This is a genomic window from Acinetobacter higginsii, assembly GCF_000369525.1.
In the GTDB taxonomy this organism is placed as follows: Bacteria; Pseudomonadota; Gammaproteobacteria; order Pseudomonadales; family Moraxellaceae; genus Acinetobacter; species Acinetobacter higginsii.
On the sequence record NZ_KB850071.1, the window covers coordinates 244,046 to 301,716 of the forward strand.

Below are 57,671 nucleotides of genomic sequence, written 5' to 3' on the forward strand. Positions count from 1 at the left end.
ACACACCACCCATAATGGCAAATACGATTTCCTGACGAACCATCACCGCAATGGTACCAAGCATCGCACCAAGTGCCAAAGCACCAACATCTCCCATGAAGACTTGGGCCGGATGTGCATTGTACCAAAGGAAGGCCAAACCAGCACCAACCATGGCAGAACAGATCACCACCAGTTCAGAGGTATATTTTACATAAGGAATATGCAAATAATTGGCAAAACGAATATCACCAGATAAATAAGCAAATACGCCTAAACCCGCTGCGACCATGACAATTGGCATAATCGCCAAACCATCCAAACCATCCGTCAAGTTAACCGCATTGGATGCGCCATTAATCACCAGATAAGTAAATGCAATAAAGGCTAAACCTAACGGCACAGCTGAAAGCGGGATAGAAAGATTCTTAAAGAATGGAATCAACAAATCCAACATATTGGCTGTATGCTCTATGCTGTCCTGTTGTTTTGCAATCACATACAGTGCAATACCAGCTCCCAAAGAGGCAACTGAGGTCCAGAAGAATTTTTTGCGTGCAGGTAAACCCGCATTGTCCTTATAACGAACTTTAATCCAGTCATCCGCCCAACCAACAGCACCGAACACCACCATGACACCAAGCACAATCCAAACATATGGATTAGATAAATCAGCCCAAAGCAAGGTGCTAATCCCAATGGAGAGTAAAATAAGAATCCCGCCCATGGTTGGGGTTCCCATTTTTTTGGCATGGTTTTCAGGCGCAAAAGAACTCACAGCCTGACCATATTTTAATGCTTGTAATTTACGAATCATCACTGGCCCTAAAACCAGTCCGATCGTCAAGGCCGTCAGTAAGCTCAACAAAGAGCGCAATGTTAAATAACGAACAACCTGAAACGAACTGTTATAGTCCGCCAATTGCTCAAATAACCATAACAACATTTAAATTTTCTCCATCAAGTCAGCCATCAACGTTTCCATGTGGGTATAACGAGACCCTTTGAATAGGAAACTCATTGACTGGGGTTGATGTGTTTGGACTAAATTAATTAAAAACGGTAATGCTTCTGCCTGTGTTGCAAAGGCATGTAACTTTTCTGAATGAGATGAACCTTGTTGCGCTGCTTCAGCGAATTCACCGACCACAACCAGATGCTCTAACGGTAACGATGCCAAGTCTCGGCCGAGATCATGATGCTCTTGCCAGCTACTGTCACCCAGCTCACCAATATCTCCCATCACCATGACTTTTAAGCCTTGCTGTTGTAGCAAAACCTGTGCCGCTGCACGCATGGAGGTTGGGTTGGCATTATAGGTATCATCAATAAACAGGTAATTCTGCTGCTGAATAAAGTTCAGACGACCTTTGGCACCTTGTGCTTGCTCTAAACCTTGCACAATATCATCCAATGCAATACCAATTGCTAACGCAAATGCGGTCGCTGCTGCTGCATTCTGTACATTGTGCGCGCCAGCAAATGGCAAATTCACTGCACGAATACCTTGTGGTGTATGCAAGTTAAACTGTGCTGATTGAGGGTGAAGCTGAATATCTGTCGCAAAAATATCACCACCTTCACCAAAACTCAGCATTGAATGCGTTTGCGCATTCTCACGAATCGTTTCAGAAAAATCATCTTGTGCAGGCACGATCGCAGTACCCTGAGGCAAAATATGCGCATAGATTTCTGATTTAGCGCGGCAAATGCCTTCACGTCCACCAAACTCACCCAAGTGCGCTGTACCAATATTTAAAATCCCAGCCACATGCGGCTGAACTAGATTCGAGGTGTAATCAATCTCACCTTGATGACTGGCACCCAGTTCCATTACGGCATACTGATGCTCAGGGCGTAGCTCAAGTAACATCATCGGAACACCGAGATCATTATTCAGGTTGCCACGGGTAATCAAGGTCGGCGCCAAGCGCGATAAAATACTGCCCAACATTTCTTTGGTGGTGGTTTTGCCACTACTGCCTGTTAAAGCAATCACTTTGAGTTGTGAATTCTGTTGGCGACGATAAGCACCCAACTGCCCCAAAGCCAAACGCGTATCTTTGACAACCAACTGAGCAATATCCGCATCCACTGGATGATCAACAATCGCAATTTGGCACCCTTGTGCTGCTACTTGTGCGACAAAATTATGTGCATCAAAACGTTCACCCTTTAATGCAAGGAAAGCATCACCTGCTTCTGCATGACGTGAATCAGTTAAAATACGTTTAATTTCACCTTGCGGAAGCTTCTGTTGAAACCACTCGCCTTGTGTGGCCTGTTGTAATTGTTCTGCGGTCCAAGGTTGTAATGGAACAGTACTGGTCGTTGAAGTATGCATACGCTTTATTTACCTTTTAACCTTATTGCGCAGGATAGGCTGAATCGACAGGATGTGGCTGTGCATCAATCGCAGACTGCACCTCAACCACATCATCAAACCAATGGCGAACCCCATCAATCTCCTGATAGTTTTCATGTCCTTTGCCTGCGATCACCACAATATCACCTGCTTGGGCTTGCGCCACCACAAATTTAATCGCTTCACGACGATCATGAATTTCATGCATCTCATGTTCTGCGAAATTGATGCTTTGCTTCATATCCGCAAAAATCTGTTCAGGATTCTCAGTTCGCGGATTATCCGAAGTCAGCACAACAGGATTGGCATGATCAAGTGCAGCTTGAGTCATGAGTGGACGTTTGCCACGATCACGATCGCCACCACAACCAAATACCGCCCATAATTGTCCAGTCACATGACGCTTCAAGGTCGTCAGCACTTGGATCAAAGCATCAGGTGTATGCGCATAATCCACTACGAATAGACGCTCAGCATCTTGAATGACCTGCATACGACCTGGTGCACCTTGGAGTTGCGGCACAAACTGGATCAAATCAGCCAAGGCAAAACCAGCAGACTCTGCTGCAATCAAACTTGCCAATAAATTCTCAACATTGAACTGCCCAAGTAATGGACTTTGCACCACATAGTGACCTGTCGGAGCAATTAATGTAAAACTTGCTCCACTCAAGCGATATTGCAAATCCGCAATATAATAATCCGCTGTCGTCTGAGTCAAAGAATACGTCAGAATTTTCGGCTGTGCTGGATTCGCCTTCGCAGCATTCAACATCAGATGTGCATGCGCATCATCCAAATTAATCACTACGGCTTTTAAGGTCGTAAATTTAAACAATAAGGCTTTGGCTTCAGCATAAGCTTCCAAAGTACCGTGATAATCCAGATGGTCACGACTTAAATTACTGTACACCGCAATTTCAAGCTCACAACCATTAAGACGCCCTTGCTCCAAACCATGTGAACTGGCTTCCAATGCAACAAAGCTCGCACCTTGTTTGGCATAACCATGTAACGCATGCTGTAGTTGCAGTGCATCCAAGGTGGTATGTGTGGATGGGGTTAAATTTGGCAGAATACCGTTACCTGTCGTCCCCATTACTGCACAGCCTTTACCTTGTGAACTAATCAGCTCCGCAATGAGGCGTGAAATCGTGGTTTTGCCATTAGTTCCTGTCACCGCAATACCACGTAAAGGCTGAACAGGATCAGTCGCTTGTAAATACTGCTTCTGCCATTCGCCCATTTGATAACGAACATCAGCACAAACCCATTCGTTTGCGAGACCCAATGGTGCCTCACTGATTACGGCCAATGCACCTGCATCCAAAGCATTTTGTGCAAACTGGCGTGTTTTTTCAGGTTGGCTATAGCTATTTAAAGCAATAAAAATTTGCCCTTTCTCAACCTTGCGGCTATCCAAAGAAAAACCCTGAAAAGGTTGGATATACCAAGCCGCATCTATGCTGATCGGGTGTATCTGTTGAAAACGAATCGACATAATTTACCTACGGATTGGATTTTATAGAAGTATCAAGTGGTTTATCTAAAGGCACATTCAAAAGGCGTAAAGACTCTTGCATGATGCGCGCAAATACAGGCGCAGCAACCAAACCACCATAGTAACGGCCTTGTGGGTTTTCAACCACGACAATCATGGCTAAACGCGGATCGCTGATTGGCGCAACACCTGCAAATAAAGCACGATACTCACTGTTTGAGTAACCTTTACGATCTGCACGTAATTTATGCGCTGTCCCTGTCTTACCCCCAACGCGATAGCCAGGAATCACCGCTTGTTTCGCAGTACCACCAGGCATGGTCACTTGTTCAAGCATGGTGAGGACTTGATCGGCAATTTTAGGACTCAACACCTGTGTGCCTTCTGGAGCCTTATCCAATTTTCGCAAACTCAATGGCATTTGTACGCCATGATTTGCCAACATGGCATAGCCTTGTGCAACTTGTAAAATTGTCGCATTCAAACCATAACCATATGCCATGGTTCCCAACTGCGATGGATTGAGTTTATCGCCAGAATAGAGCAAACCAGAACTTTCACCTGGAAACTTCACCGCTGAACGATGACCAAAACCTGCACGTCTAAAGAAAGACGGGACGGTATCTTTTGGTAAAGACAAGGCGATTTTTGCCGAACCGACGTTCGAAGACTTAATAATCACGCCTGAAACGGTTAAAGCACCATAGTTATGTGTATCACGAATGGTATGCCAACCTAGGCGCATTGATCCCGGTGAAGTATTAACAATCGTATTTGGCGTGTATTTCCCGCTTTCCAAAGCTGCAGCCACTGTAAATGGTTTCATGGTTGAACCTGGTTCAAACATATCAATCGCGCCACGGTTACGCATCGCATCTTTATTGCTGAGACCATTCTTATCGTTCGGGTTATACGACGGCCAACTGGTCATCGCCAAAATTTCACCCGTTTTAACATCGACTGCAATCGCAGTTGCTGAACGTGCATTGTTGGCGACACCAGCAGCAGTCAGTTCACGGTACATAATATATTGCAAACGCGAATCGATACTCAGGGTGACATTTTCACCTGATTCAACTTCTTTAATCACTTCAGAAACTTTCAGACGATTACCCTTTTTATCGCGGATAATTTTCTGTTCACCATCCATGCCTGACAACTGTTTATTCAGTTGCATTTCCAAACCTTCAATCCCCACCCCTTCACTATTGGTCAAACCAATAATCTGTGCATTCGGCTGCGGTTGCGGGTAGTAGCGTTTATAACTTTTCTCTGCGTAAACGCCTTGGAAATTACGCTTGGTAATCAAGTCAGCTTGCTGTGGTGGAATTTCTTTTTGCAAAACTAAATAACGTGAACGTGGACGTGCCTGCATTTGTTTCTTTAAATCTGCACGATCTACCCCCACTGCATCTGCCAATTCATCTAGGTTCAAGTTTTTATCAGGCAATTGACGTTTTAATTTACGATTATTCGGGTCTTTTTTGAGTTCTGCCGTGATGTCATCAAATTGCTGTTTGGTTTCCCAATAATCTCTTGGGTCCATCACAATTTTCATAATCGGAGTACTAATCGCCAAAGGTACGCCATGGCGATCACTGATCACACCACGCATCGCTTCTAAACGCTCAGTCCTTAAAATATTGGCATTGGCCTTATTTTGCAAAAAGTCTTTATTGACCACTTGTACATAGAATGCACGTGCAATCAACACAACAAAACAAAGGAGCACCGTTCCCCAAAGCAGATAAAATCGCCACATATCCAAAGCAAGGGTCGGTCTTTCAGAAATAGACTGCTGTTTTTTTCGTATTGGTTTACTTCGCTTATCTGCCATACAGCATGCCTTATTTATCTTGCTTTGAAGTCATAGGTAAAGAAATCACAACCGTCTGCGTGGCTGGAGGTGAGAACATACGCAGTTGTGTGACTGCGCGAGAACCGATCTGTGCAGTTGCACCAAAAGTTTGCTGTTCAATCAATAAACGCCCCCATTCAGCGTTTAAATCATCTCTTTCACGCATATATGCACTCAAGTCACGATAATCATGACGGTATTCAAACACTTGAAATACCACCATCATCGCACTTGTAAACACCAATGCAACGAGTACAGCATACACAACAACCTTTTTCAGTCCTTTTCTGCTGCTTGGTTTAACGTCGTCATCATTCTTGTTGTTCATTCTCAGCCTTTTTGCTCTAAACGCTCAGCCACACGTAGCCATGCACTACGCGAACGAGGATTTGCTTTTACTTCTGCTTCACTCGCACGAATACGAGAAACTTTCTTTAAACGTCGAGTATCGACCTGTGCTTGAGGCATCCCCCAGCCCGTGTCTTCAGCCAAACTCGATTCTTTTTGAATAAACTGCTTGATTAAACGATCTTCCAAAGAATGAAAGCTAATCACTGCCAGCTGCGCAGTTGGTTTTAATAATGTGACAGCTTGCGGTAAAAATGTCTCGATATCATCGAGTTCTTTGTTAATGGCAATACGAATCGCCTGAAAAGTACGCGTTGCAGGATGCTTATGCTTTTCCCATTTCGGATGCGCAGTTTTAACCACTTCTGCTAGTTGGGCAGTCGTTGTCATTTCACCTGCCAGTTTAATGGCTTTGGCAATTCGACGGCTATAACGTTCTTCACCATATTGGTAAATAATATTTGCGAGTTTTTCTTCTTCAATTTCAAGCAACCACTCAGCTGCTGTTAGACCTTGCGAATTATCCATTCGCATATCCAGCGGCCCATTTTGCATGAAGCTAAAACCACGTTCAGCTTGGTCCAGTTGTGGTGATGACACCCCTAAGTCAGCCATAATGCCATCAACTTCAGTCAGACCAATTTGAGCTAACTCGGATTGAATATCTGCAAAACTAGCATGAATAATTTTAAAACGCGGATCGTCTTGTTCTAATTGTGCTGCAACTTCAAGGGCTTGCGGGTCTTTATCGAAGGCGTAAACACGTGCATTTTGGTCTAATTTTGAAAGTAACAACTTGGTATGCCCACCACGACCAAAGGTCGCGTCGACAAAAATACCAGTATCGCGACCTGCCAATACGCCATCAACGGTTTCATGAAGTAAGACAGAAATATGCGACATAAGAAATGAATCAACAGCTGAAAATGTAACTGCACATTATCACCTTGTTTTATGCCAGCACCAAACGACTTTTTGTAGAGAATTCTTAACTTTTCATAGATAAAACCGTTTTCTTATCATTTTTCACTCAATAAAAAAGCAAACACCTTCGGTATTTGCTTTTCGATCGTTCTCTTTAATCTCAGTAACAACTAGATTTATGGTTTTTCCGCATAAATCTGGTCAAAAATCGCACCATTCACAAAGTGTGTTTTTTGTGCTTTTGCCCAACCACCAAACACATCATCAATCTTGAATAATTTAATCTTTGGAAATTGTTGCGCATATTTGGCAGCAACCTGTGGATTACGTGGACGGAAATAATATTTCGCAGCCAACTCTTGTCCTAAAGGTGAATAAAGGAAATTTAAGTAACCACGCGCCAATTGACGGTTGCCATTTTTATCGACAGTTTTATCAACGATAGCCACAGAAGGTTCAGCCAAAATCGAAATTGAAGGATACACAATTTCAAATTTATCTTTCCCTAAGCCTTGAGTTGCCAATAATGCTTCATTTTCCCAAGACAACAACACATCACCAATGCCACGTTCAGCAAAAGTGGTGAGTGAACCACGTGCACCAGAGTCTAAGACTTTGACATTTTGATAAAGCTTTTTCACCAACTCACGTGCCTTGGCATCATTACCACCTGGCTGTTTCAATGCATAACCCCAAGCCGATAAATAAATCCAACGCGGCGCACCACCGGTTTTTGGGTTTGGAGTGATAATTTCCACACCTGACTTGGTCAAGTCATTCCAGTCACGAATATTCTTCGGGTTGCCTTTACGCACCAAGAACACCACCGTAGAAGTGTAGGGTGCCGAATTGTCTTTAAATTGTTTTTGCCAGTCTTTACGAATTAAACCAGCATTGGCAATTTCATCAATATCATTGGCCAATGCGAGCGTTACAACGTCTGCCTGTAAGCCATCGATGACTGAGCGTGCCTGTTTACCTGAGCCACCATGCGACTGCTTGAAGTCAACATCTTGTCCTGTTCTCTTTTTCCAGTACTGACCAAATGCTTGATTGTATTCTTGATAAAACTCACGTGTTGGATCATAAGACACGTTTAAAAAAGTAGTTGCCGCTTGTGCTACACCATTTAAGCCCAACGCCAACAATGCTGCTGCGATGACAGTTTTCATTTATTGTTTACTCATTTCGCCCCGTTTGTCATCACTATATTTCTTTAAAAATAATTTACAATCATATAGTTATATCAATAACTTTATTACTATTCTATTTTTAAGATATAGCCCTAGCCCGTATTTTTTGTATTAAAACAATACTCAGCCTTTTATTTTTATGGCAAAATGAGAAAAATTATCATTCTCCACTTTTTCTACACATTTGCTTGCTAAATTCAACTTGCACACAAAGTAGCCATTTTGCTATAAATACATGTCAAGATGTGTCAAATTTTAAGATTTTTGTAAAAAGTGTGACGTAGTTATACTTTTTTATTAAGATTTATGTTTAAATCGTATTATTAAAGCAATACTATAGTTGTTTGGTTAGTCTTGTAGACTCAAAATCATGAAGGGGATGTGAGCAATGCGAGCATTAAAATTGAAAAAAGCACTAGGCTTAAGCTTATTTTTAGCAGCTTCTGTTCAAATGGGGCATGCGGCAGCAATTAAAGAAAGTAATAACATAAAAACAATTGATAAATCATCTTCAAGCTTAATTGTTAAAGCGCTTGATCAACAAAAACGTAATACAGGTTTGTTACCATCGTCAGACGATGAGTTAAAAATGTTGAATACGATTCGTACCACACCAACACAAACGTTCTTTGCCAGTCAACATGAACGTTTTTCACGTTTCGTTCAAACTATATTCCAGCCACATACTTCTTAAATTTTAAATATGTGCCCCTTCACATGTTTAAATCAAGCCTAGTCATGCTGTGACTAGGCTTTTTCGTTATAATAGTTTCAATTTAAATTTAAGCTCCGATCATTTATGAAAGTTCGTACCCGTATTGCGCCTTCTCCTACAGGTTTTCCACATGTAGGCACAGCTTATATTGCGTTATTTAATCTATGTTTTGCCAAACAGCATGGCGGTGAGTTTATTTTACGTATTGAAGATACGGATCAACTTCGCTCAACGCCTGAATCTGAAAAGATGATTTTAGATTCTTTGCGTTGGTTAGGTCTGAACTGGTCAGAAGGTCCAGATGTGGGTGGCCCACATGCCCCTTATCGCCAATCAGAGCGTATGGGTATTTATAAGCAATACGCGCTTGACTTGATTGAAAAAGGCCACGCTTTCTATTGTTTTGCAACCGCAGAAGAACTTGATCAAATGCGTGCAGAACAACAAGCGCGTGGCGAAACACCTAAATATGATGGCCGCGGCTTAAAATTATCACAAGAAGAAGTACAACGTCGTCTTGCTGCGGGTGAGCCCCATGTCATCCGTATGAAAGTACCAGAGGAAGGCATTTGTAAAATTAATGACTTACTCCGTGGTGAAGTTGAGATTCCATGGGCACAAGTTGACATGCAGGTGCTGTTAAAAACGGATGGTTTACCAACCTACCACCTTGCCAATGTAGTGGATGACCACTTAATGGAAATCACTCACGTGTTACGTGGTGAGGAGTGGTTACCATCTGCACCGAAGCATCAATTACTGTATCAATATTTCGGTTGGGACATGCCAACATTGTGTCACATGCCATTGTTGCGTAACCCAGACAAATCGAAACTGTCTAAACGTAAAAACCCAACCTCAATCAACTACTATCGTGACATCGGTGTTTTACCAGAAGCGTTATTAAATTATTTAGGTCGTATGGGTTGGTCAATGCCTGATGAACGTGAAGTATTCACCCTAGAAGACATGATTCAAAACTTTGATGTACAGCGTGTTTCGCTGGGTGGACCAATCTTTGACGTTGAAAAACTCAACTGGCTCAATGGTCAGTGGATCAAAGGATTGACGCCAGGACAGCTTCTAGACCGCTTGTTGGCATGGAAAAGTGACCGTCAAACCCTTGAAGACATTGCTGCAGCGATTCAACCGCGTATCAACTTACTCTCTGAAGCCGTGAATTGGGCTGGTTTTTACTTCAACCATATGCCACAAATCAGCAAAGAGCAGTTTGAAAGCAAAAAATTGACTGAAGAACAAGTTCGTCAGAGCCTACAATTTGCAATTTGGCGTTTAGAAAGTCAGTTTACCTGGAACAATGATACCGTCAGCCAAACCTTGATGGACTTGGCAAATCAGATGGAAATCAAATTACGTGATTTCATGCCAGCCTTCTTTATTGCGATTGCAGGTTCGACTAGTTCAACACCTGTCATGCAAGCGATGGTTACTCTCGGCCCTGATTTGACTTTTGCACGTTTACGTCACGCCCTAGAACTTGTCGGTGGACCAAGCAAGAAAGAGCTAAAAGTTTGGGAAAAGCTAAATGAATCACTAAAATTGCCGAAAAATGATGCAAATAGTGAGACTTAATTCAGTTTAATGATTGACGTGTGAGCGCATTCCCCCTAATATTGCGCTCACACATTCTGGGGTCATAGCTCAGTTGGTAGAGCGCTACAATGGCATTGTAGAGGTCAGCAGTTCGATCCTGCTTGGCTCCACCAGAGTCTCGAAATCGCAATGCTTTTCCGAGATGAAGTTAGGCTTTCAGTCATGTATGTGTTGCCTCATCTGTCCCTATCGTCTAGAGGCCTAGGACATCGCCCTTTCACGGCGGTAACCGGGGTTCGAATCCCCGTAGGGACGCCATATTCTCGAATATAATAATTATATTTTTCTAATAATCTTTCTCAAGCAGATTGCACATTTTCGAATTTTCCATAAAATAGCCGCTTCTCTATGCTTGGACAAATTGTCGTATGCAATCTTCCAACTCAAATGCGAATTCAGAACCAACAACGCTAAAGCGTGCCATGAGCACTCGCCATTTAGTCATGCTTTCTTTAGGTGGCGCGATTGGTACAGGTTTGTTTTTAGGTTCTGGCGAAGTTATCGCTCAAACCGGCCCTGTGGGTGCAATTATTGCCTATGTTTTAGGTGGCTTAATTGCTTATATGGTTATGCTCTGCTTAGGTGAGCTTGCAGTACACATGCCTGTTGCTGGATCTTTTGGTGCATACGCTCAAAAATATATTGGTCCAGGCACAGGTTATATGATTTCTTGGGTCTACTGGCTCACGTGGACCGCAACTTTAGGTACAGAATTTACCGCTGCGGCCTTACTGATGCAGGAATGGTTTCCACACATTTCCATGTGGATTTGGACCATTATCTTTGCAGTCACCATTTTGGGGTTAAATCTCACCTCAACCCGAATGTTCGCCGAATCCGAATTCTGGTTAGCCCTAGTTAAAGTTGTGACCGTGATTGCCTTCATTATCCTTGGTTTATTGGCAATTTTTGGTTTGATCTCATTCAATGGCTATGAATCAGCACCACTATTTCACAATTTGACTGCACACGGCTGGTTCCCGCAAGGGCTCATTCCAATCTTTACCACCATGTTGATTGTGAATTTTGCCTTTTCAGGTACAGAATTGATTGGTGTTGCTGCAGGTGAGACCAAAGACCCTGCTGAGAATGTTCCAAAGGCAATCAATGCCGCGATCTGGCGTTTATTGATTTTCTTTGTCGGCACAATCGTGGTGATCAGTGCCTTATTGCCATTCCAAGTCGCGGGCTTAGGTGGTGAAGGGGTGAGTAGCAGTCCTTTCGTGACGGTATTTAACTACATTGGTATTCCTTATGCCGACGACATTATCCGTTTCGTGATTATTACCGCACTTCTTTCTGCTGCAAACTCAGGTCTTTATGCTGCATCACGTATGATGTGGTCTTTATCAGATCAGCGTCAGTTACCAAGTGTATTCTCGCGCTTATCAAAAAGTGGCACCCCAATTATTGCACTGGTCGTGACCATGTTTGGTGCGATTCCTGGTCTGTTATCAGAGCACTTTGCCCCTGAAACAATTTTTAAGAATTTATTAGGTGTTGCGGCATTTACCATGGTCATCGTGTGGATGAGTATTTGCTGGAGCCAATTTAACTTTAGACGCCAATGGTACAAAGCGGGCCATAGCGCAAAAGACTTAAAATTTGCTGCACCGCTTTATCCTATCGTACCCATCTTAGGTTTTATCTTCTGCTTTATTACTGGCTTAAGTATGGCGGCAGACCCTGAGATGCAAGCAGGCTTTATTGGTTGTTTGCTGTTTATTGCAGCATGTTACCTAAGTCATTATGTTTTCTATCGAAACCGTAAATAATCAAATCTCAGAAAAAATGCAGCTTAAGCTGCATTTTTATATCTACCAATAAACCATTTGTTTGATAATTTTTTCGCTTAACTGCTTATTTTTGATTATTTATTCTGCGATATGTTTTATTTTTAGACACTTATTCACTTTTTTTAAATTTTATTCAGAAAAGTGTTTGACACCCTATCTAATTCACCCTAATATACGCCCACCTCTGAAACGTCCCTATCGTCTAGAGGCCTAGGACATCGCCCTTTCACGGCGGTAACCGGGGTTCGAATCCCCGTAGGGACGCCACTAAATTCGAGGAAAAGCAAAGATAAATCATCTTGCTGAGAATTTAGGCTTACAAGCGATATGTTTCATATTCTGTAAGTAAATCTCCTCCGATAAGTCCCTATCGTCTAGAGGCCTAGGACATCGCCCTTTCACGGCGGTAACCGGGGTTCGAATCCCCGTAGGGACGCCAAATTCTAAAAAAGCCACTGCATTGACAGTGGCTTTTTTATTGCCTATTCAGTTCCAATCCCGACCTGAACTTCTAGACGTCCAGATTGCACACGCAGACCACGGATCTCGAATTGATCAACCAGTTGTTGTACCAACTCACGGCTTTCCTGCAAGATATTTAAACCCGGTAAGATACTAAAATCGGTCAGGTTTAATAACTTATCCACCATCCACGAACGGTTATTAATGAAATCAATAAAGCCAGCCTCTTCCAGATCGATATACCACAAGCGATGCCCTTCTTTTTGAATCCCTGGGACATCACGAATCAAATGATTAATCAGGAAGGGAATCGGCAAAGAATTAATTAATTCAAAACTGACATTGCCCACTCGACGTGCAGCCCAATTGGTTAAGGTGCCGCCATGGCGAATTTGTAGATCAAGATGCTCATCGACTTGGCGTAGACGCAAATACTTTTCCTGCCCAATACGACACTCTAAGACATTAAATTCGAGCGAAAGTCGATACAGAAAACGACGATAGTGTCCATCGAGTTCAATATGGAATCGATCATTACCACATTCAATTTTAATATCATCAATTTCGCTGCGATCCATTCTTTTACGAATTTGATTATTCAACAGCATTTCTGGTAAATATAAGGTGAGACTGCTTTTCCCCAATGATGTTCTTGCCATCGCCAAAGCAACCTGACGTGCGACCTCGCTCGTTTCTGACACCATATCGCGTACCGTATTACGCACTCCTTCAACACCGCGCTTGGTCTGGTGTGTGACATGATCTAAGGCATCTAGTGCAGCATCTGCCACACCTGCAATGTTACGAGAAGTATCGCTGGCAAATTCCACCGCATCTTGTGCATGTTGCAATGTTTTATTAATTAGTCGACGTGATAATGATGGTTTATCATCAGATGAAGATACATCTGCTGGCATAATATCGAACATCGCCTTTTTATCATCTTGTCGATTCAAGATGCTCTCCCTCTTCCCTTTGCTACTGGCTCATTTTTCTTATGAGCGTCGATCTGCTTTCTGAACTTATTAGACGTTTTTCTGTAGATTAGCATGCTCTGCACAGCAATTTGCTTATTTTTGTTGCACAGCTTCAAATTATTTATTCCTCCTATTCACTTCATCTTTTTCAGAAAACACTATCACTGATCAACTTGCTTCAGTTGTTGTTCATTCTCAATTGCTGTAACGAGAATCTGACTCGAACGCAACGTTTTATACTGCTCTAATGTGGACTCAAGTCGCTGCACTTTCTCCTGCCCACCACCAAAATTCGAGCATTCACGTAATGCCACCCAAGCCGCTTGCATTTGATCAAATTCATTCCCTTTTACCAGTTTTAGCGTCATCCAATCAGCGAGATCCTGCGCACGTTTTTGCATTTCAAACTGCAAGGCAAATAGTCCGCTACTCAAGGCCGAGGCATCCAATAATCTCAATCCATTTCGCACTTGCTCAAACTGCTGGCTTTGTTGTTGCAGATATGGAGCTAAAACCTCCTGATTGAACCAGACAGCAAAAGCAATCATCTCCTGAACAAGCACATCACGTTGCTCATAAAGAGCCTCCCGCTCAGGATGTTGTTTATTCAAACGGATGTCTCCTAAATACGCCATCAGCCCTTGTTCCAGAATCATCTGAATATGCCCCGGATCAAAATCAGGCTTTGGCTTCGACTCAATTGGAGTCAGCTCAGTAAGCAATTCCTCATGGTGAACAGGTTGCTGTAATAAGCGCAAAATCTCTGCATTCCGCTGGATGGCTTGCCATAAACAAGTCAGCGCTAGATCAGCCTGCCCTGTACTGACCGTATTCTGCTCCAGAAGATGCTGCCAGGCGACTTGCATCGTGTTTTGCTGAACCAAGCTTGAGAGCACACACTGTGCTGTTAAAAGCTGCGGTGCGGTTGCAATCACGTCCTGACTAAAAGGGAGATGCGATTGCTTAGCGCCAAAAATGCTATTTAAGGATTTCCCGAGCGAATTTAGGCCACGTCCCATATCTGCCAATAGATTGCTATTTGAAGCTCGTGTCCGCAGTATCGACTCAGGTAATAACAAACTGACTGCACGCTGTAATCGTTGGGTCTGGTTGTTCTGGTCAATCGGTTTCAGATGATGGAGTAACAAATGCAGCGCATATTCAACATCACTCAACTGTGGCTGACATTCAGGCTGATTGCGACTCAACAGACAATCAATATAAGCATAAAAGGCAGTTTCATTACGGTGCTGCGATTGTTGTGCCGCCCATTCATAGTATTCAATTGCTTGACTGTATTGTGCTGCCCCTGCATAGGCTTTGGCTAGCGCAATCGCATGTTGCGCACTTGGATAATGTTGTTGAAAATAATGTAAAAGATCAATTTTCGGTTGTTGATCCAGACAGCGATCCAACTGACGTAGATAGCCATTGATATGTTGCTGATTCGGCTGAGTCTCAATGAAATTCAGACGATAGACCAAACACTGCTCATACCATGCATACTTACGCGCATGCGACTCATAAGCACTCAGCAGCTCATCCTCAATCAACTGAATCAATTGGCTGGCATAGAGAATGTCTTCAGCATCCTCATGCCTGAATTTCCACTGCTTGGGTAAAGTCACCTTAAATAAACGTAGGAGGAAGTGCGCACTGAGATCAGGGCTTTGCATCGTCACCAACATCAACTTATCTTGGCTAGATAAATGTTCTTTGCCCTTCTGAATGCGAGATAAACGCAACTTTAGAATCTTGGTGCTTAACATGCGTTTCCTTTCGCATTATTCAACCCACTCATCTTGCAACTTAACAGACTGCCCTGACTTTTGCGAATGGCTTTAGACGAGCTGTAGCAAGCTTTTCAAACAAATGTAAAAATCGACTTTGTGGCATCATAAACAACAAAATAAGTAAATTTATGTATTTGAAAGGCTCAAGATTTTTGCTTTTGCATAATTTTCGCTAAAATGGACAAAACAGAATAGGAATCTTCTATGCAATACCGTTGCCCTAAATGTCAAAGCGTGAAAATTATGCCTGTCAGTCAGGGTGCTAACAGCCCTCGTCCGAATGTACCCAAAAGTTTGGTGCTTCTGGTTCCTGCCATTTTTATTTTATTAATTTTGGTCTTGATTAGCGTTGCGATGTGGATTTTTGGCAATGGTGCCGGCCAAGGTCTGCAAATTGCGACCGTCGTAGTGTTTGCGATCTGTGTAATTGCAGGGGTTTTATTCTGGCGTGATCTACCTGACTTTAAAATTTCAATGCAAGCGTTTATGCAGGCACAAAAACATTGGAAATGTCGTGACTGCAACAACGAATGGCAGAATTAATTATTATCAAAAAAATATTCACATCAGCTTAATGCTGATGTGAAGGATCTTGTTAAGCTTTCTCATCATGTTGATGGGTATGCTGGCAATTCATTTCTTCATCATCTTCAATTTGCAAAGTCACCTCAGCAATGCCATGCTCATGCGACAACATCTCAATCGCAGCACGATGTAATTGATTACGATCAGCTCTCGGTGCAAATAAATGTACAGTCAAATGAATATTCTTCGAGGTAATCGCCCAGACCTTTAACTGATGAATACTCTCAACGCCATCCAATCCCAGTAGATCATTACGTAACTTTTCAATATCGACCTCTTCTGGCACACCTTCCAACAAGATATTGATACTCTGCTTGAGCAGAATCCACGTTCTCGGCAATACCCAGAAACCAATCGCAACTGCGAGAATGGTGTCGACCCAATACCAATTGGTGAAATAAATCACCACTGCACCCACGATAACAGCCACTGAACCTAATGCATCACTCAGCACTTCTAAATATGCGCCTTTCATATTCAAGCTTTCAGCCGCACTAGACATTAACAATTTCATGGAAATTAAATTAATAATCAGACCCAAGCTCGCCACAATCAACATACCGACACTTTGAATTTCAGGCGGTTGCGTAAAGCGCTGGTAAGCTTCGTACAGAATGTACATTGCCACAAAAAACAGCATCGAGGCATTAAATAAGGCTGCCAAAATCTCAAAACGCTGATAACCAAAAGTACGTTTGTTATCTGCGGGACGTTTGGCAATTTTAATTGCCACTAAAGCAATCGCTAATGCAGCCGCATCGGTAAACATATGTGCTGCATCGGACAGTAACGCCAAACTCTGGGTGATTAAACCCGCAACCACTTCAACCACTAAGAAGGTTGAAGTCAGTATCAGCGCAATAGTGAGTTTTTTGATATTACCTTCTGTGACCGCTGCATGACTATGGTCATGCCCTTGATGTCCACCCATGTTGGACTCCTTATCATAATTGAATAAGACCTGTTGCAGTCTTAAAGTCAGCCAAGGCGAAAATCGCTTTGGCTGGTTCAGATTCTTCTTAATAAAGTGCTTCATTAAGAAGATAGCATAAACAGATTAAATTGCACTTTCCTGACGTTTGTCCTGTTTGGCTTCATTCATCCAACGATACACCACGGGCAAAATCAGCAGGGTCAGCAAGGTGGATGAAATAATCCCGCCAATCACCACGGTTGCCAGTGGGCGCTGAACTTCTGCACCCGTACCTGTGGCAATCGCCATTGGGATAAAGCCAAGCGATGCAACAAAAGCAGTCATCAAGACAGGGCGTAAGCGTAATACCGCGCCATGCCATGTAGCGTAATGAACATCATATTGCTCTCGTAACTCTTTAATAAAGCTCAGCATCACCAGACCATTCAGCACGGCGACACCAGAGAGCGCAATAAAACCGACACCTGCCGACATCGACAAAGGAATGTCGCGTAGCCATAGCGCCACCAAACCGCCCGATAGGGCAAATGGCACACCACTAAACACCAGCAAGCTTTCTTTAAAGTTATTAAACACCGCCATCAACAGAACAAAGATCATCAGCAATGCCAATGGCACCACAATCTGCATTCTGGCTTTTGCCGAGGCCAGATTTTCAAACTGACCGCCATAACCAAGCCAATAACCGCTTGGTAATTTTTGCTGAGATAATTTCTGCTGCATTTCACCCACAAATGAGCCCAAATCGCGGTCGCGTACGTTGGTGGTGACCACAACCCGGCGTTTGCCATTTTCACGGCTGACTTGCGCCAAGCCTAAAATATTCTCCACTTTTGCCACGTCTTGTAGTTTGATCAAACCACCATTCGGCAGCTGAATCGGCAGCATGGCCAGTTGCTGCGGCGTACGCATCCCATCATCCAAACGCACTACAAAATCAAAACGACGGTCACCCTGTAAAATCTGCCCAACACTTTGTCCACCAATACTTGCAGCAACCAAATCCTGAATGGATTTCACTGATAAACCGTATTGCGCAGCCAATGCATGGTCGATATCGACATTGAGTAAAGGTAAACCATCAGTTTGCTCAACCTTCACTTCACTCGAACCTGTGATGGTTCTCAAGGTTTGAGCAACTTTTTCTGCTTCTTGGTTCAATACCTGCATATCATCACCAAAAATTTTCACCCCAATATCACTACGTACGCCTGAAATCAGTTCGTTGAAACGTAATTCAATCGGTTGTGAAAACTCACTGTTGTTACCTGGAATTTTCTCAACATAAGCCAACATTTTGGTTCGAAGCTCGTCAATGGTTTCCGATTTATCAGGCCATTGATCACGCGGCTTTAACAGAACGATTGCATCAGAAATATTAGGGGGCATCACATCCGTTGCCACTTCGGCCGTACCTGTACGGGCAAAGATCGCTTTGATTTCTGGAAACTCTGCGAGCAATTGCTTCTCAACACTTTCCTGAATCTTCAGTGACTCTTCAATTCCGGTACTTGGTGCACGCATCAACTGTAAAGCAAAGTCACCCTCACTCAGTTGTGGCGCAAACTCACTACCGACACGCGAACCAATCGCAGCGGTGAGTACCAAAATAGTCACCGCACCGGCCACCACCACATAGCGGAAAGCATAGGCTTTATCCAGCAAGGATTTATAACCGTTTTTTAAGGCGGCCATCCAACGACTTTCTTTCTCTTTGACCTCACCAGTAACAAATAACGCCACCGCAGCAGGAACAAAGGTTACGGATAAAATAATCGCACCAATCAAGGCCAAGACCACGGTCATTGCCATTGGGTGGAACATTTTCGCTTCTACGCCTGCCAGTGCAAAGATTGGCAAATACACCACCATAATGATGATTTGTCCAAAAATCAGCGGACGTCTTGCCTGTTTTGCCGCCAAGAACACTTCGGTAAAGCGTTCTGAACGGGTCAGGAGTCGACCTTTATGGTGTTGAGCCTCTGCCAGCCGTCGGATACAGTTTTCGACAATCACCACCGCACCATCGACGATAATCCCGAAGTCCAATGCGCCTAAACTCATCAGGTTGGCACTGATTTTCTGCTCCGCCATCCCTGTCAGGGTAAACAACATGGATAAGGGAATAATACAGGCGGTAATCAATGCCGCACGGAAGTTACCCAAGAACACAAACAGGATCACAATCACCAAGATTGCACCTTCGATCAGGTTCTTCGCCACCGTCTTAATGGCTTTATCAACCAAGTTACTGCGGTTATAGACCGTTTCGACCACCACCCCTTCAGGCAATGAACGTTTGATTTCCTGCATTTTGCTGTCGAGTGCTTGAGCGATGGATTTACTGTTCTCACCCATCATCATCATGGCAATACCGAGTACGGTTTCTTCACCGTTGTATGTTGCACCACCGGTTCTTAGATCATGGCCAATCGAAACTGTTGCAACATCGGCAACACGAATCGGCAAACCATTCTTGGTACTGACCGTGACATTTTCAATGTCTTGTACTGTTTTCAACATCCCCGGAATACGTACCGTCAGCTGTTGACCATTTTCTTCAATAAAACCCGCACCGCGGTTTTCATTATTTTCAGTGAGTACAGTTTGCAAATCGGATAAGGGAATTTGCAGTTGTTGCAAACGTTTCAGGTCGGGAGAAACCACATAGGTCTTGTTATATCCCCCAATGGTATTGATTTCAGCAACACCCGGCACACGTTGTAATTGAGGACGAACAATCCAGTCCTGAATTTCACGCAAGTCCATGGCCTCATAAGGCGTACCATCGGCCTTTTTGGCATTCGGTTCAGCCTTGATCACCCATTGATAGATCTCGCCAAGGCCGGTTGAAATCGGTGACATTTGTGGATCGATATCATCAGGCAAAGCACTCTTGGCTTCCTGTAGGCGCTGGTTAATCAGCTGTCGCGCCCAGTAGATATCGGTACCATCTTTAAAAATCACTGTGACTTGGGACAAGCCGTAACGGGAGATCGAACGGGTTTGTTCCAAGTTCGGAATACCCGACATGGCATTTTCAATCGGATAAGTAATGCGTTGTTCAACCTCAGGGGCAGTGAATCCCCCCGCCTGACTATTAATCTGCACCTGTACGTTGGTAATGTCAGGCACGGCATCAATCGACAGTTTTTGGTAGCTATAAATACCGACCCCGATCCACGCCACCACAAACAGCATGACCCAAATCGCATTGCGGATTGAAAACTGAATAATCCGATCAAACAGACCTTCCGCGGGAGGAAGCTGCAACTTATCTTTAGTGTCCATGCTCGGCCTCTCCCTTCTCGATCTCAGATTTCAAAAGGAAACTGCCTTGACTGACATATTGTTGCTTTTCAGTCAGACCCGATTGGATTTCCACCCACTGCCCATCACTTGAGTAATTACCCAGTTGTACAGGTGTTGGCGTGAAATGCATTTGGTCTTTCTCTTGCTTGGCCACGAAAACTGTAGCTTTACCCTCGATCTGCTGAATCGCCGCTTTGGCAACACGAAGCACAGGCTTCTTGTCCGTGCCATCTAACAATACGTTCACCATCAAATTAGGTCGTAATTCTTTGGCTGGGGTTAGTACTTTGGCACGCACCTGCAAACGACCTGTCTGGGTATCTGCCGCGGTGGTCAAGGTCTGGATCTGTGCTTTAAAGCTATTATTGGTTTGCAGCGACTTAAACTCGATCTGCTGATCTGGTTGGACATTGATGTTATTGACACTTGGTAAAATAAACTCAATCCAGAGTTGATCCAGCTGATCAATTACAAATAATTGCTTATCGGCGGTAATTTGCTCACCTACCACAATATCTTTCAGACTCACCACACCGCTTAAAGGTGCGGTCAAGACATAGCGACCCTGACTGCCACTGGATGCACCCAAGGCAGATAAGCGGCTACGTGCAGCTTGTACCTGAATCTGTGCCTGACGATAGGCATTATAGGCACGTTGATAATCCTGACGTGCAGAAACCCCTTGTTCCCAAAGTTGTTTTTCACGTTGATAATCTTGCTGTGCAAGCGTTAAAGCTTCTTGGGCAATACTTAAATTGGCTTGCTGATCTACCAGATCTGGGATAAATAGAGTGGCTAATACTTGCCCTTTCTTGACTTGTTGACCGAGTACCGCATTGACACTTTCCACACGCCCAGCAAAGGTTGCTGAAACATGCGCTTGCTGATCGGTATTGGTCACCAGTTTTGCTGGGTAAGCAAATTGCTGTCCGACTTCACCTACACCAACCTGAGCCAGCTTAACCCCATATTCAGTCATCTGTTTTGGGCTTAGGTTTAAGCTACCTTCCTCACTTTCAGCCTGCCCAGCCTCACCTTCTGTATGTCCTTCCTCACCTTCGCCATGACTATCAGCTGCTGCCTCACCGCTGGCTTTGTTTTTACCCGTGAAAAATAATAACGCGCTCAGGACTAAGCCAACGGCGATAACCAGAATGACCCAAAACCACTGCTTTTTAGATTTATTTGTCGACATTATTCTGCTCCTACTACAGCGGGAAGGCTATTGGTATCTTTCCAAAGGGTTTGATTAATCTGATTTAAGGCATCACTTGAACTCACCATACTCGGCTCAATTCCCAGTGCTAAACTTTCTGCATCAATTTGCTTTTGCCAGGCACTCTTAAGTAACTGCACTTTATTTAAACGTTGATCTTGCAATTGCATGGTGGCTTGCTGCACATCGGTAATGGCATATTTACCAACTTTGAAACCGAGCAGCATTTTCTCTTGCACCGTTTCAGACAATGGAATTTGTCGTTGATTGACGAGATCGAACTGTTGTTTCAATCCCGCCAACTCTGCAGTTAAGGTCTGAATGGCATTCAAGTTTTGCTGTTTGTAAAACTGTTGCTGTTTGACCAGTAAATCTTGTTTGGCATTGGCAATCCGTAATGAATACTGCTGACGATTAAAAATATTCAACGGGATATCGATGCCCACTCGGAACTTGTTATCGGTCGAATTGGTTTCTGCGCTTTTACTTTGCACCATGCCTAAATTGACCGTCGGATTTGGTCGGTTGGATACTTTTAAATAATCGATATTGGCTTTTTGACGCACAATGTCGAGTTGAATGGCGCGCTCAAATAAGTTGTTCTGCAAATAATCTTGCAAATCTTTTTGTTGTGGCCAGACATTGCTTGCCTGAGTAGAGAAGCGGTTATCGGTACTGCCCCACAGATTCGCCAATTGACGCTTTGCAGTGGCTAAGGAGAGTTCGGTTTGTTGAAATAACCGTTGATTTTCAATATGCGCCATCAAGGTACGATCTAAATCGACCTGCGCAATGCTGCCCGCTTTGAGCCTTAAGCGCGTTGCATCCAAAGTGTCCTGACTGGTTTTTAACTGTGCCTGAACCACATCATGTTCCAGCTCTAGCACCACGACTTGCGACCACAGATATTTAACTGCTAACTCAAGTTGCGCATTGTAGAGTTCCTGATTAAGGCCCACTTGAGATGCTTGTACATCGGCAAGCTTAACCGCAGCACGACGTTGACCAAAAATGTCTAATTTTTGTGAAACACCAAATTCCAGCTCTTTGTCTTTGCCTGACCTAAAGTCGGTTTGCTGAATAGAAATACTTGGATTCGACCATAACCCCGCTTGTTTTACATTGGCCTCAGCGATTCCTTGCTGTGTTTGCCACACCCCTGTACCAGCCTGATATTGCTTCACATCCTGCAAGATTTGCTCAAAATTCAGATTGCGTTGTGCAGCTTTGCTTACAGGCTGCTGATTCGCATCCAGTAAAGATTCTGCGGCAATGGATGGACTCAAAATGGCCGTGCTTAAAGCAAGTGCCAACACTGACCACTTCAATGACAATTGAGTACGATTTTTCCGCGTATGCTGCTCAACTGCATGAATACGCTGATTTAAACTAGAAGACATATAAAGCCCCGCAAAGTAATAAGAATGCGGTGGGCTATTTTTCGGCTACCCCACCTATAGCGGGGTCAATACAGGGGGCGGATTTAATCCAGAGAGATGTGGTGACTGGTAGGAATTAGACCAGTAATATTTTTGTTCTACGTCCTGACTGTGCAACATCGGTTCATTTACACGTTGCTGAACTTCAGCCACCACCACATGAAAACAAGATGGCAGATGGTCATGATGATCTTGCAAGCTTAAAGGCATCGGTAAATCTGCTGCGACTTTATCAAAGATAGCGCCTTGTTCAGCACTGTGTGTCTGTTCAGCAACATGATGCCCAAAATGATTCAATGTACTGTATTCACTGACCGTCTCATGCGCGCAAAATGCTGCCGCCACATTCCAGAAACTTTGGAACATGAACAAACTCAGCAAGACGGTCACGAAAACAGTTGAGCGTTGCAACAGCACACCCTTACAGTAAATTGCACAAAGGCACTATAGCAGGCTATGCCAATGTAATAAAATTACAAAACATTTTTTAGTCAATTTCTCACTGATTTAAAACGTTTTTTGATTCTCATTCATGATAACAATGTTCTCTGTTACGGGTATTTTATGTATAAAATCTTCTCTCTTTGGGTCTTAGCTATGGTATTAAGCGGATGCGCAACCAGCCTACTTTCCACTGCCTTACCCAATGAAAGCTCACAGGTTCAAACCACCACACTGAAAACCGATCAGATTCTGGCGCTTGGACAAGCCATTCAAAATGAAAAAAGCCAAGGACTAATCTTTATTGGAAAAGATTTCAATTACTTAATGACCGATGGTAGTACTGAACTCCTAAAGCTTTTGCATGCCATTCCAGCCGAGCAACGCAGCTTTAGTCATCCTAGCCCACTGGTACTGACCATGGATGACCCGAATCATTTTCGTGGCGTATTACAAATTCGCTATCACACCCGTATGGTGGATCTCAATCCAAAGCAAAAAGAATTATTGAAATCCTTAGGTTTTAGACAAAATTTTGACTTGATTCAAAACCAAGAAACTGCGCCTTATCCTTATATCAATGTGTTTTTTAAAGGGCAGCTGTATCAAGCACTCGATCAGCAAAAAATCCAACAAAAATTGGCACAGCCCTATCCAATTACCTTACAACAAGAGACCACCATCACCACCAAACATCCAGTCAAACGCGCAACCCGTATGGTGCTCTATCCTTTGGCAATGGTCTTCGATGTAGTTACTGTTACACCACTCCTGATGTGGTCTGATCTACGAGGTGATTTTAATAAATAGACACAAATAAATGGGTACAGTTAGATAAGCCAATGACCTAAACAATCAGGTATTGGCTTATTTTCTATAGCATTTCTCACAGCTATGGAATACACAAATAGAACAATAGCTGCAAAGAAAAAACATATATTAAAAACATAATAATGAAAAACTTAGCTCAAGGAGTTGCATGATGAATATTGCAAGTATCAAACAGCGGTTGCATTCCTATTGTTCTGGTTTGGTTCAACAGAACATCATCTCTGAGTCTGAACGAGAAATTCATAAAGCTGAGTTTTTTCAAACATTGGCACATCATGAACACGAGCAAGACAGCCACCCTTTTATTTCAGCCAATGACCGCAATGCGGTTTGGTATTTTCTTCGTGCAGCCTTACGTGGTAATGCAGATGCCGCTTTTAAACTCGGCGAAAGCTATTTGCATGGCGAGTTAGGTTTAGATAAAAATTATGGCAAAGCACAATATTGGTTAGAACGCGCAGCCCATTTAGGGCATCCTGAAGCGAAAGCCTATTTATATAGCGCATTCAGTGAATTAGCTTTTTCATAAGCATAAAAAAACCAGCTCGGAAGCTGGTTTTTTTTTATTGACAGAAATTAACCTGTAATCTTTTTATATTTAGAACGTTTTGCGACCGCTGCATCACCTAAACGCGACTGACGGTATGCTTCATATTCAGCATAGTTCCCTTCGTAGAACTCAGGCTGTTCATTTTCAAATGACAAGATATGCGTTGCAATACGGTCCAGGAACCAACGGTCATGCGATACCACCATCACTGTGCCTGGGAATACAAGAATTGCATCCTCAAGTGCACGTAAAGTTTCGATATCCAAGTCGTTTGATGGCTCATCCAGCAAGATAACGTTTGCACCCAACTGTAAGATTTTAGCAAGTTGTAAACGGTTACGCTCACCACCTGATAATTCGCCTACACGTTTTTGCTGATCTTGGCCTTTAAAGTTAAAGCGACCAATATAAGCACGCGATGCAATTTCGTATTCACCGATTTTTAGGATATCTAAACCACCAGAAACTTCTTCCCAAACGGTTTTATTATTATCCAAAGTATCACGGATCTGACCCACGTAAGCCACTTTAACTGACTCACCTAAAGTCACAGTACCCGTATCTGGTTGCTGTTCGCCAGTCATCATACGGAATAGCGTGGTCTTACCCGCACCGTTCGGACCAACAATACCAACAATCGCAGTTGGTGGTATTGTGAAGGTTAAGTCTTTATAAAGCAGACGACCATCAAATGATTTGCTGATGCCTTCAACTTCTACAACTTTATTGCCTAGGCGCGGGCCAGGTGGAATATAAATTTCAGAAGTTTCGTTACGCTGTTGGAACTCACGTGAGTTAAGTTCTTCAAAACGCTCCATACGCGCTTTGTTTTTCTTTTGCTGACCTTTGGCATTTGAACGAACCCATTCCAGTTCTTTTTTCAATGCCTTGGCAAAAGATTCTTCTTGCTTGTTTTCTTGCTCTAAACGCGCATTCTTTTGTTCTAACCAAGAAGAATAGTTACCTTGGTAAGGAATACCCATGCCACGGTCAAGTTCAAGAATCCACTCAGCGACGTTATCTAAGAAATAACGGTCATGCGTAATCGCTACGATTGTGCCTGGGAAATCTTTCAAGAAACGCTCTAACCAAGATACTGATTCAGCATCTAAATGGTTCGTTGGTTCGTCAAGAAGCAACATATCTGGCTTAGAAAGCAATAAACGACATAATGCAACACGACGGCGCTCACCACCTGAAAGCAATGATACATCTGCATCCCAAGCTGGAAGATTCAATGCATCAGCAGCAATTTCAAGCTGGTTATTCAGGTTATGCGCATCCCAAGCATGGATGATTGATTCTAATTTTTCCTGCTCTTTTGCAAGCGCATCAAAATCTGCATCAGGCTCAGCATATTCAGCGAAAACTTGATCAAGACGAGCTAAAGCATCAAGTGCTTCACGTACACCATCTTCAACGTTACCACGAACGTCTTTGCTTGGATCGAGTGGCGGTTCTTGTTCTAAGTAGCCGATCTTGATTCCTGGTTGTGCACGAGCTTCACCTGAGAAATCTTTATCTACGCCAGCCATAATACGGAGTAAGGTTGACTTACCAGCACCGTTCAAACCAAGCACACCAATTTTTGCGCCTGGGAAAAATGATAAAGAGATGTCTTTTAAGATTTCGCGCTTCGGCGGAACCATTTTCGACACTCGATTCATCGTATAAATATATTGGGCCACGCAGGACTCCTCAAGAAAAACCAATACATCGCAAAATAGCGAATAAAATAATCGGCGTATTATACGCTGAAAACCCAATTGACTTGAAGTTAAGATGACATTTGTTTGTCTGGATCAAAGAATTTTCTTTTGCAAGACATTACAGGTTTGAATTATTTGGTCATTTTCAAAAACAATTACGACCGATAAAGACTCGCTATATCACTAAAATCACTATCAAGCGCAAAAATTATGCACCATTTTGGATAAAATATACGCTAGACTCGATCAATATTTAACACACGTAGATGATGTAATCATGACTTATAAAGATGAAACTTTAGCTATTCATGCGGGATATTCACCAGAAGCAACCACCAAAGCAGTGGCGGTGCCGATTTATCAAACCACCTCGTATGCCTTTGATAATACGCAACATGGGGCAGATTTATTTGATCTTAAAGTTCAAGGAAATATCTATACCCGCATTATGAACCCGACCACGGCCGTACTTGAACAGCGTATTGCGGCACTTGAAGGTGGTATTGGGGCATTGGCTTTAGCCTCTGGTATGGCGGCAATCACTTATGCGATTCAAACCATTGCCGAAGCAGGCGACAATATTGCATCGGTATCCACCTTATACGGTGGAACGTATAACCTGTTTGCCCATACCTTGCCAAAGCAAGGCATTGAAGTACGTTTCTTCGATTATCAAAATCCAGAAGCATTGCGTCAGATTATTGATGAAAAGACTAAACTGGTCTTTGTTGAATCGATTGGTAATCCCCTTGGCAATATTATCGACCTTGAAGCAATTGCCAAAATTGCCCATGAGTATGGCGTCCCTGTTATTGTTGATAATACCGTAGCGACACCTGCCTTATTAAAGCCATTTGAATTTGGCGCCGACATTGTTGTGCATTCACTGACCAAGTATATCGGCGGACACGGCAATAGCATCGGTGGCGTGATTGTCGATAGCGGCAAGTTTCCTTGGGGCAAATATCCTGAACGCTTTAAAGCTTTAAATACACCTGACCCAAGCTATCATGGCGTGAATTATGTCGAAGTCTTAGGTGAAGCCGCTTTTATTGCGCGCGCGCGTGGTGCCATTACGTAATACCGGTGCAGCAATTAGTCCATTAAGCGTCTTCTTGATCCTACAAGGACTGGAAACCTTGAATCTACGGATGGAACGCCATACCGAAAATGCCATCAAAATTGCCGAATATTTAAAACAACATACAAAAGTGAAGTGGGTAAATTATGCAGGTTTAAAAGACCATCCGCAGCACCATTTGGCACAAAAGTATGTGAAAGGTAAACCTTCTGCCATCCTTTCTTTCGGTGTTCAGGATGGTCTGGCAGGCGGCACCCGCTTTATTGATGCATTACAGCTGTTTACCCGTCTGGTGAATATCGGAGATGCCAAAAGTCTAGCTTGCCATCCAGCCACGACAACCCACCGCCAACTCAATGCAGAAGAGCTCAAATCAGCAGGCGTCAGTGAAGACTTAGTGCGATTATCTATTGGGATTGAGCACGTCGATGACCTGATTGCCGACCTCGAACAGGCCCTTGCTCAAGTTTAATTTTAATGAAATCAATAAGCCCCTCTTCAGGGGCTTATTTTTTGTTCAAAATCACAAAGTTTTTATTGCTTTTTCAACTATTACAAGATCTTGTTTTAGAGCTTTTACTCTAAAAAAGACATTATTTTTCAAATATTTACACTAGACAAACAAAAAATATCGGTTAATATTACACCAAAATAAAGTGCAGTGTTTAATCGTAATAAGAAGGCATTGCAAACAACAGCGTGATTAATGTAGGTAACTTACATGAATGCAAAACTCAAAAAACTTTTTCAGCAAAAAGTCGACGGTAAAACAATCATTGTCACAGGAGCATCAAGTGGTATTGGTTTAACGGTTTCAAAATACCTTGCTCAAGCAGGTGCTCATGTCTTATTGCTCGCTCGTACTAAAGAGAAGTTAGATGAGGTCAAAGCAGAGATCGAGGCTGAAGGTGGAAAAGCGACCGTATTTCCATGTGATCTCAATGATATGGAATCTATTGATGCCGTTTCAAAAGAAATCTTAGCAGCAGTAGATCACATTGATATTCTTGTAAATAACGCAGGACGTTCAATCCGTCGTGCGGTACATGAGTCAGTTGATCGTTTCCATGACTTCGAACGTACCATGCAGTTAAATTACTTTGGTGCAGTACGTTTAGTCTTGAATGTTTTACCGCACATGATGCAGCGTAAAGACGGTCAAATCATTAACATCAGCTCAATTGGTGTTCTTGCCAACGCAACTCGCTTTTCTGCTTACGTTGCGTCTAAAGCTGCATTGGATGCATTTAGTCGTTGTTTATCTGCGGAAGTTCACTCACACAAAATTGCGATTACCTCTATTTATATGCCTTTGGTCCGCACACCAATGATTGCACCAACCAAAATTTATAAATATGTACCAACGCTTTCACCTGAAGAAGCAGCCGATTTAATTGCTTATGCAATCGTGAAGCGTCCGAAAAAGATCGCGACGAACTTAGGTCGCCTTGCTTCGATTACTTATGCGATTGCACCAGACATTAACAACATTTTAATGTCGATTGGTTTCAACTTATTCCCAAGTTCTACTGCTTCTGTCGGTGAGCAAGAGAAGTTGAATTTAATTCAACGTGCCTATGCACGTTTGTTCCCAGGCGAACACTGGTAATCTTTTTAGCTAGATTCAGAAAAATAGCCAATCTTTTGATTGGCTATTTTTTTATTAGAAATAAGTTCTAGTTGCTTTGATTGATCCAGTCGGTGGTTTTACGGATCGCTGCTTCTAAATTCCCCGTCGAAATCTGCCAGCGCTGTTGAAACTGTGTCAATCGTTCTCGATCCAACTGTTCTGTTCTTAGAAAACTCAGCATTTCCGTAGACATTTCTAATTTTTTTGCCAACCACGGCCACTTTAAAATAAATCTTAACAGCCCAATCGGCACATGTCTGGTTGGTGCATTCACCTGTAATTGATCTGCAATCATTTGAGTGAGTTGATGCAAAGCCAGATTATTTTCACTGACAGCCAACATCGCTTGATTCGACAAAGCCATATCCACAGAAGCACTGACCATTATCCGACATAGGTCATCGACACGGATTAAAGGTAGATAATGCTGAGCTGTTGCAGGGATGGCACTCATTTTTCTCCGTTTGAGCACATCAATCATTTGTGCGATTGGCTGATTCGTGGGAATTTCACCCGACACATCATCGCCAACTACTGTTGCAGGATGAATAATGGTCCAATCTACCGATAGCTGCTGTGCACGTCGTATCCATGCAAAATGCGCTTCAATCTTGGATGCTTCATAAGCCCCCAGATGCTGATACACAGATGGCCATTGGGTACGTTCAGGTTGTTCATGACAAACCCCTGCCTGCTCTAAATGCCTCGTGATCGTCAACATATAACCCGAAACATGTACTGCACGTTTTAAATCGCACTGCTGATGTACACAAGTTAATAAGTTCAACGCACCTTCAACATTGACTGACTGCGCTTGCTGCATACTCAGATTCCACGCAAATAACGCACTACTATTATATAAAGTGTCCACTGTGCTTAATTTTTGCCAATCTTGCTCGCTGATGGCTAGCTTAGCCTGTGTCACATCACCTTGAATAAAGCTCAATTGATTCAAGGACACACCTTTTTGACTGAGCCAATTTGTGAGCACGGGTTGTTGTTTAGCTTGATTCCGGACTAAGGCAAAAACCCTATGTCCTTGTTTTAATAATTCTAAAATTAAATAACGGCCAATAAATCCTGTTGCACCTGCGACCAAAGCGACTTGTTGATCTTGCTGAGTTTTTAAGTTGTTATGCGCCATCTCATATGCTCTTTTGATTGAATGTAGGCATAGGCTAAAGGATGGAGTACACTCAATGGTCAAGTCATTTTTTAGACATATTCAAGAATAATAAGGATGATCACCATGTTAATTGGACAATTGGCAAAACAGACGGATTTAAGTCGGGATACCATTCGCTTTTATGAAAAAATGCAGTTAATCAAATCCATCACCTGTAATAATGGCTATAAAGATTATTCAGAACAAACGCTGCAACAGTTACAACTGATTCGTACCGCAAAAAATCTTGGATTCTCGCTCAATGAAATTAAGCAGATTTTAGCGATGACAGCCCAAGATGAAATCCCTGCCCCACAAGTACAAAGCATTTTCCAAGACAAGTTAGATTTGATAGATGAGAAGATTGCACAGCTTCATCAAATCAGAACGATGTTAAGTCGATTTACTCAAGGTGAAGCGTGCCCATTGAGAAAAGATTGTCCGATTCCAGACCTCAACCAATTGCTTTAAAAACTTTCTGCAATGCCCACAACAGCTAATGTGTATAAACTAAAACTTATCCACAGCTTTGCTGCATTAATCATCAGTAGCGTCTGTTGATTTTGCTCCTCGCATATTTTCTGGATCGCATATTTCCAATGCGATTGCCACGCTCACCTTCCAAGACAAGCGCTTCATGTATTGAATTGAAATAAAAAGATGAAAATCCTAAAAAATGCCTTTATTACAATCTATTTACATAACAGCAGCTTGTCCTGTTCCTAGATTGTCCCTTGATACAGCTCAATTAATTGCTTTTAAAAACATTAAATTCCCAATATTGACCATTCTGACATTCTTTATCTGTCAATGATTTAGCTAAAAACCAGTATTATTCTCTCTATCTAAAAATACATTCATAAAAAGCATACAAAATAGTGTCATTTTCATGCTTCTTTAGCGGTATATAACATTCTGTAAAGATTCAGTTACAGAATCTTGCTTGGTTGAAAAGGAACATATATGAGTCAGACATATAGCAAGGAAGAAAAAAGAAGTCGTATCAAAGGTATCGTCGGTGCGGCATCAGGGAATTTAGTTGAGTGGTTCGATTTCTATATTTATGCCGTTTTTGCTGCCTATTTTACCCATGCATTGACCGCTCCAGATATGGATCCAACCACCAAAGCCATTTATGTTTGGGGGGTGTTTGGCGCCAGCTTTTTCATGCGCCCAATCGGCAGTTGGCTATTCGGACGTATTGCTGACCGCCAAGGCCGTAAGCAATCAATGGTCATTTCAATTTGCTTAATGGCACTCAGTTCATTCCTGTTCGCAGCCTTACCGACTTATGATCAAGTCGGGATGTGGGCCCCCTTTTTACTGCTCATGGTACGTTTACTGCAAGGTCTCTCTGTGGGTGGTGAGTATGGTGCTGTTGCCACCTATATGAGTGAACTCGGCTTAAAAGGGCAACGAGGCTTCTTTGCATCATTCCAGTACGTCACTCTTTCAGGTGGTCAGTTACTTGCCAGTTTACTCGGGGTAATCTTGCTCGGGTTTATGACTGAACAGCAATTGAATGATGGTGGCTGGCGTATTCCTTTCGTCATCGGCGGTATTGCTGCATTATTATCTTTGTTCGCCCGTAGTCGTTTAGAAGAAACCTTGTCACATGAAGATGCTGAACGTGAAGAATCGGGTAGCTTAATCGCCTTGCTTAAACAGCATTGGAAAACGTTCTTACTGGTTGTCGGCTATACCTCTGCGGGTTCACTGACCTTCTATGTAGTGACGGTTTATTCAAAAACCTACCTCACCAATATTGGTATGGATGGCAAAACCGTTGGCTTTATCATGACCACGGCGCTATTTGTATTCATGTTGGCGCAACCTTTATTTGGTATGTTGTCAGATCGCATTGGCCGTCGTGCTTCCATGTTGGCATTCAGTTTACTCAGCGCCATCTTTATTTATCCGGTCATGGTCACAGGTATGCGCAGCTTTGCTGACTCCCCTGTTATCATCACCCTATTACTGATTTTCTTGATGATGCTGCTGAGCTTCTATACTTCGATCAGTGGTTTGGTCAAAGCTGAAATGTTCCCGCCGCATGTTCGTGCCTTAGGTGTAGGTTTCTCCTATGCGGTGGGTAATGCCTTATTTGGCGGTTCCGCGCCATCCGTAGCGTTATTGTTTAAAGATGCAGGCATTGAAAATACCTTCTTTGTCTATGTCATTATCATGCTGTTAATCTGCTTCATGTGTAGTTGGGCCTTACCGAAAAAGCCTGAATATCTGGAACATGATCACTAAATAAATTGTGCCCGAAATCTAAACCACTTTTGTAAAAGCAAAGGTGGTTTTTTATTTTGAGCGTTATTGCACATAAGGATTTAAATTCACCAACTGCTTAAAGCCACTCTGCATCAGCATAGCAGTACGAGATCGAGGACGTTGCTGTGCTTCCTGTTGGGTAAATTCAATCATAATCTGATTAAAATCAAGACGAGGGTATCTTTGCTGTAATTGCTGTCTAAACTGTTCTGAAAACTCAAAACCACGGCTACCGATAACGTCACAACTGGCCGCTTGTTGCAGCAAATGCGCTTCTATCCCCTCAGTCAATGCGACATGGGGATTCATATGCATACTGATCACATCAAACAGTTGATCTGCACGAGGCAATTGCCAGCCCTGTTCAAGCGACCAATCTCTTGCAGCATAAGCGCCCTGTCCTGCAAAACAACGGCAATGTTGATGATGCTGATAATGTTGTTCAGTCATCCCTAAATCATGCAATAAGCAGGCAACTGCTAATAATTCATCATCACGTTGCATGTTTTGCATCTTGGCAAAAGCAATGGCATAACACCATGTACGAAGACAATGATTTTGCAGAGACGTTGAGCTACAAGACTGCATCTCCTCTAAAGCCCGTTGCACATTTACGCTATCAGGCAAGATAAGATCATCCAGACGCAATTCATGTTGAACAGTCGGTCTGTTGCGATTCGCCAAACTGTACATTTTTATACTCTGTTTTAACACAGGAAAAAGGCTGTGGCGCAACAGCAGCATACGATCTTTTAAGGATAAATCCCCTGAAGTCTGCGCCATCCAAACGTGTCGACCAATTTGCATTTTCACCTCTTTTTAAAAATTAGAGTAATTACTCTAATTTATGTTGTACTGCAAAAAACGACCGAAGTCAAAATCAAGTCATTTCATTTTGATTGTTCTCAGCACAGTATTTTTTAGAAAGTTGGTGATTCAATCCACCGCTGCCATCTTCTGTTATCGCTCTAAATTTGGCTACTTTTCATTAAAACCATCATTTTTCTATGACCAATTTTCCAGAAAAATTAAACAAAATGTTCATTTCTCGGCCTGTTTGTTTAGTTTTTATCCTTAAGCTTAAGAACAAATTAAGTTTTTATGCATAATGGTCGGCGCTTTAATTTTTATTTTTGGTGTATTTTTAACACTTTTTTATGTCAAGAGGTTACAACTTTAGGGAGTAAATAATGCTGACGCTGATAGGTATTCTAATTATTGTGACAATTGTTGCGCTACTGATGTCTGGTAAAACCAGTCCAATTGTTGCAATGTCGATTGTTCCTCTTATTGGCGCGCTCATTGCTGGTTTTTCGATTAGCGAGATTTCTGGTTTCTTTGAAGCCGGTCTAGCCAAAGTGACCAAAGTGGCGACCATGTTTTTATTCGCCATTTTGTTTTTTAGCATTTTAAAAGAATTACATGTCTTTGATCCCATGATTAAACGCATGGTGCAAATGACCCGTGGCAATGTCGTGATCGTTGCTGTGATGACCACCCTGATTGCTGCGATTGTGCATTTAGATGGTTCAGGCGCTGCCACTTTTTTAATTATTATTCCAGCCTTATTACCACTTTACCGTAAATTGGGCATGAGTCCCTATCTGATGCTATTACTCATGGCAGGCAGTATGGGCGTAATGAATATGGTGCCATGGGGTGGGCCTTTGGGACGTGCTTCAGCCGCGACAGGTTTAGATGCTGCCACACTCTGGCATAGTCTGATTCCCGTTCAAGTGGTGGGTGTTGCAGGGATGATGGTGTTTGCCGTATTTATGGGTTTACGTGAGAAAAAACGTATTCTCGCGGCTCAAGCCCTTGGCACCACCCCATTTGAACAAGACTGCATGGCCAAAGATCTGGCCGAAGATCTGCAAGAAGACGCCAAACCAAAGAATTTATGGTTTAACCTCGGTCTGATCGTTGCTGCCATTATCTGTTTAGCTTTTGGACTATTCTCTGCACCTTATGTGTTTATGATTGCCCTTGCCTTGGTCTTGATCGTCAACTTCCCACAGCCGAAAACACAAATTGAAGTCATTGGCCGTCATGCACCACAAGCTCTAAGCATGGTTGCCATTATTTTTGCAGCAGGTGCCTTCCTCGGAATCTTGTCTGAGTCAGGTATGTTGCAATCGATTGCCCTAGATCTCATTAAAATCCTACCAAGTACATGGATTGCGAGCCTGCACATTCTGGTGGGAATTCTAGGTGTCCCGATGGACATCTTTACCAGTACCGATGCCTATTACTTTGCATTACTACCTATTGTGCAGGAAGTTACTGCTACCGCTGGGGTGAATGCAGATTCTGTGGTGTATGCCATGGCGATTGGCAACAATGCAGGAACCTTTGTCAGCCCATTCTCACCTGCAACTTGGCTTGCGGTCGGACTGACAGGTACCGATATGGGACGCCATTTGCGCTATTCGTTTGGCTGGATCTGGTTATTCAGCTTCTTTACCTTAGGCGCTGGCTTCTTACTTGGTCTGTATTAATCCTTGCCAAAATAAAAAAGCATACTCGGGTATGCTTTTTTATTGTCTCTCTGCTTTGTCCACATGCATTGGCAGTTCCCTTCCCATTACAACTTGGTTTTTAATAATTCATTTAACCAGTCAATAAAGTCCTGAAAATATTTAGGACGGTATTGGCGGTCGGTTAGCAACAGACTGACGGGTAACTGTAAGCTTGGGGTATCAATAAATAATCGCTGTAACTGTCCCTGTTGTACATAAGGCGCTGCATCAAATTCAGGAATTTGAATCATGCCAATGCCTGCTAAACCTGCCTGAATATAAGCCTCGGTATTCTCAACCAATAAACGATAAGGCATTTTGACTCGATGCGCTTGGAATAAAAGCTCACTCCACTCTCGATAATGTTTAGCGACATGGTAATCCACGGCGAAGTGCTGTTGTAGTTCTTCAAAACGTTGAGGTTCGCCAAACTCTGCCAAATATTGCGGCGCTGCCACAGTCCATATTTCAGTTTGGGCAATGGGCCGAATCAGCAGATATTCATCCTGAACTTGTCCGACACGTACTACACAATCCAGCTGTTGCTCGATCAAATTAGAAAAATCATCACTGCCATTCACCAACACTTTTACTTTGGGGTAACGTTGATAAAATTCAGATAGATGAGGAATCAGAACTTGTGTGGCTAAGCGTTTCGGCATACCAATACTGATCTTCCCTTCCTGACTACGCACATGGGTTTTAAAACGATTCAGCTCTTTTAACTGTGCCACCAAACGCATGGCTTCATCGTAAAATAAACTCCCTTCATGGGTTAAAGCCACTTTACGCGTGGTGCGATAAAACAGTAATACCTCATACTCTTTTTCAAGTGTTTGAATCGCATAAGTCACATTGGAACGCGGCAAACCCAATTGCACTGCAGCTTGTGCAAAAGACTGCTTCTCTGCCACCAAACAAAAGATTCTTAAACGATCAATCTTATCCATTTTTATTATTCAACTTCTTTGCACAATCAGTTCAATACTAACAACTATTTCAAACAAATAAATTCAATTAGTATGTTTTTTATGCAAAAACAACATCAGGACAAATACATGTCACAACATCATTTAAATGGAAAAACCGTACTGATCACAGGCGGCGCAAAAAACTTAGGCGGTTTAATTTCACGCAAGTTTGCTGAACAAGGTGCAAATTTACTGATTCATTACAACAGCGCTGCCACCCAAGCCGATGCCGAACAAACCTTAAAAGACGTACAGGCACTCGGTGCAAAAGCCGTTTTGGTACAAGCTGATTTATCCGATATGCAAAATATTGAGCAGTTGTTTATCACCGCTAAAGAAAACTTTGGTGGTGTGGATATTGCGATTAATACCGTAGGTCGTGTGCTGAAAAAACCATATTTAGACACCACCGAACAAGAGTTTGATGGCATGAATGACATCAACAATAAAATTGCCTATTTCTTTATTCAATCGGCAGGTCGTCATCTGAATGACAATGGCAAGATCTGCACCATCGTGACCAGTTTACTTGCAGCGTATACAGGACTTTATTCAACCTATGAAGGCTTAAAAGCACCCGTCGAACATTATACCCGTGCCGCATCCAAAGAGTTTGGTGAACGTGGCATCTCCGTTACTGCGGTCGCACCAGGCCCAATGGATACGCCATTTTTCTACGGTCAAGAAGCACCCGAAGCCGTGGCCTATCATAAATCAGCATCTGCTTTAGGTGGCTTAACCAAGATCGAAGATATTGAACCTTTGATTCGCTTTCTAGTGACAGATGGCTGGTGGATTACTGGACAAACCATTTTTGCCAATGGTGGTTATACCACCCGTTAATTTGAATATTGATAGTGGTTTGGGCATTCAACCGCAATGCCCAAACCCGCTAAGGTAAGAAAAACACCAAAGCATAGAAACAAGCCAAACTCAGAATAATGGTCAATAAGGTATGTTTCACCTTATAGGCAATGATGACGGTTAAAATCGTAGCCAAAAAATACGGATTCAATAAAGTCGAACGAAATGCGCCATGTTCATCCATAAACACAATCGGCGTTGCAATCGCAGTTAATAAACACGGTGCAGAATACTGTAAAGATTGTTGAAACCATTTTGGTAAGCGCAACGGAATATTCGGTTCCAGCAAAATATAGCGGTTCATAAACACCACCACAGCCAGAATAATCAAAAGGAACCAAGTCATGCCACACGCTCCCGTAAATTCTGTAAACACGTCGCGGTTAGCATCCCGATTACCCCTGCCAAGATCGCGGCACTTTTAATCCCTAGACTTAGAAAAACCAAGGTTAACAGCACCGATACCAACACACCGACCAAGGTATTTATGTTCTTAATAAACGGAATCACAATGGCGATAAAGGTCGCAACAATCGAAAAGTCTAAGTGATATTGATCAAGATTCGGCACAGATGAGGCAAGCAGCACCCCACAAATACTAAACAGGACCCAACACAGATAAAAGCAGCTTCCTGCACCCAATAAATAATAAATATAGTGTTGTTGCTTTTTAATACTCACCGCAAACAATTCATCAGTCAGCAAAAAGCCCAATAGCAAGCGGTGTTTTAAAGGCTGTTTGGAAATGTCTTCACGCAGATACAGCGCATATAGATAATGCTGTGTGGTAATCAGAAATACTGAAATGATGATGGTCAAGGCTGGCGTTCCTGCCATTACTAAACCTAAGGTCATCAACTGCGCTGCGCCTGCAAAGACTAAAGCCGACATGCCAATCGCTTGTGCAGTACTTAGCCCTGCCTGAATCGCCATCGAGCCCGCCAATAAGCCCCATGGTAATACCGCAAAACACAGCGGCAGGATTTTTATCACCCCATTGAGAAATGCCCGTGATACCGTCATTGGCGTATCATCGGTTATGCTTTCACTTAACATCAAAATCACAATTGTTCATAAAAGACCTTATGACTATGCCAAAAATTGATAAGAGAGAATTGTATAAAATTGCTGTTTTATTTGAGGTAAGAAATATAACCACCAGGGGTAATCCCAAAAGTCTGTCGAAAATGCCGACTGAAATGACTCTGATCCGAAAAACCACATTGTTGTGAAACCTCAGATAAATTAAGTCCTTGTCTTAGCAGTTTTTGAGATTTCTGCAACCGTGCCTGCACCAACCACGCATGCGGTGATAGTCCGACATGTTTTTTAAATTGACGTAAAAAATGCCATTGGCTGAAATTGGCCATTGCTGCAAGTTCGGCCAATGAAAATTCTTGCTCAGGCATAGTTGCCATCAGCTCTTTGATATTGAGGATACGTTGCTTGGCATTACTCAGATCAGTAATTTGCGGTTTCACCTGACTATATTTCGATACCAACCAGGCAATGGTCGAAAGAAACAAGGTCTGTTTTAATAAAGTATTATGCGGTTGTTCCAATAAATCGAATAACAGACGGAATTGCTGCGCCAATCCTTCATCATGCAATACGGCCTCTCTAAACCACGGCGCTGTACCATGCACGCTGGTCAGATCACGAGTCAATTCATGGAACACTTCAGGGGTTGGATAGATGGCACGATAACGCCACCCCGTTTCGACCGCAGCAGAACCCGTATGTACTTCATCGGCATTGACCAGAATAATATCGCCTTGCGGTGCAACATGGTTACCGCCAGTACGATAGAAGCGCTGCGCCCCTTCCTCAATCACACCAATGCAAAATCCTTCATGAACATGTCGTGAGAATTCCTGCTGATAGTAACTAGCTTTCAGCATTTCCAGACCACCCAGTTCTGCTAGGTGTAAATAATCGACTTGCTCACGAGGTCTACGTGACATCAAGACCTCCTTTGAATTTTTTGCATCTGGTCAGATTAACGTGATTCAGATAGATGTATAGAACAAAATTGCTTTTTGTTCAAATTCAAGCGCGGTCTAAGCCATTAAATAAAAACGAATGGATCAAATTTTATTTAAAAAATTAAATTGGTTCATTAAAATAAGGAATCGATTTTATATAATCTGAGACTAAGAAATTAAAAAAGATAATCATCTCAACATATTTAATTTTTATTTGAAATCTTTTAAACTCCGCGCATAATTTATGCAATAAATTGTAATAAAACCAAAAGCAAAAAATTTGAGAGAGCGATATGTTAAATCCCTTGCACCCTAAAAAATTAATCCCTTTAAGTTATGCAATTGCCTTGAGTCTTTCTGTATTCGGGGCCACCACGATCCCGAGTTATGTGCATGCATCGGCATCAACAGAAGAGACTGCGACAAATAATACGATAGCTCAAAATGCTACAGAAAACCCGATGGCAACATTAGATTGGCATTTAGGCCCGAAAAAAGAAAATGTCGCCAATGTGGCAACGTTGAATACCCTCAAAGATGAAGGATTTCTAGATCCAAAGAATGCCGATAAATTCCTAGAACTCACGGGAAATTTAACCACAGGCACGACCAATATTTTAGTCGCTCCAGATGATTCATGGTGGGCGACCTTTGATTTTGATCCATCAGGTTATGTCAAAGATGATGAGACAATTGATGCCGATGCCTTATTAAAACAACTCAAGGCGTCTGATGAACCTTCTAATGAAGAACGCGCGCGTTTAGGCTATCCCAAACTGTATACCGTTGGCTGGGCCGTACCACCACATTATGACAATCAAACCAAACGTTTAGAGTGGGCACTAAAAATTCGTGATGAAGAGAATAGTGAAGCCATTAACTACACCATTCGTATTTTAGGCCGTACCGGCGTAACCAGTGCAACATTGGTTTCTGACGAAGAACATTTAACTCAGAATATTAATGCCTTTAAAACTAGCTTAAAGGGTTTTGATTATAATTTTGGTGAGAAATACGCAGAATACCGTGAAGGCGATAAAGTGGCTGAATACGGCCTAGCTGCATTAATTGCAGGTGGTGCAGCAGTCGTTGCGACCAAAAAAGGCTTTTGGGCTGCGATTGCAGCATTCTTTGCAGCCGCATGGAAATTCATTGCTGTAGGTGCGATTGCCGTAGGTGGATGGCTGCGCTCCCTATTTAATAAAAATAAATCATAAATGTCGATATCTTTCGATCTATTGATCATCATTGGGATCGTCGGGTTCTATATCTATGACTCGGCTTATCTCTATTTCTATAATGAGTTTAATATTCACAAAGGGTTAGGATCTACATTTAAATCACAATTAATTTCAAGACAGTTCAATGTCTTTCATAAATATTTGTTCATCCCAAACCTATTTTTATCACATCAACTCCTTTTTAAATGTGCATGGAAGATCGAAGATCCTGAACCCGTTGTTCATACCCATGATATTGTCCACCTCAAAAATATCAGCCAAACATTAAAACCTCTGCAATGGGTCAATATTTTAATATTCGTGCTCACCATAGCGGTTTTACCCTGTTTGATTGCATTTAAAGCAGGCTATCTTGCCGTTGCGATCAGCTTAGTCGTTATTTATAGTTTGAATCTTATTTCAATCTTGTTTGTGATTGTAAAAAGAGGGAAACTCCAGCTTTCCTGGCTTAAAATCATACAGCTATTATTAGATGCCTTACTCTGCCCTCCTTTTGCATTAAATCTATTACGAAAAATTAGTTTAAATTATCTTGCCAAAACGGATGGTATATTGCTCACTGCTCAAATACTCAACCAGCAACAATATCAACAGTTACTTGATGAGATTCTGCTAGATATCCAAGCATTAAAAATAGCATCAAATGAGAAAAACATCGCACAGCTCGAATTAAGAGAACAACAGCTGCTCCAGTTAAAAGCACCACTTGAGCATCCATAAATCGCCCGTAGCAGGTAATTCAAATAAGAATTAGTTTAATGATGCTGGAAGATCAACTCGTCTCATCTCTTGACCATATTTGAGCCCTGAGTCCTTTTCCATGCGATAACAGACTTTGACATTATCATAGGCATCTCGATAGGCATAGACACTGCCCTGAATACACAAATGCGGCTGTTTAAGCGAAAATTGAATCAAGGCAGGTTGACCGTTTAATCCACCTTTCTTATCTTTAAAGCCTAAAACTGCATCACGTAATGGAAACACCACACCCTTTTGTGTATCAATCACCACATAACGAATTTCGCGAATCGATCCGACATTGAGCAAAATTTTTGTAGCATCATAGTTGGGCGACTGTTTTGCCAATGCAGCTTTATATTGAGCAATATTGCGCTTGGAACAAAAGTCAAAATCATCATAATCAAAGCGACAGTCAGCGGTTGCGCTATAAGGGACTTTCGCCAGCGTAGCAAAGCTCATACCCGAAATCGCCAATACAAACAGTATTTTTTTCATTGTTTAATCCTTCGTTTTTTATGGTTATTGCCGTCACTGACATACAAAAATTAGAACCCCCATACTCAAAATAAAAGCCTCCGAAGAGGCTTTTATTTATTTGATCAATTACTTAGAACCTTTAATCCCGGCTTGTAATAACAAAGCACCTAAACCACCAATTTTTTGCTCTTGTGGTTTTTCAGTTTTTGGCTTGTTATTATTTTGCGGACGCTTAAAGTCACCCTCTTTACGCGGAGGACGTTGGCCTTGTGGTTTACGATCTGAACGTTCAGTACGATCTTGTTGCGGACGTTGCTGACGTGGTGCTTTCGCTGGTGCAGAACCTTCAGCACGCATACTCAAGTTAACACGATTACGTTCCACGTCCACTTGCATCACACGTACTTGCACAATTTGACCTGGTTTCACGACTTTATGCGGATCAGAAACAAACTCATTGGCAAGTTCAGAAATATGCACGAGACCATCTTGGTGTACACCCACATCCACAAAGGCACCGAAGTTGGTCACATTGGTGACTACACCTTCAAGTTGCATGCCTTCAGTCAATTGCGCAACTTCGGTAATGTCTTCACGGAATTTCGCAGTACGGAATTCTGGACGTGGATCACGACCTGGTTTTTCCAATTCAGCCAAAACATCCTGAATAGTCGGTAAACCAAATTTGTCATCTACAAATTCATCGGCTTTGACTTGGCGAATAATTTCGGTATTCCCGATAATGTCTTTAACCGTGGTTGCTTTTGCCGCAACTATTCTTTCCACCAAGCCGTAGCTTTCAGGGTGAACTGCAGACGCATCCAATGGTTCAGAACCATCTTGAACACGTAAGAAACCTGCAGATTGTTCAAAGGTACGTTCGCCCAAACGTGGCACTTTTTTCAAAGCTTGACGGTTATCAAAACGACCATTTTCTTTACGGTATTCAACAATTTGTTGCGCAATGGCTTTATTTAAGCCAGCAATATAAGCCAGAATCGCTGGAGAAGCGGTATTCACATCCACGCCTACAGCATTCACACAGTCTTCAACCACAGCATCCAAGGTTTTTGCCAAACCAGCTTGGTTCACATCATGTTGATATTGACCTACACCAATCGATTTAGGGTCAATTTTTACCAACTCAGCCAATGGATCTTGTAAACGACGTGCAATTGACACCGCACCACGAATCGAAACATCAAGCTCAGGTAATTCTTGTGAAGCCAATTCACTTGCAGAGTAAACAGAAGCACCCGCTTCACTTACAGTGATACGTGTCAGTTGCAGATCAGTATTGGCCGCCATCATTTCCGCAACCACAGCTTCAGTTTCACGGCTTGCGGTACCATTACCAATCGCAATAAGTTCCACGTGGAACTCTCGACATAAACGAGCAAGTTCCGCAATAGAACCCTCTTTGTCTTCTTTCGGTGCAAATGGGTAAATGGTGCTATGCGCAAGAACATCACCTGCATTACTGACCACTGCAAGCTTCACACCCGTACGAATACCAGGGTCAACACCCAAAGTCGTACGGCCACCAGCAGGTGCTGAAAGTAATAAATGACGTAAGTTTTCAGCAAATACATCCATTGCTTCAGCTTCAGCAGCCAAACGTTTATCGGTTAATAAGGAATGTTCGATTTGTGGACGAATCTTACCTAACCAAAACAGTTTAGCTGTTTGCTTTAAATAATCTTGACGCGTTTGTGGTTGAATCTGTTCAAGATTGTATTCAGTTTCAATACGAGCCAATGGTGCATCATCTTCACCATCAACTTTTAAACCCAAGACATTTTCTTGACGACCACGTAACATCGCCAATAAACGATGTGAAGGGACTTTATTAAAGTTTTCAGAGAACTCGAAATAATCACGGAATTTTTTGCCAACTTCTTTTTTCTCTTCAGAAGCTACCGCACTTTTCAATACTGCGGTTTTAGCAAAAGTTTGTTTTAATTCAGTGGTTAATGCAATATTTTGTGCCCAGTCATCAATCAAGATATGCTGAATCGCATCAAGTTGGCTTTCTGCATCTGGGTAGTCTTCATGACTAAAACCAGCCAATGCTTCAGTTGGATCAACTTGTTCTGCAATAATTTTTTCAGCAATAGCGCCAAGGCCTGCTTCTTTTGCTTTAAATGATTTACTGGTACGTTTCGGACGATACGGTGCGTAAATTTCTTCTAATGCATTTTTAGTCTCAGCTGCATTTACACGCGCCAATAAATCATCGCTTAATTTATCTTGTTCTTGTAAAGATTGGATCACCTTCTCACGACGCTCAAATAAATCACGTAAATAAGTTAAACGTGTATCGAGTTGACGTAATTGCGTATCGTCTAAGCCTTGCGTGACTTCTTTACGGTAACGTGCAATAAAAGGAACGCTAGCACCTTCATCAATTAAACGAATAGCAGCTTCTACTTGGTTTGGACGTACGGCAAGTTCATTTGCCAACTGCTGAACTAAGTCAGTCATCGTGATTGATTCCACAAGGGTTAAGTCTAAAAGCACTGATTATAAAGTTCATGGCTATAAAATCCACCATTGTTTTTTTGAATATTGTGCAAGTAGTTTATGCAAATCGCTGAATGTTTCTAAAATACCAAGATTTTTTCGCCTAAATATTGAAAAATAGATTGATTGTCATCATTTTGCCTGTATATATTTGGTATCTATCTCTTGATTTTATTGGCAATATTTGTTGCTTTATAACATAGCCAAAACTGTGCAATGAATCGTATACTCAAAGGTCTATTGATATTTCACAATCGCATTGCATAAAGACGATGACAATAAACGATAAAGGAGCACATCATGAGTTTAGTTGTACCTGCCGAATCGACGGAAACTGTACACCATGAGACAGACCGGGTCGAACGCATCTTAGTGGTCGATGACGATGTGCGCTTGCGTACGCTGTTACAACGCTTTTTAGAAGACAAAGGCTTTGTGGTAAAAACTGCCCATGATGCAACTCAAATGGACCGTTTACTGCAACGTGAATTGTTCTCGCTTATCGTGCTCGATTTTATGCTTCCTGTAGAAGATGGTTTAAGCATCTGTCGTCGTTTACGCCAATCAAATATCGATACACCGATTATTATGCTAACAGCACGTGGTAGTGACTCTGACCGTATTGCGGGTCTTGAAGCGGGCGCAGATGATTATTTACCAAAACCATTTAACCCGAATGAATTACTGGCACGTATCCGTGCAGTATTACGTCGTCAAGTACGTGAAGTTCCTGGTGCACCAAGTCAACAAGTTGAAGTGGTCAGCTTTGGTCCATGGTCTTTGGATTTATCGACTCGTACCTTAACTCGTGAAGGTCAAGTCGTAACGCTCACAACGGGTGAGTTTGCAGTTCTAAAAGCATTGGTTCAACATCCACGTGAACCACTGACACGCGACAAGCTGATGAACTTGGCGCGTGGTCGTGAATGGGGTGCAATGGAACGCTCGATTGATGTCCAAGTCTCTCGTCTACGTCGTTTAATTGAAGATAACCCTGCTCGTGCACGTTATATTCAAACCGTATGGGGTGTGGGCTACGTTTTTGTTCCAGATGGTGCTGAATAAGCTTAGGAAATTAAACGTTGAAACTTGAACCAATCGATCCACAAGAATTTACGGATTTCGCGGCTTATTCCGAAAGACCACGAACCAAATGGGAACGTTTTTTAGATAAAATTAAACCGCGTTCCGCAGCCATGCGCACCACCATTCTCGTGTTGTTCATGGTATTTTTCAGTCTGTTTATGTCCTTGTGGTTCTTTTGGCGAACACTTTATCTTCCTGAATTACAGCAACATGCCCGCTACCTCGCGATTGAATTAGAATTGGTCAATAATCCAGATATTCGAATTTTACATCGCGAGAGTGAAGTTGATGTCGATACCTGGTTAAAGAATCGTATTGGCATCGAATATGTAACTGACCCAAACGAATTTCCTCGAGTTGAAGATAAATTCTTAGCGGAACTGTTTACCAATCAAATTGAGTCCAAACTGGCTAAAGAGTTAGGTGTAGAAAACGTCACGGTTTATTTTAAATTTAAACCGATTCCACGCATCTGGATTCAAACGCCAGAGATGAACGGGAACTGGGTTAGAGAACCTTTAAAAACCTATACCAACTATAGTGTTGAACTGATTGCCGGCTGGTTGTTTGGTGTTCCAATTGTATCATCCATCATTATCTTAATTTTGGTTCGGCAAATGAACCGACCTTTGCGTCGCTTACAAAATACAGCCAACAACTATAGTAAAACTGGCAAGGCGCCTTATCTCGACACCAATCATGGGCCACTCGAAATCCGTCAAGTGAACCAAGCTTTTAACCATATGGTGTATACGCTTGAACAAACTGAACGTGATCGTCAGATTATGTTGGCGGGTATCTCCCACGATTTGCGCACACCATTGACGCGTATTCGTTTAACCGCAGAAATGCTCCCTGATGAGTTCTTCCGTGAAGGTCTGATCTACGATGTAGATGACATGGACGCGATTCTCAATCAGTTTATTTCCTATATGCGGGATGGCTCTGATGAAGAACTGACAGAAACCAACCTGAATACGCTGTTGCAAGAACTGGTGGTCCAATTCAAACCGCTGGACATTCGTTTTGAAGCGCAAGAGTTGCCCATCATTCCAGCACGAAGCTTGTCTTTAAAACGCCTAATTGCCAATTTAATTAATAATGCCAAACGTTATGGTGCAGAACCGATTGAACTGTCTGCTAGCCATGTCGATGATCATATTATGATTACGGTTGCCGACCATGGTGATGGCATTCCACCTGATCAAGTGGAAGAGTTAATGCAACCTTTTGTTCGTGGTAATTCGGCAAGAACGATTCAAGGCAGTGGTTTAGGCTTAGCAATTGTGAAACGTATTGTCGATATCCATCAAGGGCAGATTAACATTCGCAACCGTGAGCAAGGTGGCTTGGAAGTCGTAATTTCCCTCCCCATTCCTCCAGCATCAAATGACGAACCGCAAAACAATGCCATCGACAAAATAAAGCAAACCCTAACAGGGCATTTTTAAAGAGATCAATCAGCATCCTCTTATCATCTATGCAGGACTCTTCGACTAAAGTCTTCAGCCCAATTGATGCTGGATTGATTGCTTTCGTTCGGTTTTACACTGATTCAAGCCCAAAAACTGTCCTTCCCTAATGTTCCTTTCCTGTATAAATTCAAGCAAATATCACACAGAAAATAAGCAACTGGAAAGCAGATGAATAAAGCGTATGCAGCTGTATTAGACCTTAGCCTTATTTCAATTCACTTTTCATGTTTTAGCGCTAAACTCCATATCCAATGAAAAGCAATATTGAGAATGGATGATGTCTTTAAGTCGTATTCGTCTTGCAGCACTGCATGACAAAGTGATGAGTGCAGAGCAGGCAGCTCAGTTTATTAAAAATGATATGACGGTTGGTATGAGCGGTTTTACCCGTGCTGGTGAAGCGAAAGCAGTCCCACAAGCATTGGTTGAACAAGCCAAAAAAAATCCGTTAAAAATCACATTAATTACAGGCGCGAGTCTCGGCAATGACTTAGACAAACAATTGACGGAAGCAGGTGTCCTTGCCCGTCGTATGCCATTCCAAGTCGACAATACCTTACGTCGTGCCATCAACAATGGCGAAGTGATGTTTATCGACCAACATTTGTCTGAAACCGTTGAACAAATGCGTAACCAGCAACTAAAACGTCCTGATGTTGCGGTGATCGAAGCGGTTGCCATTACCGAAGATGGTCATATCGTGCCAACCACGTCTGTCGGTAACTCAGCAAGTTTTGCGATTTTTGCAGAAAAAGTAATTGTCGAAATTAATACCTCGCTCAGCGAAAATTTCGAAGGCCTACACGATATTTATATCCCGACCTATCGCCCTACCCGTACACCATTGCCTTTAACGCAAGTGGATGACCGCATTGGTTCAACAGCGATTCCAATCGATCCAGCAAAAATCGTGGGGATCGTATTCAATGACACAGCAGATTCACCATCAACTGTGACTCCGCCTGATGCTGAGACTCAAGGCATTGCCAACCACTTGATCAAATTCTTTGAACAGGAAGTGGCTGCAGGTCGTTTGGCGAAAAACTTAGGTCCATTACAGGCAGGTATTGGTTCAATCGCCAATGCGGTTTTAACCGGACTGAAAGATTCGAATTTCGAAGATTTAGTCATGTATTCAGAAGTACTTCAAGACTGTACGTTTGAACTAATTGATGCAGGCAAAATGAAGTTTGCTTCCGGTAGCTCAATTACCTTATCAGCACAATGTGGCGAGCGTGTATTTGGCAATCTTGAACACTACAAAGACAAATTAATACTTCGTCCTCAAGAGATTTCTAACCATCCAGAGATCGTGCGTCGTTTAGGGATTATCGGCATCAATACGGCGCTTGAGTTTGATATTTACGGTAACGTGAACTCAACCCACGTTTGCGGTACCAAGATGATGAACGGTATCGGTGGTTCAGGTGACTTTGCGCGTAATGCACACTTAGCGATCTTCGTGACTAAATCCATTGCCAAAGGTGGTGATATTTCATCGATCGTACCAATGGTCAGCCATGTCGATCACAATGAACATGATGTCGACATCTTGGTAACAGAAGTTGGTTTGGCTGATCTTCGCGGCTTAGCACCACGTGAGCGTGCCCGTGTCATTATCGACAACTGTGTACATCCACTTTATCAAGGTGCACTTAACGATTACTTTGACCGTGCATGCGAACGTGGCGGCCATACCCCACACATTCTTCGTGAAGCCTTATCTTGGCATGCCAATTTTGAAGAAACAGGTCATATGTTAGCGCCTGCAGCTGTGGCGAAGTCTGCTTAACGCTCATATTTATTTTTATGGACCTACCTTCTCTGGTAAGTCAAAAAAGGTCTTTGCCTCACGCAAAGACCTTTTTTATTGCTTGAATATCAAGCCATCTTGTTATTTTAATTCAAATTATAGAAAATCGATCATCCAATAAAAATCAAACCGAATACAATGAAGAAAATTACGCTATGGCTATTCGTTATATCACTCATTCTAATCAGCCTTATAATATTCACAACCTTAATCAAAAGCTCGCATACAAGCCCTTATTTCATCACAATTTCAGGTAATCAATTACAAGAACAGGTAGACTTAGTTCCCGATCAACTTTGGTTTGATATGATTGCCAAAGGCAATGATCCTATCTCGAGCATCTCTTTTGAACTCAAAAATAAAAATATTACCGGTTGGATTGATCTAAATTTAGACTCAAATGTTGCCATTTTTCAACGGCTCGACGCTCAACAAGACCACGTCCCTTGGTCTGTTTATACGACCTCTACTTCAGAGAAAGCTATTGGAAGCTATCAAATTGATCTGCAAACATCACAGCAAAACTTAAACCTTCAATTTCACAATACGCCTATTCGTTACCAGCTTGAGCATTCAGAACAACAAAGCGTACAACTCTCTGGTCAATTACAATTTAAGGTCCCTTCACACTGGCCTGTTTTAAAATCTAAGCGTTTCCCTCAACTTCCCATACAAGGACAATTTATTTTCGATGAACAACCCTATCAGCTGATTCGTATGAATAGTGCCGTTTCTCAGCACTCTGTTCTTCATGACCCGATTTCTTATCAATTCAGCTTAAAACATCAAGATCAATGGGTTGATTTCACTTTTCAACAAGACAACATATCCTCTCAGCCACTGGTACAAATCACGACTCACGATCAGCTTTATCAACTTAAGTCCCCAGCCCCCCAAAACCTTTGGCACGAAGATGATAAAAAGATTGTGATTCGTGCCAAGAATATTTTGCTTCAAGCCAAGTCTGGGCAAACTAAATCATTAAATATCAATCTTGTTATCCCAAAAAATTACGCTCATCTAAGTATAAATCATCAAGATGCAAAGCTCATTCCTGCCAACTCTGAGTTATTAGCTGAAGCTAGAAATGAACAAAAGATTTACCAACTTAGCTTTGTACAACAACATCAGCTACTTACACTCGAGCTCATTGAAGAAATGCAGGGCAATTTCAGTTTAAAATTCATTACGGAAGATGGAGAACAATACTTTTGTGGTAATACCTCAACAGCCTGCCCAGGTTTAACCATTGAGCCAAGCAAACAAACTTTCTTATTCAATCAAGTTAAATTAGGGTCGCATCTGTTGAATGGAAGTCTTTTTATCGCTGGCGTGTTATAGCGGCATGTTCCGACATGCTTTTTTTATTTTTCTACCCAGAAGTAGCTAAGCGCCCGACTCTGAGCAAAATTGGAAAACGAACTGCAATCGGCTGTTGTATCTGCAAAATATCTTCTAAGCTCACCAAAGGGCTGACATGCAGCCGATCTTGGTAATGCTTTACTGCAGACCAAGTATTGAGATAATCCCACAACTGTGGCCCTGTCCAACCTAACTCGATCTGAAACTGTGGCATTGCGATTTCCTCAAAGGGAAATGGAATCGTTTGATAATGCTCATCAATATAACGTCGCTCTGCATCCCAAAAGCCCTTTAAAGTCTGATGATAGAGCAGATCGATTCGCTGATTTAAATCTGTATCATCTAACTGAATTAAGCCATAGCCAATTACGGCAAAAAGACCATTTAGCTTTAATGTTCGTTTTACTTCTGCATAAAACTTTTCAAAATCAAACCAGTGAATCGCTTGGGCAACAGTAATTAAATCAAAAGACTGATCTGCAAATGAGGTTTGCTCTGCGGCTTGTTGTAAATACTGCACATTGGATAATGCTGGGGCCTGATCTAACTGATTTTGACTAAGATCAGTTGCAACCACATGCTGAAAATAAGGAGCGATCAGCTGAGTCAGTTGCCCAGAACCTGCCCCACAATCCCACGCACAGTCCAAGCCATTGAGCTGCGCTATTAAGCAGTTTACTAACGTTTGCGGATAAGTTGGCCGTGCCTGTTGATAAAGTTCACTTTGCTCAGAAAATAAATCTTTCATACTGGTCTATTCTTAAAATTTTTGACTCAGCTTTAATATAGCAAAATATTTTAAATATAAAAAAAGCCCCAAACTTTCGTTTGAGGCTTTTTGAATATGGTGGCGAGACCCAGGATCGAACTGGGGACACACGGATTTTCAATCCGTTGCTCTACCTACTGAGCTATCACGCCAATGGGGTGTATTAAGCCGTATCTCAGACCAATAGTCAATAATTATCATGAGCTTTTGATTTGAATGCACATTTTTCACGCAATCATTTTTTGGGCAAAAAAAATCCCTGATGGGATCAGGGATTGAAAATACAAATTTATGGTGGCGAGACCCAGGATCGAACTGGGGACACACGGATTTTCAATCCGTTGCTCTACCTACTGAGCTATCACGCCAAAGTGGGCGTATTAAACAATGTTTGCCTAAGCCCGTCAAGCAAATTTGTGGATTTTTCTCTTAAGCGCTTAATTTTGCTCCAAAGTAGCAAGCTAAGTCTTAGATTTTGCCAATATGTGATAAACAGCGATGGATTGCCCCACAACCCGGTTCAAACTGTTTAACCCCTTGCTCTTCTTCCATACGGCATACCTCTTCAACCAAACGTTCTGCAACCCCACGCCCGCGATTGGCTGGATGTACCACAATATATTCCAAAACACGGCTTTCACCTTGTCCTGTCGCCCAAATTGCACCTATAATTTTGGTGTTAAATTCAGCAGTGTAAACTGTGGTATATTGTTGGAGATTTTGTTCAAGTTGTTCCATTGCATCTTGCCCATCGCCAAACTCTGGGCTGGTATCGTAAAGTCGCTCTAGCTGAGTACGAATTCCTAGATTATCCAGAGAACTGTAAGCATGTACGGTAATAGGCATTGATTAACCCTCCTGAGCAAACTATGATGCTGTCACTTTTTCGTCACAGCGAAACTATTGGTTTTTAATTCAATCATTTTTGACGTTTTTTGAGGAACGTGTCCATGACGCAACGTATCAGTGAAGTGGTAAGAAATACCAACGAAACAAAAATTCGAGTTCGACTCAATCTCGATGGTACTGGTCAAGGCACACTCAACACTGGAGTTCCATTTTTAGACCATATGATTGATCAAATCAAGCGTCATGGTCTATTTGATATCGACATTCATTGCGATGGTGACCTAGAAATTGATGACCATCACACCGTCGAAGACTGCGGAATCACCTTGGGGCAAGCATTTGCGCAAGCTTTAGGCGATAAAAAAGGCTTACGTCGTTATGGACATTTTTATGCACCATTAGATGAAGCACTGTCTCGTGTTGTGGTTGATCTATCTGGTCGTCCGGGTTTGTTTATGGATATTCCATATACACGTGCCCGCATCGGAACATTTGATGTCGATTTATTTTCAGAATTTTTCCAAGGTTTTGTCAATCATGCGCTGATGACATTGCATATTGATAACCTGAAAGGCAAAAATAGTCACCACCAGATTGAAAGTGTGTTTAAAGCTTTAGCACGTGCATTGCGTATGGCATGTGAAATTGATCCACGCGCAGAAAACACCATTGCTTCGACTAAAGGTAGTTTGTAATGACCCGTATTGCTTTACTTGATTATGGCATGGGCAATCTACACTCTGCGGCAAAAGCCTTAGAGCATGTCGGTGCAACAGTTGATGTCACCAATGATCCTAAACTGATTGCCAAAGCGGATAAAATTGTTTTCCCGGGTGTCGGTGCTATGCGTGACTGCATGCAAGGCATGCGTGAAGCTGGAATTGATGAGGTGGTACGTCAGGCTGCTTTCAACAAACCTGTGCTCGCAATTTGTGTCGGTATGCAAGCGCTACTACAAAGTTCGGAAGAAAATGGTGGCGTCGAAGCACTGGGTATTTTTAAGGGAGTGGGAAAACACTTTCCTCAAATCCCAAATTTAAAAGTACCGCATATGGGTTGGAATCAAGTACATCAACTTGATCCAGAGCATCCGATGTGGAATAACATTGAGCAAGATGCACGTTTCTACTTTGTACATAGCTATTATGTTGAGCCAACCGATTCAGCAATTATTGCAGCGACCTGTGATTATGGCGTGAATTTCTGCACGGCGATTCACAAAGATAATTTGTTTGCAACGCAGTTCCATCCTGAAAAAAGTCATACCGCTGGCCTACAGCTGTTAAAAAACTTTGTGGAATGGAAGATTTAAGTCCACCTAATGCAGATCAAGTTTTTCGTTATCACTTGGTCTGCAACTCATAAAATAATTTAAGCTTTAATTTTGCAATTTTTTCTTTATTATTCTAAACGATACATTTTTCAATTTTTACAATCCCATAAAAACACCTAGATAGGAATAACAATGAATTTATCTACTCAAAGCGTGGATCACCCACTGAGTCCCAAAGGTCGTTTTGGCCGACTATCCTATGCAGCTTGGACATTTTTAAGTTCAATCGTCGCAGTGATTCTCATTTTTGTCTTGGCATTTGGTGCTGTACTCGTGACTGGCGGCAGTCTTGAACAAGGGCAAGATTATCCAGTCCTCGCAATTGTCCTGTTTATCATTCTCTATATCGTGTTCGTCTATTTTTCTTTTGTATTTACCATTCGTCGTTTACATGACCGTAATCAAACAGGTTGGTTGTCATTATTAGCCATTGTCCCCTTTGTAAACTTCATTTTCATTATTTATCTGCTCTGTGCCAAAGGAACAGCAGGTGAGAATAAGTTTGGTGTTGAACGTGAGACATCAGGCTGGGAAAAAGTCTTGGGCTGGATTTATATTGTGATTATTCCACTTGCCGTCATTTTTGCCTTAGTGGGCAGCGCAGTTCCTGCATATCAGGAATATGTGCAACGAAGTCAATTGATACAGCAACAATAGCCCACTTAAAAGAGATCAACAACAGCCAAGTTCCCACTTGGCTTTTTTATTTCAATAAAACCCTTTAAGCTCAATCAAACGCTTTGAGCTTCTAATGCAGATGGATACGCCTCAACATACTCCCCTTTTAAGCAAAGAACAGATCCGCGCATTGCCTGCATTTCAGAATCTCGCCCCTGAAAATATTTTGGTGATCCAAACGCTTAATCAATGTCTGGCCGTTCAAACTGAACTTGCTTCTATTCAAGTTTTTGGTTTCGACACCGAATCTAAACCAACTTTCAAAGCTGGCGAAAAATCGACGGGGCCTCACCTGATCCAGCTGGCAACCCCAAACCAAGCTTATCTGTTCCAAGTCAGTGCTGAAATTTTAGCCTTTCTCAAGCCGATTCTCGAAAATGAACAGCAACTCAAAGTCGGTTTTGGACTGAAAAATGATGCGCATATCTTTCGTAGTAAAGGTATTCAACCTAATGCCATGATTGACCTATCCAAGAGCTTTGCAAGTTTTGGTTATCGCAGCCAAGTCGGTACTCAAACGGCAATCGCGCTGCTTTTTCAACGGTACTTTACCAAAAGTAAAAAAGTCAGCACTTCCAACTGGTCTGTTAAAAATCTCAGCCCGCAACAAATCAATTATGCCGCCGCAGATGCCTATGCCGCACTGCTCTGTTTCGAACAACTGTATCAGCAACAATTACTCACAACCCAATTATTGCAACAAATCAGGAGAATACTGGCAGGTTTAGCAGACAAGGCTTAGCGATTGATCAATATTTTGCTAATATGTAGCCAATTTAAACTCTATGATGACGCAAGGAGCGAAAGCATGCTAATCATCCCAGCAATTGACCTGAAAGATGGTAAATGTGTCCGTTTAAAACAAGGACGTATGGAAGACGATACCGTTTTCTCTGAAGACCCTGTGGCAACTGCACAACATTGGGTGGATGAAGGCGCACGTCGTTTACATTTAGTCGATTTAAATGGTGCTTTCGCAGGTACACCAATTCATAAACCCGTGGTTGAAGCGATTGCGCGTGCACAACCTGAACTTCCAATTCAGATTGGTGGTGGTATCCGTTCACTTGAAACCATCGAACACTATTTGGAAGCTGGTGTTTCTTTCGTGATTATCGGTACCAAAGCCGTGAAAGAACCAGAGTTTGTTGAAGAAGCATGTAAACGCTTCGCAGGTCATATCATTGTTGGTATTGATGCCATCAATGGCATGGTGGCAACCGATGGTTGGGCCAATGTGACTGATGTAAAAGCGACAGATCTTGCTAAACGTTTTGCCGATGCTGGTGTATCTAGCATTGTTTATACCGATATTGCACGTGATGGCATGATGCAAGGTGTGAACGTTGAACAGACCGTGAATTTGGCAAACTATTCAGGTTTACCTGTGATTGCTTCTGGCGGCGTCACCAATCTGGATGATGTGCGCAATCTAAAAGACAAAAAAGGAATCCTCGGTGCGATTACAGGTCGTGCCATCTATGAAGGTACTTTAAGTCTTCGTGAAGCACAGTTATTGTTAGACCAACAATCACTCTAATCGTTTCAGGCTCTAGTTATTGTAACAATCGCTAGAGCTTTATCCTCTTGGGTGCTATGCTTACCCCAGTTCAAATAAAGCCCCTCTCTGCTCACATGATGCTTACGCCACCTTAAGTTTTACATTTCCTATGTATTAACTCATCACTGTCTAGTGATGTGGTGTAGTTGTGTGTCTGTATATCACATCACTAGCCTTTAAAAATTCCTAAAAAATAGGCTATTTCTATGTTTTCCAATATTCGAGCGCAATGGTTCTCCAATATCCGTGCGGATATTTTGGCTGGACTAGTTGTCAGTTTAGCACTGATCCCAGAAGCCATCGCCTTCTCTATTATTGCAGGGGTCGACCCCAAAGTCGGTTTATATGCTTCATTCTGTATTGCAGTGGTGATTGCTTTCGTTGGTGGTCGCCCTGCCATGATTTCAGCCGCAACAGGTGCAATGGCCTTGGTCATGGCCAGTTTGGTCAAAGAGCATGGCTTACAATATCTGCTGGCTGCCACCTTGCTCACGGGTGTATTGCAAATTATCGCGGGCTATCTAAAGCTAGCGAAACTTATGCGTTTCGTATCCAAATCTGTGGTGATTGGATTCGTCAACGCATTGGCGATTTTGATCTTTATGGCGCAACTGCCTGAACTGGTCAATGTCACATGGCAGGTCTATGCCTTGGTGTTATTGGGTCTGATCATTATCTACCTATTTCCTCTGATTCCGAAAATCGGTAAATTATTGCCTTCACCCTTGGTCTGCATCATCACGGTGACTTTGCTCGCCATCTACTTCGGTATTGATATTCGTACAGTAGGAGACATGGGTTCATTACCTGATACGCTTCCTGTGTTCTTAATTCCTGATATTCCCTTCAATTTTGAAACCTTAAAAATCATCTTTCCCTATGCTGTTGCACTAGCAGCAGTCGGTTTGCTTGAATCGATGATGACAGCAACGATTATTGATGAGATGACCGATACCCCAAGCGATAAATTCCAAGAATGCAAAGGTCAAGGCATCGCCAATATCGCCTCTGGTTTTATGGGTGGCATGGCGGGCTGTGCCATGATTGGTCAATCGATGATTAATGTAAAATCAGGTGGCTTGACGCGTTTATCGACCTTCTCAGCAGGGATCTTCCTCCTCATCTTAGTGGTATTTATCAGCGACTGGTTAAAAGTGATTCCTATGGCTGCCTTAGTTGCCGTGATGATCATGGTCTCGATCAGTACCTTTGAATGGAAATCCATCAGTAGTTTTAGCAAGAATCCAATCAGCAGTAATGTCGTGATGCTTGCCACTGTGATTGTGGTCGTTGCAACCCATAATTTAGCCTTAGGCGTGCTTACAGGCGTGTTACTGTCGGCTTTATTCCTTGCCAATAAATTAGAGCAAGATATTCGAGTTGAGCGATATTTTGAAAATCAGGCACGCGTTTATAATCTGAAAGGTCAAATTTTCTTTAGTTCTTCAGAAAAATTTATGCAAAGCTTTGATTTCAATGAAGATGTTAAAGAAGTCATTATTGATTTAACCCATTCACATATTTGGGATGTTACTTCAGTGGCCATGATCGACAGTGTGGTGTATAAATTCCAGCGCAAAGGCGTACACGTCATTGTACGAGGTCTAAATGAAGCCAGTTCGATCATGATTGATAAATATGGTACGCATCAAAGCTCAAGCTAAGTTTGAAAAAGAATCCATAAATGCTACAGGTGCTTAAGCAATCAAACTTAAGCACCTTTTTTTAACGTTAATAAATCACGTTTCGGATAAAACGAACGCTACGATTACCCTGATTGAGATAGCGATAATTGACAGAACTCTCAAATAAAATCGACTCACCTGCCTGAATCACTCGATTTTCATGTTCAAACGAAATCGTCAACGCTCCATCCAGCACATAAATCAACTCTTGCCAGCCTTTTTGATCTGGCTCTGCTTGATACACTTCACCCACAGCCAAAGACCATGTCCATAATTCGACTTGTGTTTGGGTTGGCACAGCAGCCAGAAGCGTGGCATAACTTTCAGTCTGCTGCCCCTGCCAAGCCAAGGTATTGACGATGGCAGATTCACTCAGCTCAGATGGGCTGACCAGTTTTTTAAAATCAACAGCTAATGCCGTGGCAATCGCATCAAGCTTGGCCAGACTAATATTAACTTGTCCTGTTTCCAAAGCAGCAATGGTACGACGACTAACGCCTGCTCGATCTGCCAAATCTTGCTGGCTAAGCTGACGTTCGGTACGAAACAGACGGATATTCTGTCCCACATCTTGCAATACCGTCTCTGAATGACTCATTCATTCCTACAGTGAAAATAAAAAATCTGCGCAATATATTGCACAAAGCCAACAGGCAATGCAATATGTGCAGTATATTGCACTTTATCGATTAGGATCATTGCTTTGACCGCGTTAGCTCAATCTCCTAAAGCCGCACAATTCGCGCTTATTTTTATTACCATGATTTGGGGTGGCACATTTCTAGCCGTGCAATATGCACTGAATTTTAGTAGCCCCATGTTTTTTGTCGGCTGCCGTTTTGCAGTCGCGGCTTTGGCGATCTTCTTAATCTCAATTAAATCGATGCGTGGCCTAACCCTAAAAGAGGGCTTGGCTGGTACAGCCATCGGGATTGTAATCGCGATTGGCTATGGTACTCAAACCATTGGCCTACAAAGCATTCTCAGTAGCGAATCAGCCCTTTTAACCGCACTGTATGTGCCCTTAGTGCCCATTTTAAT

General features: G+C 42.4%; 49 protein-coding genes, 6 tRNA genes and 2 pseudogenes (2 of these 57 running past the window's edge). 29 read left to right on the forward strand and 28 right to left on the reverse strand.

The window, feature by feature from the left end; translation table 11 throughout:
- From mraY to F902_RS04370, 7 genes and pseudogenes are all read right to left on the reverse strand, one after another.
- Positions 1-925 carry the 5' portion of a phospho-N-acetylmuramoyl-pentapeptide-transferase gene (gene mraY, locus F902_RS04340; RefSeq protein ID WP_004803897.1) on the reverse strand. 194 nt of this gene lie to the left of the window's left edge, so 925 of the gene's 1,119 nt are visible here — the first part of the coding sequence; its start codon is at positions 923-925; the stop codon falls past the left edge of the window.
- Entirely contained in the window at positions 926-2,323 is a 1,398-nt protein-coding gene (locus F902_RS04345; protein WP_005201361.1) for a UDP-N-acetylmuramoyl-tripeptide--D-alanyl-D-alanine ligase, read from the reverse strand.
- Positions 2,324-2,345: 22 nt separating this feature from the next.
- Positions 2,346-3,845, reverse strand: a complete 1,500-nt coding sequence (locus tag F902_RS04350) for a UDP-N-acetylmuramoyl-L-alanyl-D-glutamate--2,6-diaminopimelate ligase (RefSeq protein WP_005201362.1) — start codon at positions 3,843-3,845, stop codon at positions 2,346-2,348.
- A 3-nt stretch (positions 3,846-3,848) separates the two neighbouring features.
- A pseudogene (gene ftsI / locus F902_RS04355) lies at positions 3,849-5,682 on the reverse strand (penicillin-binding protein PBP3).
- 10 nt (positions 5,683-5,692) lie between these two features.
- On the reverse strand, positions 5,693-6,031 hold the full coding sequence (gene ftsL, locus F902_RS04360) for a cell division protein FtsL (protein WP_004803889.1): 339 nt from the start codon (positions 6,029-6,031) through the stop codon (positions 5,693-5,695).
- Positions 6,032-6,033: 2 nt separating this feature from the next.
- Entirely contained in the window at positions 6,034-6,954 is a 921-nt protein-coding gene (gene rsmH, locus F902_RS04365) for a 16S rRNA (cytosine(1402)-N(4))-methyltransferase RsmH (RefSeq protein WP_005201363.1), read from the reverse strand.
- A 197-nt stretch (positions 6,955-7,151) separates the two neighbouring features.
- Entirely contained in the window at positions 7,152-8,147 is a 996-nt protein-coding gene (locus tag F902_RS04370; RefSeq protein WP_004803885.1) for a sulfate ABC transporter substrate-binding protein, read from the reverse strand.
- 472 nt (positions 8,148-8,619) lie between these two features.
- Between F902_RS04370 and F902_RS04375 the strand changes: the two genes are divergently transcribed.
- The 7 genes from F902_RS04375 to F902_RS04405 all read left to right on the forward strand — a co-directional run bounded on the left by F902_RS04375 (position 8,620) and on the right by F902_RS04405 (position 12,732).
- Positions 8,620-8,862: a DUF4179 domain-containing protein gene (locus F902_RS04375; protein ID WP_374755504.1), complete on the forward strand. Its 243-nt coding sequence runs from the start codon at positions 8,620-8,622 to the stop codon at positions 8,860-8,862.
- 105 nt (positions 8,863-8,967) lie between these two features.
- Positions 8,968-10,476: a glutamate--tRNA ligase gene (gltX, locus tag F902_RS04380; RefSeq protein WP_005201366.1), complete on the forward strand. Its 1,509-nt coding sequence runs from the start codon at positions 8,968-8,970 to the stop codon at positions 10,474-10,476.
- 58 nt (positions 10,477-10,534) lie between these two features.
- Positions 10,535-10,610: transfer RNA gene (locus tag F902_RS04385), tRNA-Ala, on the forward strand.
- Between the two features lie 69 nt (positions 10,611-10,679).
- Positions 10,680-10,755 (forward strand) — tRNA-Glu (locus F902_RS04390).
- Between the two features lie 110 nt (positions 10,756-10,865).
- Positions 10,866-12,272 carry an amino acid permease gene (locus F902_RS04395; RefSeq protein WP_005201367.1) on the forward strand — a complete coding sequence of 469 codons (1,407 nt, stop codon included), beginning with the start codon at positions 10,866-10,868 and terminating at the stop codon, positions 12,270-12,272.
- Between the two features lie 212 nt (positions 12,273-12,484).
- Positions 12,485-12,560: transfer RNA gene (locus F902_RS04400), tRNA-Glu, on the forward strand.
- 96 nt (positions 12,561-12,656) lie between these two features.
- Positions 12,657-12,732 (forward strand) — tRNA-Glu (locus F902_RS04405).
- A 43-nt stretch (positions 12,733-12,775) separates the two neighbouring features.
- Here the strand turns inward: F902_RS04405 and F902_RS04410 are convergent.
- Positions 12,776-13,711, reverse strand: a complete 936-nt coding sequence (locus tag F902_RS04410; protein WP_005201368.1) for a hypothetical protein — start codon at positions 13,709-13,711, stop codon at positions 12,776-12,778.
- A gap of 182 nt (positions 13,712-13,893) precedes the next feature.
- Positions 13,894-15,501, reverse strand: coding sequence for a hypothetical protein (locus F902_RS04415; protein WP_005201369.1), 1,608 nt, complete (start codon positions 15,499-15,501; stop codon positions 13,894-13,896).
- A gap of 228 nt (positions 15,502-15,729) precedes the next feature.
- On the opposite strand from F902_RS04415, the gene F902_RS04420 reads away from it, so the two are divergent.
- Positions 15,730-16,068, forward strand: a complete 339-nt coding sequence (locus F902_RS04420; RefSeq protein ID WP_005201370.1) for a hypothetical protein — start codon at positions 15,730-15,732, stop codon at positions 16,066-16,068.
- A gap of 52 nt (positions 16,069-16,120) precedes the next feature.
- On the opposite strand, the gene F902_RS04425 is transcribed toward F902_RS04420, so the two are convergent.
- The 5 genes from F902_RS04425 to F902_RS04445 form a co-directional block, all read right to left on the reverse strand.
- The gene (locus tag F902_RS04425) at positions 16,121-17,041 is read right to left on the reverse strand and encodes a cation diffusion facilitator family transporter (RefSeq protein ID WP_005201371.1); all 921 of its coding nucleotides are present in this window, start codon (positions 17,039-17,041) and stop codon (positions 16,121-16,123) included.
- 126 nt (positions 17,042-17,167) lie between these two features.
- The gene (locus tag F902_RS04430; RefSeq protein WP_005201373.1) at positions 17,168-20,335 is read right to left on the reverse strand and encodes an efflux RND transporter permease subunit; all 3,168 of its coding nucleotides are present in this window, start codon (positions 20,333-20,335) and stop codon (positions 17,168-17,170) included.
- On the reverse strand, positions 20,325-21,551 hold the full coding sequence (locus tag F902_RS04435; protein WP_005201374.1) for an efflux RND transporter periplasmic adaptor subunit: 1,227 nt from the start codon (positions 21,549-21,551) through the stop codon (positions 20,325-20,327). The genes F902_RS04430 and F902_RS04435 overlap by 11 nt, the downstream gene beginning before the upstream one ends.
- Positions 21,551-22,972 (reverse strand): TolC family protein, encoded by a 1,422-nt coding sequence (locus F902_RS04440; protein ID WP_005201375.1) that lies wholly within the window; start codon positions 22,970-22,972, stop codon positions 21,551-21,553. The genes F902_RS04435 and F902_RS04440 overlap by 1 nt, the downstream gene beginning before the upstream one ends.
- 54 nt (positions 22,973-23,026) lie before the next feature.
- Positions 23,027-23,422 (reverse strand): cation efflux protein, CzcI-like, encoded by a 396-nt coding sequence (locus F902_RS04445; RefSeq protein WP_201772394.1) that lies wholly within the window; start codon positions 23,420-23,422, stop codon positions 23,027-23,029.
- A gap of 153 nt (positions 23,423-23,575) precedes the next feature.
- Here F902_RS04445 and F902_RS04450 point away from each other — a divergent pair, with 153 nt between their 5' ends.
- Positions 23,576-24,262 (forward strand): YidX family protein, encoded by a 687-nt coding sequence (locus tag F902_RS04450; RefSeq protein WP_005201376.1) that lies wholly within the window; start codon positions 23,576-23,578, stop codon positions 24,260-24,262.
- Between the two features lie 172 nt (positions 24,263-24,434).
- Positions 24,435-24,812: a tetratricopeptide repeat protein gene (locus tag F902_RS04455; protein WP_004803862.1), complete on the forward strand. Its 378-nt coding sequence runs from the start codon at positions 24,435-24,437 to the stop codon at positions 24,810-24,812.
- 47 nt (positions 24,813-24,859) lie between these two features.
- Here F902_RS04455 and ettA read toward each other — a convergent pair whose 3' ends face one another.
- Positions 24,860-26,521 carry an energy-dependent translational throttle protein EttA gene (gene ettA / locus F902_RS04460; protein WP_005201377.1) on the reverse strand — a complete coding sequence of 554 codons (1,662 nt, stop codon included), beginning with the start codon at positions 26,519-26,521 and terminating at the stop codon, positions 24,860-24,862.
- 298 nt (positions 26,522-26,819) lie between these two features.
- On the opposite strand from ettA, the pseudogene F902_RS04465 reads away from it, so the two are divergent.
- Together F902_RS04465 and F902_RS04470 are read left to right on the forward strand one after the other, a co-directional pair.
- Positions 26,820-28,095: pseudogene (locus F902_RS04465) on the forward strand (O-acetylhomoserine aminocarboxypropyltransferase/cysteine synthase family protein).
- A gap of 249 nt (positions 28,096-28,344) precedes the next feature.
- Complete coding sequence (locus F902_RS04470; RefSeq protein WP_004803857.1) at positions 28,345-29,232, forward strand: SDR family NAD(P)-dependent oxidoreductase; 888 nt, start codon at positions 28,345-28,347, stop codon at positions 29,230-29,232.
- 67 nt (positions 29,233-29,299) lie between these two features.
- Here the strand turns inward: F902_RS04470 and F902_RS04475 are convergent, their stop codons facing one another.
- Positions 29,300-30,397: an SDR family NAD(P)-dependent oxidoreductase gene (locus tag F902_RS04475; RefSeq protein ID WP_005201381.1), complete on the reverse strand. Its 1,098-nt coding sequence runs from the start codon at positions 30,395-30,397 to the stop codon at positions 29,300-29,302.
- 105 nt (positions 30,398-30,502) lie between these two features.
- Here F902_RS04475 and F902_RS04480 point away from each other — a divergent pair, with 105 nt between their 5' ends.
- A complete protein-coding gene (locus tag F902_RS04480; RefSeq protein WP_005201382.1) occupies positions 30,503-30,889 on the forward strand; it encodes a MerR family DNA-binding protein in 387 nt (128 codons plus the stop codon).
- 492 nt (positions 30,890-31,381) lie between these two features.
- Complete coding sequence (locus F902_RS04485) at positions 31,382-32,674, forward strand: MFS transporter (RefSeq protein WP_004803848.1); 1,293 nt, start codon at positions 31,382-31,384, stop codon at positions 32,672-32,674.
- Between the two features lie 63 nt (positions 32,675-32,737).
- Here F902_RS04485 and F902_RS04490 read toward each other — a convergent pair whose 3' ends face one another.
- Positions 32,738-33,502, reverse strand: coding sequence for an HD domain-containing protein (locus F902_RS04490; RefSeq protein ID WP_005201383.1), 765 nt, complete (start codon positions 33,500-33,502; stop codon positions 32,738-32,740).
- Between the two features lie 383 nt (positions 33,503-33,885).
- Here F902_RS04490 and F902_RS04495 point away from each other — a divergent pair, with 383 nt between their 5' ends.
- Positions 33,886-35,193: a CitMHS family transporter gene (locus F902_RS04495; RefSeq protein ID WP_004803844.1), complete on the forward strand. Its 1,308-nt coding sequence runs from the start codon at positions 33,886-33,888 to the stop codon at positions 35,191-35,193.
- An 86-nt stretch (positions 35,194-35,279) separates the two neighbouring features.
- On the opposite strand, the gene F902_RS04500 is transcribed toward F902_RS04495, so the two are convergent.
- Positions 35,280-36,164, reverse strand: coding sequence for a LysR family transcriptional regulator (locus F902_RS04500; protein WP_004803842.1), 885 nt, complete (start codon positions 36,162-36,164; stop codon positions 35,280-35,282).
- A 108-nt stretch (positions 36,165-36,272) separates the two neighbouring features.
- Here F902_RS04500 and F902_RS04505 point away from each other — a divergent pair, with 108 nt between their 5' ends.
- On the forward strand, positions 36,273-37,028 hold the full coding sequence (locus F902_RS04505; RefSeq protein ID WP_005201384.1) for an SDR family oxidoreductase: 756 nt from the start codon (positions 36,273-36,275) through the stop codon (positions 37,026-37,028).
- Positions 37,029-37,077: 49 nt separating this feature from the next.
- On the opposite strand, the gene F902_RS04510 is transcribed toward F902_RS04505, so the two are convergent.
- The 3 genes from F902_RS04510 to F902_RS04520 form a co-directional block, all read right to left on the reverse strand.
- Entirely contained in the window at positions 37,078-37,395 is a 318-nt protein-coding gene (locus tag F902_RS04510) for an AzlD domain-containing protein (RefSeq protein ID WP_005201385.1), read from the reverse strand.
- Positions 37,392-38,105: an AzlC family ABC transporter permease gene (locus tag F902_RS04515; RefSeq protein WP_005201386.1), complete on the reverse strand. Its 714-nt coding sequence runs from the start codon at positions 38,103-38,105 to the stop codon at positions 37,392-37,394. Before F902_RS04515 ends, F902_RS04510 begins: the two co-directional genes overlap by 4 nt.
- 77 nt (positions 38,106-38,182) lie before the next feature.
- Positions 38,183-39,013: an AraC family transcriptional regulator gene (locus tag F902_RS04520; RefSeq protein WP_005201388.1), complete on the reverse strand. Its 831-nt coding sequence runs from the start codon at positions 39,011-39,013 to the stop codon at positions 38,183-38,185.
- 314 nt (positions 39,014-39,327) lie between these two features.
- Between F902_RS04520 and F902_RS04525 the strand changes: the two genes are divergently transcribed.
- Together F902_RS04525 and F902_RS04530 are read left to right on the forward strand one after the other, a co-directional pair.
- The gene (locus F902_RS04525; RefSeq protein WP_005201390.1) at positions 39,328-40,251 is read left to right on the forward strand and encodes a DUF2167 domain-containing protein; all 924 of its coding nucleotides are present in this window, start codon (positions 39,328-39,330) and stop codon (positions 40,249-40,251) included.
- Positions 40,252-40,995, forward strand: coding sequence for a hypothetical protein (locus F902_RS04530; RefSeq protein WP_005201393.1), 744 nt, complete (start codon positions 40,252-40,254; stop codon positions 40,993-40,995).
- 30 nt (positions 40,996-41,025) lie between these two features.
- Here the strand turns inward: F902_RS04530 and F902_RS04535 are convergent, their stop codons facing one another.
- The gene (locus tag F902_RS04535; RefSeq protein WP_005201395.1) at positions 41,026-41,514 is read right to left on the reverse strand and encodes a hypothetical protein; all 489 of its coding nucleotides are present in this window, start codon (positions 41,512-41,514) and stop codon (positions 41,026-41,028) included.
- A gap of 108 nt (positions 41,515-41,622) precedes the next feature.
- Positions 41,623-43,980: a Tex family protein gene (locus F902_RS04540; protein ID WP_005201397.1), complete on the reverse strand. Its 2,358-nt coding sequence runs from the start codon at positions 43,978-43,980 to the stop codon at positions 41,623-41,625.
- A 339-nt stretch (positions 43,981-44,319) separates the two neighbouring features.
- On the opposite strand from F902_RS04540, the gene ompR reads away from it, so the two are divergent.
- From ompR to F902_RS04560, 4 genes are all read left to right on the forward strand, one after another.
- Positions 44,320-45,084 (forward strand): osmolarity response regulator transcription factor OmpR, encoded by a 765-nt coding sequence (ompR, locus tag F902_RS04545; RefSeq protein WP_004657337.1) that lies wholly within the window; start codon positions 44,320-44,322, stop codon positions 45,082-45,084.
- A 17-nt stretch (positions 45,085-45,101) separates the two neighbouring features.
- Positions 45,102-46,556 (forward strand): ATP-binding protein, encoded by a 1,455-nt coding sequence (locus F902_RS04550; protein WP_005201399.1) that lies wholly within the window; start codon positions 45,102-45,104, stop codon positions 46,554-46,556.
- Positions 46,557-46,857: 301 nt separating this feature from the next.
- A complete protein-coding gene (locus F902_RS04555; protein WP_005201401.1) occupies positions 46,858-48,372 on the forward strand; it encodes an acetyl-CoA hydrolase/transferase family protein in 1,515 nt (504 codons plus the stop codon).
- 159 nt (positions 48,373-48,531) lie between these two features.
- Positions 48,532-49,734 (forward strand): hypothetical protein, encoded by a 1,203-nt coding sequence (locus F902_RS04560; protein ID WP_005201403.1) that lies wholly within the window; start codon positions 48,532-48,534, stop codon positions 49,732-49,734.
- A gap of 31 nt (positions 49,735-49,765) precedes the next feature.
- Here the strand turns inward: F902_RS04560 and F902_RS04565 are convergent, their stop codons facing one another.
- The 4 genes from F902_RS04565 to F902_RS04580 all read right to left on the reverse strand — a co-directional run bounded on the left by F902_RS04565 (position 49,766) and on the right by F902_RS04580 (position 51,370).
- The gene (locus F902_RS04565; protein ID WP_004803819.1) at positions 49,766-50,503 is read right to left on the reverse strand and encodes a class I SAM-dependent methyltransferase; all 738 of its coding nucleotides are present in this window, start codon (positions 50,501-50,503) and stop codon (positions 49,766-49,768) included.
- A 97-nt stretch (positions 50,504-50,600) separates the two neighbouring features.
- Positions 50,601-50,676, reverse strand: a tRNA-Phe gene (locus F902_RS04570).
- A gap of 140 nt (positions 50,677-50,816) precedes the next feature.
- Positions 50,817-50,892, reverse strand: a tRNA-Phe gene (locus F902_RS04575).
- Between the two features lie 100 nt (positions 50,893-50,992).
- A complete protein-coding gene (locus F902_RS04580) occupies positions 50,993-51,370 on the reverse strand; it encodes a GNAT family N-acetyltransferase (RefSeq protein ID WP_005147436.1) in 378 nt (125 codons plus the stop codon).
- Between the two features lie 104 nt (positions 51,371-51,474).
- Between F902_RS04580 and hisB the strand changes: the two genes are divergently transcribed.
- The 6 genes from hisB (at position 51,475) to F902_RS04610 (ending at position 56,609) form a co-directional block, all read left to right on the forward strand.
- Positions 51,475-52,068: an imidazoleglycerol-phosphate dehydratase HisB gene (gene hisB / locus F902_RS04585; RefSeq protein WP_004803817.1), complete on the forward strand. Its 594-nt coding sequence runs from the start codon at positions 51,475-51,477 to the stop codon at positions 52,066-52,068.
- On the forward strand, positions 52,068-52,685 hold the full coding sequence (gene hisH, locus F902_RS04590; protein ID WP_005201406.1) for an imidazole glycerol phosphate synthase subunit HisH: 618 nt from the start codon (positions 52,068-52,070) through the stop codon (positions 52,683-52,685). The genes hisB and hisH overlap by 1 nt, the downstream gene beginning before the upstream one ends.
- 153 nt (positions 52,686-52,838) lie before the next feature.
- Positions 52,839-53,363, forward strand: coding sequence for a DUF805 domain-containing protein (locus tag F902_RS04595; RefSeq protein WP_005201408.1), 525 nt, complete (start codon positions 52,839-52,841; stop codon positions 53,361-53,363).
- Between the two features lie 94 nt (positions 53,364-53,457).
- A complete protein-coding gene (locus F902_RS04600) occupies positions 53,458-54,126 on the forward strand; it encodes a 3'-5' exonuclease (RefSeq protein WP_005201410.1) in 669 nt (222 codons plus the stop codon).
- Positions 54,127-54,192: 66 nt separating this feature from the next.
- Complete coding sequence (gene hisA, locus F902_RS04605; protein WP_004803807.1) at positions 54,193-54,924, forward strand: 1-(5-phosphoribosyl)-5-[(5-phosphoribosylamino)methylideneamino]imidazole-4-carboxamide isomerase; 732 nt, start codon at positions 54,193-54,195, stop codon at positions 54,922-54,924.
- Positions 54,925-55,151: 227 nt separating this feature from the next.
- The gene (locus tag F902_RS04610; protein WP_005201412.1) at positions 55,152-56,609 is read left to right on the forward strand and encodes a SulP family inorganic anion transporter; all 1,458 of its coding nucleotides are present in this window, start codon (positions 55,152-55,154) and stop codon (positions 56,607-56,609) included.
- 67 nt (positions 56,610-56,676) lie between these two features.
- On the opposite strand, the gene F902_RS04615 is transcribed toward F902_RS04610, so the two are convergent.
- Positions 56,677-57,228 carry a helix-turn-helix domain-containing protein gene (locus F902_RS04615; protein WP_005201414.1) on the reverse strand — a complete coding sequence of 184 codons (552 nt, stop codon included), beginning with the start codon at positions 57,226-57,228 and terminating at the stop codon, positions 56,677-56,679.
- Positions 57,229-57,390: 162 nt separating this feature from the next.
- Here F902_RS04615 and F902_RS04620 point away from each other — a divergent pair, with 162 nt between their 5' ends.
- Positions 57,391-57,671: the 5' end (the start) of a DMT family transporter gene (locus F902_RS04620; protein ID WP_412781878.1), read on the forward strand. It continues 559 nt past the right edge of the window; the window shows 281 of its 840 coding nt (coding positions 1-281); the start codon lies at positions 57,391-57,393; the stop codon falls past the right edge of the window.

Bases quoted from the DNA above. Each gene is read 5' to 3' on its own strand.
- F902_RS04345 (WP_005201361.1), bottom strand. From the start codon at position 2,323: ATGCATACTTCAACGACCAGTACTGTTCCATTACAACCTTGGACCGCA.
- F902_RS04560 (WP_005201403.1), top strand. From the start codon at position 48,532: ATGAAGAAAATTACGCTATGGCTATTCGTTATATCACTCATTCTAATC.
- F902_RS04525 (WP_005201390.1), top strand. From the start codon at position 39,328: ATGTTAAATCCCTTGCACCCTAAAAAATTAATCCCTTTAAGTTATGCA.
- F902_RS04395 (WP_005201367.1), top strand. From the start codon at position 10,866: ATGCAATCTTCCAACTCAAATGCGAATTCAGAACCAACAACGCTAAAG.
- ompR (WP_004657337.1), top strand. From the start codon at position 44,320: ATGAGTTTAGTTGTACCTGCCGAATCGACGGAAACTGTACACCATGAG.
- F902_RS04615 (WP_005201414.1), bottom strand. From the start codon at position 57,228: ATGAGTCATTCAGAGACGGTATTGCAAGATGTGGGACAGAATATCCGT.
- hisB (WP_004803817.1), top strand. From the start codon at position 51,475: ATGACGCAACGTATCAGTGAAGTGGTAAGAAATACCAACGAAACAAAA.
- F902_RS04495 (WP_004803844.1), top strand. From the start codon at position 33,886: ATGCTGACGCTGATAGGTATTCTAATTATTGTGACAATTGTTGCGCTA.
- F902_RS04470 (WP_004803857.1), top strand. From the start codon at position 28,345: ATGAATGCAAAACTCAAAAAACTTTTTCAGCAAAAAGTCGACGGTAAA.
- F902_RS04485 (WP_004803848.1), top strand. From the start codon at position 31,382: ATGAGTCAGACATATAGCAAGGAAGAAAAAAGAAGTCGTATCAAAGGT.
- F902_RS04505 (WP_005201384.1), top strand. From the start codon at position 36,273: ATGTCACAACATCATTTAAATGGAAAAACCGTACTGATCACAGGCGGC.
- F902_RS04500 (WP_004803842.1), bottom strand. From the start codon at position 36,164: ATGGATAAGATTGATCGTTTAAGAATCTTTTGTTTGGTGGCAGAGAAG.
- hisH (WP_005201406.1), top strand. From the start codon at position 52,068: ATGACCCGTATTGCTTTACTTGATTATGGCATGGGCAATCTACACTCT.
- F902_RS04375 (WP_374755504.1), top strand. From the start codon at position 8,620: ATGGGGCATGCGGCAGCAATTAAAGAAAGTAATAACATAAAAACAATT.
- hisA (WP_004803807.1), top strand. From the start codon at position 54,193: ATGCTAATCATCCCAGCAATTGACCTGAAAGATGGTAAATGTGTCCGT.
- F902_RS04520 (WP_005201388.1), bottom strand. From the start codon at position 39,013: ATGTCACGTAGACCTCGTGAGCAAGTCGATTATTTACACCTAGCAGAA.
- F902_RS04455 (WP_004803862.1), top strand. From the start codon at position 24,435: ATGAATATTGCAAGTATCAAACAGCGGTTGCATTCCTATTGTTCTGGT.
- gltX (WP_005201366.1), top strand. From the start codon at position 8,968: ATGAAAGTTCGTACCCGTATTGCGCCTTCTCCTACAGGTTTTCCACAT.
- F902_RS04450 (WP_005201376.1), top strand. From the start codon at position 23,576: ATGTATAAAATCTTCTCTCTTTGGGTCTTAGCTATGGTATTAAGCGGA.
- F902_RS04415 (WP_005201369.1), bottom strand. From the start codon at position 15,501: ATGTTAAGCACCAAGATTCTAAAGTTGCGTTTATCTCGCATTCAGAAG.
- rsmH (WP_005201363.1), bottom strand. From the start codon at position 6,954: ATGTCGCATATTTCTGTCTTACTTCATGAAACCGTTGATGGCGTATTG.
- F902_RS04555 (WP_005201401.1), top strand. From the start codon at position 46,858: ATGTCTTTAAGTCGTATTCGTCTTGCAGCACTGCATGACAAAGTGATG.
- F902_RS04350 (WP_005201362.1), bottom strand. From the start codon at position 3,845: ATGTCGATTCGTTTTCAACAGATACACCCGATCAGCATAGATGCGGCT.
- F902_RS04515 (WP_005201386.1), bottom strand. From the start codon at position 38,105: ATGTTAAGTGAAAGCATAACCGATGATACGCCAATGACGGTATCACGG.
- ftsL (WP_004803889.1), bottom strand. From the start codon at position 6,031: ATGAACAACAAGAATGATGACGACGTTAAACCAAGCAGCAGAAAAGGA.
- F902_RS04530 (WP_005201393.1), top strand. From the start codon at position 40,252: ATGTCGATATCTTTCGATCTATTGATCATCATTGGGATCGTCGGGTTC.
- F902_RS04425 (WP_005201371.1), bottom strand. From the start codon at position 17,041: ATGGGTGGACATCAAGGGCATGACCATAGTCATGCAGCGGTCACAGAA.
- F902_RS04565 (WP_004803819.1), bottom strand. From the start codon at position 50,503: ATGAAAGATTTATTTTCTGAGCAAAGTGAACTTTATCAACAGGCACGG.
- F902_RS04370 (WP_004803885.1), bottom strand. From the start codon at position 8,147: ATGAAAACTGTCATCGCAGCAGCATTGTTGGCGTTGGGCTTAAATGGT.
- F902_RS04480 (WP_005201382.1), top strand. From the start codon at position 30,503: ATGTTAATTGGACAATTGGCAAAACAGACGGATTTAAGTCGGGATACC.
- F902_RS04435 (WP_005201374.1), bottom strand. From the start codon at position 21,551: ATGTCGACAAATAAATCTAAAAAGCAGTGGTTTTGGGTCATTCTGGTT.
- F902_RS04535 (WP_005201395.1), bottom strand. From the start codon at position 41,514: ATGAAAAAAATACTGTTTGTATTGGCGATTTCGGGTATGAGCTTTGCT.
- F902_RS04430 (WP_005201373.1), bottom strand. From the start codon at position 20,335: ATGGACACTAAAGATAAGTTGCAGCTTCCTCCCGCGGAAGGTCTGTTT.
- F902_RS04510 (WP_005201385.1), bottom strand. From the start codon at position 37,395: ATGACTTGGTTCCTTTTGATTATTCTGGCTGTGGTGGTGTTTATGAAC.
- F902_RS04440 (WP_005201375.1), bottom strand. From the start codon at position 22,972: ATGTCTTCTAGTTTAAATCAGCGTATTCATGCAGTTGAGCAGCATACG.
- F902_RS04420 (WP_005201370.1), top strand. From the start codon at position 15,730: ATGCAATACCGTTGCCCTAAATGTCAAAGCGTGAAAATTATGCCTGTC.
- F902_RS04540 (WP_005201397.1), bottom strand. From the start codon at position 43,980: ATGACTGACTTAGTTCAGCAGTTGGCAAATGAACTTGCCGTACGTCCA.
- F902_RS04490 (WP_005201383.1), bottom strand. From the start codon at position 33,502: ATGCAAATTGGTCGACACGTTTGGATGGCGCAGACTTCAGGGGATTTA.
- F902_RS04600 (WP_005201410.1), top strand. From the start codon at position 53,458: ATGCAGATGGATACGCCTCAACATACTCCCCTTTTAAGCAAAGAACAG.
- F902_RS04580 (WP_005147436.1), bottom strand. From the start codon at position 51,370: ATGCCTATTACCGTACATGCTTACAGTTCTCTGGATAATCTAGGAATT.
- F902_RS04610 (WP_005201412.1), top strand. From the start codon at position 55,152: ATGTTTTCCAATATTCGAGCGCAATGGTTCTCCAATATCCGTGCGGAT.
- F902_RS04595 (WP_005201408.1), top strand. From the start codon at position 52,839: ATGAATTTATCTACTCAAAGCGTGGATCACCCACTGAGTCCCAAAGGT.
- F902_RS04475 (WP_005201381.1), bottom strand. From the start codon at position 30,397: ATGGCGCATAACAACTTAAAAACTCAGCAAGATCAACAAGTCGCTTTG.